The organism is Vibrio sp. Vb339 (assembly GCF_902751245.1).
GTDB classification, from domain to species: Bacteria; Pseudomonadota; Gammaproteobacteria; order Enterobacterales; family Vibrionaceae; genus Vibrio; species Vibrio coralliirubri.
This window is the reverse complement of sequence record NZ_CADDIS010000008.1, coordinates 1-57,671: the sequence shown is the minus strand read 5'-3', so window position 1 is coordinate 57,671 and position 57,671 is coordinate 1. Positions and strand designations below refer to the sequence as shown.

The 57,671-nt window shown below is 45.8% G+C and carries 47 protein-coding genes, 5 tRNA genes and 2 rRNA genes (1 of these 54 running past the window's edge); 27 read left to right on the top strand and 27 right to left on the bottom strand.

Annotation, left to right across the window (positions count from 1 at the left end; all coding sequences use genetic code 11):
- The 5 genes from pyrB to HRQ85_RS23045 all read left to right on the top strand — a co-directional run.
- A protein-coding gene (gene pyrB / locus HRQ85_RS23065; protein ID WP_004729720.1) for an aspartate carbamoyltransferase crosses the window boundary here: on the top strand, positions 1-54 show its end. Its footprint begins 876 nt before the window's first position; 54 of the gene's 930 nt are visible here — the last part of the coding sequence; the start codon falls outside the window, past its left edge; it ends in the stop codon at positions 52-54.
- A gap of 15 nt (positions 55-69) precedes the next feature.
- Positions 70-534, top strand: a complete 465-nt coding sequence (pyrI, locus tag HRQ85_RS23060; protein WP_048605441.1) for an aspartate carbamoyltransferase regulatory subunit — start codon at positions 70-72, stop codon at positions 532-534.
- 327 nt (positions 535-861) lie between these two features.
- Positions 862-1,350 carry an arginine repressor gene (locus HRQ85_RS23055; protein WP_017063664.1) on the top strand — a complete coding sequence of 163 codons (489 nt, stop codon included), beginning with the start codon at positions 862-864 and terminating at the stop codon, positions 1,348-1,350.
- A gap of 175 nt (positions 1,351-1,525) precedes the next feature.
- Positions 1,526-3,373 carry a protein-disulfide reductase DsbD gene (locus HRQ85_RS23050; RefSeq protein ID WP_050645753.1) on the top strand — a complete coding sequence of 616 codons (1,848 nt, stop codon included), beginning with the start codon at positions 1,526-1,528 and terminating at the stop codon, positions 3,371-3,373.
- 212 nt (positions 3,374-3,585) lie between these two features.
- Positions 3,586-4,215 (top strand): response regulator, encoded by a 630-nt coding sequence (locus HRQ85_RS23045; protein ID WP_048605445.1) that lies wholly within the window; start codon positions 3,586-3,588, stop codon positions 4,213-4,215.
- Here HRQ85_RS23045 and HRQ85_RS23040 read toward each other — a convergent pair.
- Positions 4,212-5,963: a potassium/proton antiporter gene (locus HRQ85_RS23040; RefSeq protein WP_172380683.1), complete on the bottom strand. Its 1,752-nt coding sequence runs from the start codon at positions 5,961-5,963 to the stop codon at positions 4,212-4,214. The two genes, HRQ85_RS23045 and HRQ85_RS23040, sit on opposite strands and share 4 nt — an antisense overlap.
- 413 nt (positions 5,964-6,376) lie before the next feature.
- Here HRQ85_RS23040 and HRQ85_RS23035 point away from each other — a divergent pair, with 413 nt between their 5' ends.
- The 4 genes from HRQ85_RS23035 (at position 6,377) to HRQ85_RS23020 (ending at position 10,342) form a co-directional block, all read left to right on the top strand.
- Positions 6,377-6,643 (top strand): DUF4212 domain-containing protein, encoded by a 267-nt coding sequence (locus HRQ85_RS23035; RefSeq protein ID WP_010435433.1) that lies wholly within the window; start codon positions 6,377-6,379, stop codon positions 6,641-6,643.
- 10 nt (positions 6,644-6,653) lie between these two features.
- Positions 6,654-8,357, top strand: coding sequence for a sodium:solute symporter family protein (locus HRQ85_RS23030; RefSeq protein ID WP_065677172.1), 1,704 nt, complete (start codon positions 6,654-6,656; stop codon positions 8,355-8,357).
- A 200-nt stretch (positions 8,358-8,557) separates the two neighbouring features.
- Positions 8,558-8,944 (top strand): hypothetical protein, encoded by a 387-nt coding sequence (locus tag HRQ85_RS23025; protein ID WP_081090254.1) that lies wholly within the window; start codon positions 8,558-8,560, stop codon positions 8,942-8,944.
- 12 nt (positions 8,945-8,956) lie between these two features.
- Positions 8,957-10,342 (top strand): class II fumarate hydratase, encoded by a 1,386-nt coding sequence (locus HRQ85_RS23020; protein ID WP_172380682.1) that lies wholly within the window; start codon positions 8,957-8,959, stop codon positions 10,340-10,342.
- An 83-nt stretch (positions 10,343-10,425) separates the two neighbouring features.
- Here the strand turns inward: HRQ85_RS23020 and HRQ85_RS23015 are convergent, their stop codons facing one another.
- On the bottom strand, positions 10,426-13,857 hold the full coding sequence (locus HRQ85_RS23015) for a hybrid sensor histidine kinase/response regulator (RefSeq protein WP_172380681.1): 3,432 nt from the start codon (positions 13,855-13,857) through the stop codon (positions 10,426-10,428).
- A 118-nt stretch (positions 13,858-13,975) separates the two neighbouring features.
- On the bottom strand, positions 13,976-15,172 hold the full coding sequence (locus HRQ85_RS23010) for a 3-phenylpropionate MFS transporter (RefSeq protein WP_017062710.1): 1,197 nt from the start codon (positions 15,170-15,172) through the stop codon (positions 13,976-13,978).
- A 232-nt stretch (positions 15,173-15,404) separates the two neighbouring features.
- On the opposite strand from HRQ85_RS23010, the gene HRQ85_RS23005 reads away from it, so the two are divergent.
- The 9 genes from HRQ85_RS23005 to fis all read left to right on the top strand — a co-directional run bounded on the left by HRQ85_RS23005 (position 15,405) and on the right by fis (position 25,194).
- Positions 15,405-17,237, top strand: coding sequence for a DUF294 nucleotidyltransferase-like domain-containing protein (locus HRQ85_RS23005; RefSeq protein WP_172380709.1), 1,833 nt, complete (start codon positions 15,405-15,407; stop codon positions 17,235-17,237).
- Positions 17,238-17,248: 11 nt separating this feature from the next.
- Entirely contained in the window at positions 17,249-17,881 is a 633-nt protein-coding gene (locus HRQ85_RS23000; RefSeq protein ID WP_172380680.1) for a 3'-5' exonuclease, read from the top strand.
- Between the two features lie 218 nt (positions 17,882-18,099).
- Positions 18,100-20,049, top strand: coding sequence for an acetate--CoA ligase (gene acs, locus HRQ85_RS22995; protein ID WP_009844693.1), 1,950 nt, complete (start codon positions 18,100-18,102; stop codon positions 20,047-20,049).
- A gap of 322 nt (positions 20,050-20,371) precedes the next feature.
- Positions 20,372-20,821, top strand: coding sequence for a type II 3-dehydroquinate dehydratase (gene aroQ / locus HRQ85_RS22990; protein ID WP_010435475.1), 450 nt, complete (start codon positions 20,372-20,374; stop codon positions 20,819-20,821).
- A 74-nt stretch (positions 20,822-20,895) separates the two neighbouring features.
- Entirely contained in the window at positions 20,896-21,348 is a 453-nt protein-coding gene (gene accB, locus HRQ85_RS22985; protein WP_017062707.1) for an acetyl-CoA carboxylase biotin carboxyl carrier protein, read from the top strand.
- Positions 21,349-21,363: 15 nt separating this feature from the next.
- Complete coding sequence (accC, locus tag HRQ85_RS22980) at positions 21,364-22,707, top strand: acetyl-CoA carboxylase biotin carboxylase subunit (RefSeq protein WP_048614986.1); 1,344 nt, start codon at positions 21,364-21,366, stop codon at positions 22,705-22,707.
- A gap of 170 nt (positions 22,708-22,877) precedes the next feature.
- Positions 22,878-23,765 carry a 50S ribosomal protein L11 methyltransferase gene (gene prmA / locus HRQ85_RS22975; RefSeq protein ID WP_009844690.1) on the top strand — a complete coding sequence of 296 codons (888 nt, stop codon included), beginning with the start codon at positions 22,878-22,880 and terminating at the stop codon, positions 23,763-23,765.
- Positions 23,766-23,905: 140 nt separating this feature from the next.
- Complete coding sequence (dusB, locus tag HRQ85_RS22970; protein ID WP_032546269.1) at positions 23,906-24,874, top strand: tRNA dihydrouridine synthase DusB; 969 nt, start codon at positions 23,906-23,908, stop codon at positions 24,872-24,874.
- A 23-nt stretch (positions 24,875-24,897) separates the two neighbouring features.
- Positions 24,898-25,194: a DNA-binding transcriptional regulator Fis gene (gene fis / locus HRQ85_RS22965; RefSeq protein WP_004729744.1), complete on the top strand. Its 297-nt coding sequence runs from the start codon at positions 24,898-24,900 to the stop codon at positions 25,192-25,194.
- A gap of 89 nt (positions 25,195-25,283) precedes the next feature.
- Here fis and zntR read toward each other — a convergent pair whose 3' ends face one another.
- Positions 25,284-25,724: a Zn(2+)-responsive transcriptional regulator gene (gene zntR / locus HRQ85_RS22960; RefSeq protein WP_048659207.1), complete on the bottom strand. Its 441-nt coding sequence runs from the start codon at positions 25,722-25,724 to the stop codon at positions 25,284-25,286.
- A 325-nt stretch (positions 25,725-26,049) separates the two neighbouring features.
- On the opposite strand from zntR, the gene purH reads away from it, so the two are divergent.
- Positions 26,050-27,660: a bifunctional phosphoribosylaminoimidazolecarboxamide formyltransferase/IMP cyclohydrolase gene (gene purH / locus HRQ85_RS22955; protein WP_108020772.1), complete on the top strand. Its 1,611-nt coding sequence runs from the start codon at positions 26,050-26,052 to the stop codon at positions 27,658-27,660.
- Between the two features lie 181 nt (positions 27,661-27,841).
- Positions 27,842-29,131, top strand: coding sequence for a phosphoribosylamine--glycine ligase (gene purD / locus HRQ85_RS22950; protein ID WP_172380679.1), 1,290 nt, complete (start codon positions 27,842-27,844; stop codon positions 29,129-29,131).
- Positions 29,132-29,313: 182 nt separating this feature from the next.
- Here the strand turns inward: purD and HRQ85_RS22945 are convergent, their stop codons facing one another.
- Positions 29,314-30,012 carry a DUF1481 domain-containing protein gene (locus HRQ85_RS22945; protein WP_172380678.1) on the bottom strand — a complete coding sequence of 233 codons (699 nt, stop codon included), beginning with the start codon at positions 30,010-30,012 and terminating at the stop codon, positions 29,314-29,316.
- A 47-nt stretch (positions 30,013-30,059) separates the two neighbouring features.
- On the bottom strand, positions 30,060-30,332 hold the full coding sequence (hupA, locus tag HRQ85_RS22940) for a nucleoid-associated protein HU-alpha (RefSeq protein WP_004729753.1): 273 nt from the start codon (positions 30,330-30,332) through the stop codon (positions 30,060-30,062).
- 270 nt (positions 30,333-30,602) lie between these two features.
- On the opposite strand from hupA, the gene HRQ85_RS22935 reads away from it, so the two are divergent.
- Positions 30,603-31,784, top strand: coding sequence for a CNNM domain-containing protein (locus HRQ85_RS22935; RefSeq protein ID WP_172380677.1), 1,182 nt, complete (start codon positions 30,603-30,605; stop codon positions 31,782-31,784).
- A gap of 79 nt (positions 31,785-31,863) precedes the next feature.
- Here HRQ85_RS22935 and HRQ85_RS22930 read toward each other — a convergent pair whose 3' ends face one another.
- Positions 31,864-32,451: a YjaG family protein gene (locus tag HRQ85_RS22930; RefSeq protein ID WP_017062699.1), complete on the bottom strand. Its 588-nt coding sequence runs from the start codon at positions 32,449-32,451 to the stop codon at positions 31,864-31,866.
- 71 nt (positions 32,452-32,522) lie between these two features.
- Here HRQ85_RS22930 and HRQ85_RS22925 point away from each other — a divergent pair, with 71 nt between their 5' ends.
- Both HRQ85_RS22925 and HRQ85_RS22920 read left to right on the top strand, forming a co-directional pair.
- Positions 32,523-33,449: a D-2-hydroxyacid dehydrogenase gene (locus HRQ85_RS22925; protein WP_055319891.1), complete on the top strand. Its 927-nt coding sequence runs from the start codon at positions 32,523-32,525 to the stop codon at positions 33,447-33,449.
- Positions 33,449-34,042: a uracil-DNA glycosylase family protein gene (locus tag HRQ85_RS22920; protein WP_172380676.1), complete on the top strand. Its 594-nt coding sequence runs from the start codon at positions 33,449-33,451 to the stop codon at positions 34,040-34,042. Before HRQ85_RS22925 ends, HRQ85_RS22920 begins: the two co-directional genes overlap by 1 nt.
- A 103-nt stretch (positions 34,043-34,145) precedes the next feature.
- Here HRQ85_RS22920 and hemE read toward each other — a convergent pair whose 3' ends face one another.
- Both hemE and nudC read right to left on the bottom strand, forming a co-directional pair.
- On the bottom strand, positions 34,146-35,213 hold the full coding sequence (gene hemE / locus HRQ85_RS22915) for a uroporphyrinogen decarboxylase (protein ID WP_017631520.1): 1,068 nt from the start codon (positions 35,211-35,213) through the stop codon (positions 34,146-34,148).
- Positions 35,214-35,512: 299 nt separating this feature from the next.
- Positions 35,513-36,322, bottom strand: a complete 810-nt coding sequence (gene nudC, locus HRQ85_RS22910; protein ID WP_172380675.1) for an NAD(+) diphosphatase — start codon at positions 36,320-36,322, stop codon at positions 35,513-35,515.
- A 165-nt stretch (positions 36,323-36,487) separates the two neighbouring features.
- Between nudC and HRQ85_RS22905 the strand changes: the two genes are divergently transcribed.
- Positions 36,488-36,985 carry an Rsd/AlgQ family anti-sigma factor gene (locus HRQ85_RS22905; protein ID WP_017096512.1) on the top strand — a complete coding sequence of 166 codons (498 nt, stop codon included), beginning with the start codon at positions 36,488-36,490 and terminating at the stop codon, positions 36,983-36,985.
- A gap of 331 nt (positions 36,986-37,316) precedes the next feature.
- Here HRQ85_RS22905 and rpoC read toward each other — a convergent pair whose 3' ends face one another.
- The 13 genes from rpoC to HRQ85_RS22840 form a co-directional block, all read right to left on the bottom strand.
- Positions 37,317-41,519, bottom strand: coding sequence for a DNA-directed RNA polymerase subunit beta' (rpoC, locus tag HRQ85_RS22900; RefSeq protein WP_017060527.1), 4,203 nt, complete (start codon positions 41,517-41,519; stop codon positions 37,317-37,319).
- Positions 41,520-41,610: 91 nt separating this feature from the next.
- Positions 41,611-45,639, bottom strand: coding sequence for a DNA-directed RNA polymerase subunit beta (gene rpoB, locus HRQ85_RS22895; RefSeq protein ID WP_017060526.1), 4,029 nt, complete (start codon positions 45,637-45,639; stop codon positions 41,611-41,613).
- A gap of 235 nt (positions 45,640-45,874) precedes the next feature.
- A complete protein-coding gene (gene rplL, locus HRQ85_RS22890) occupies positions 45,875-46,243 on the bottom strand; it encodes a 50S ribosomal protein L7/L12 (RefSeq protein WP_017631516.1) in 369 nt (122 codons plus the stop codon).
- 57 nt (positions 46,244-46,300) lie between these two features.
- Positions 46,301-46,795, bottom strand: coding sequence for a 50S ribosomal protein L10 (gene rplJ / locus HRQ85_RS22885; protein ID WP_010435550.1), 495 nt, complete (start codon positions 46,793-46,795; stop codon positions 46,301-46,303).
- A gap of 250 nt (positions 46,796-47,045) precedes the next feature.
- Positions 47,046-47,750, bottom strand: coding sequence for a 50S ribosomal protein L1 (rplA, locus tag HRQ85_RS22880; RefSeq protein ID WP_017060523.1), 705 nt, complete (start codon positions 47,748-47,750; stop codon positions 47,046-47,048).
- 4 nt (positions 47,751-47,754) lie between these two features.
- A complete protein-coding gene (gene rplK / locus HRQ85_RS22875; protein WP_010435555.1) occupies positions 47,755-48,183 on the bottom strand; it encodes a 50S ribosomal protein L11 in 429 nt (142 codons plus the stop codon).
- A 213-nt stretch (positions 48,184-48,396) separates the two neighbouring features.
- Entirely contained in the window at positions 48,397-48,945 is a 549-nt protein-coding gene (gene nusG / locus HRQ85_RS22870) for a transcription termination/antitermination protein NusG (RefSeq protein ID WP_010435556.1), read from the bottom strand.
- A gap of 13 nt (positions 48,946-48,958) precedes the next feature.
- Positions 48,959-49,336: a preprotein translocase subunit SecE gene (secE, locus tag HRQ85_RS22865; protein WP_010435558.1), complete on the bottom strand. Its 378-nt coding sequence runs from the start codon at positions 49,334-49,336 to the stop codon at positions 48,959-48,961.
- 223 nt (positions 49,337-49,559) lie between these two features.
- Positions 49,560-50,744 (bottom strand): elongation factor Tu, encoded by a 1,185-nt coding sequence (tuf, locus tag HRQ85_RS22860; RefSeq protein WP_010435158.1) that lies wholly within the window; start codon positions 50,742-50,744, stop codon positions 49,560-49,562.
- 95 nt (positions 50,745-50,839) lie between these two features.
- Positions 50,840-50,915 (bottom strand) — tRNA-Thr (locus HRQ85_RS22855).
- A 13-nt stretch (positions 50,916-50,928) separates the two neighbouring features.
- A tRNA-Gly gene (locus HRQ85_RS22850) sits at positions 50,929-51,003 on the bottom strand.
- Positions 51,004-51,042: 39 nt separating this feature from the next.
- Positions 51,043-51,127: transfer RNA gene (locus HRQ85_RS22845), tRNA-Tyr, on the bottom strand.
- 44 nt (positions 51,128-51,171) lie between these two features.
- Positions 51,172-51,247, bottom strand: a tRNA-Thr gene (locus HRQ85_RS22840).
- A gap of 210 nt (positions 51,248-51,457) precedes the next feature.
- On the opposite strand from HRQ85_RS22840, the gene coaA reads away from it, so the two are divergent.
- Positions 51,458-52,381, top strand: a complete 924-nt coding sequence (coaA, locus tag HRQ85_RS22835) for a type I pantothenate kinase (protein WP_017066910.1) — start codon at positions 51,458-51,460, stop codon at positions 52,379-52,381.
- A 7-nt stretch (positions 52,382-52,388) separates the two neighbouring features.
- On the opposite strand, the gene birA is transcribed toward coaA, so the two are convergent.
- Together birA and murB are read right to left on the bottom strand one after the other, a co-directional pair.
- Positions 52,389-53,354 (bottom strand): bifunctional biotin--[acetyl-CoA-carboxylase] ligase/biotin operon repressor BirA, encoded by a 966-nt coding sequence (gene birA / locus HRQ85_RS22830; RefSeq protein WP_172380674.1) that lies wholly within the window; start codon positions 53,352-53,354, stop codon positions 52,389-52,391.
- A complete protein-coding gene (gene murB, locus HRQ85_RS22825; RefSeq protein ID WP_172380673.1) occupies positions 53,351-54,397 on the bottom strand; it encodes a UDP-N-acetylmuramate dehydrogenase in 1,047 nt (348 codons plus the stop codon). Before murB ends, birA begins: the two co-directional genes overlap by 4 nt.
- A gap of 66 nt (positions 54,398-54,463) precedes the next feature.
- Between murB and HRQ85_RS22820 the strand changes: the two genes are divergently transcribed.
- Positions 54,464-54,895 carry a GNAT family N-acetyltransferase gene (locus tag HRQ85_RS22820; protein ID WP_172380672.1) on the top strand — a complete coding sequence of 144 codons (432 nt, stop codon included), beginning with the start codon at positions 54,464-54,466 and terminating at the stop codon, positions 54,893-54,895.
- Positions 54,896-54,986: 91 nt separating this feature from the next.
- A complete protein-coding gene (gene pssA, locus HRQ85_RS22815) occupies positions 54,987-56,327 on the top strand; it encodes a CDP-diacylglycerol--serine O-phosphatidyltransferase (protein WP_172380671.1) in 1,341 nt (446 codons plus the stop codon).
- Between the two features lie 620 nt (positions 56,328-56,947).
- Here the strand turns inward: pssA and HRQ85_RS22810 are convergent.
- From HRQ85_RS22810 to HRQ85_RS22800, 3 genes are all read right to left on the bottom strand, one after another.
- Positions 56,948-57,024: transfer RNA gene (locus tag HRQ85_RS22810), tRNA-Asp, on the bottom strand.
- Positions 57,025-57,067: 43 nt separating this feature from the next.
- Positions 57,068-57,183 (bottom strand): 5S ribosomal RNA (gene rrf / locus HRQ85_RS22805).
- 100 nt (positions 57,184-57,283) lie between these two features.
- Positions 57,284-57,671, bottom strand: a 23S ribosomal RNA gene (locus HRQ85_RS22800); the annotation flags it as partial.

Here is a 57,671-nt window from a genome sequence, read left to right as displayed (position 1 = left end):
GGTGTGTATGCTCGCGAAGCCCTATTAGCCCTAGTTCTAAACGACACTTTATAAGCAGGAGAAACAGTCATGGTTAAACAAACTCAGCTACAAGTAGAAGCCATTCGTAACGGCAGCGTCATTGACCACATCCCTGCTCACCTTGGGATCAAAATCCTCAAGTTGTTTAAATTGCACAAGACCGAGCAGCGCATCACCATGGGATTAAATCTGCCATCGTCAGCGCTTGGCCATAAAGATCTTATCAAGATTGAGAACATCTTTCTGACTAAGGAACAAGCCAACCAATTGGCTCTGTACGCCCCGCAAGCGACAGTAAATCAGATTGAAGAGTACAAGGTGGTGAACAAGCTAACATTAGTGCTGCCAGACCAAATCAACAGTGTCTACTCTTGCCCGAATAGCAACTGTATTTCACACGGTGAGCCAGTCGAAAGCAGCTTTAAAGTGCAGCTAAAACAGGAAAACGTGCAGCTAAAATGTCACTACTGTGAAAAAGTATTCTCTCGCGAGATCATGAGTGAAATTCGCTAACCCTTAGCGCCATTATCACGGTCTCCAAAGCAACCTAATACCGATGGATATTTATGCCAAACTTGGAATAAATATCCATTTAGCAAAAGAATAAAACTCCAAAATAAAAGCAATTAACTAGAATTTTATTTGGTGATCCCCTTCAAAAAGATAACTATCCTTTAGTGGTAGACTCAATGGATAGACGATCATATATCACGCATACCTTCCCTCTTTATTTCGGGATTCATCGGTAAGCCCTATTTAACAATCGTACTCTACGGCTTTGGGAGTACGCTCGGCGCTATGGACAAGCGATAACCACATGTTGACCTTAAGGAGTTGTTCATGAACCCAATCACTGAGCACGGTTGCTTGTATTCAGCTGAAGATAAAACACTGACTGCAGCGTGCAAACGCTTACTACAACAACAAAGCTTCTCGACCCAAAATCAACTGCGAGAGAAACTCGTCGATATTGGCTATACAGGTATCAGCCAATCGACCGTATCTCGTATTTTGTCACAGCTTGGCGTGGTAAAAATTCAGAATGCTTGTGGTAAAAAGGTTTACTGCATCACGGTTGAAAGTGCACCGGTTCGTGTCGATGCATCCATCTCTTCGCAAATCGAATTCATCACTCATAACCAAGCGATGGTCATCGTAAAAACTCATCCAGGTTGTGCGCAATTAGTCGCAAGATTAGTTGATATCGACCCACATACCGAGATTATCGGCACCGTTGGCGGCAATGATACTGTGCTTATTATTCCAAAAGATACGATGAATATTGATGCTTGCGAACAAGTCGTAAAAGCACGCTTGGGTGTTGCTTAAATGTCTCTTTTACAAGGGCAAGTCACTCAAGTTGAATTGCAGTTCCCCGCTCGATTACCCAATAAAATCGCTATCCCGCCTTAGGGGATATTTGTTTGCCGATGAAACTAATAGCAAACTATTACGGTCTGATTGAGTTAAGATACCTTCAACTCCATTTTGATGACTAAATAGTATGCGACGACTTGCCACATTACTTTTTGTTTGTGTTTCCCTATTCACCCAGCCTGCGTGGGCGCTATTTGGGAACGACAACGCCGAGCCTAGCTTCGGAGGCAATAACAATGGTTTTGTCCCTGTAGACCAAGCTTTCCCTTTCAATTACTACCAGCAAGACGACAAAGTCCTTCTCGACTGGCAAGTAAAAGAGGGCTACTACCTCTATCAACATAGCCTCTCGTTCACCGGGCAAAATCTCGCTATCGGTAATGTTGAATTAGAAGATGGTAAGCCGCACCAAGATGAATTCTTCGGTGAGGTGAGCATTTATACTCAGCCGTTATTCGTGCAAGTCCCTCTGCAGAGTTACCAAGATGGCTCACAGCTGATCGTTAAGTATCAAGGCTGTGCGGACGCAGGTTTCTGCTACCCACCAGAGATTCGTGTCATCGATATTGAACCTTTCACAGCAACAGGTTCTGCTAATTCGCAAGGTAGTGACTCACAAGCTTCATCTTCTGCTAGCAACGAGACCGATGTTTCTACGCAACCAACGTCTCCAAAAGCAGACGTTGTAAGTAACACGACTCAACAGCCAAATGCCCCAGTTTCAAAAGAAGCAGGCTTAGCCGATAAGCTCGGTGACAGTTGGTGGACCCCTCTATTATTCTTAGCACTCGGTGTTGGTTTAGCCTTTACACCGTGTGTACTGCCTATGTATCCGATTCTAACGGGTATCGTTTTAGGTGGTGGCAAGCTCAGCCAAGGTCGTGCGCTGATGCTGTCCTTTATTTACGTGCAAGGCATGGCGTTAACCTACACCTTATTAGGTTTAGTGGTTGCTTCAGCAGGCATGCAATTCCAAGCCGCAATGCAACACCCTTACGTGCTGATCGCGCTGAGTGTTCTGTTCGTGGCGTTAGCAATGTCGATGTTTGGCGTTTATAACCTGCAATTGCCAAGCAGCATCCAAACTTGGCTCAACAATCAAAGCAATAAGCAGCAAGGTGGCAATACCTTGGGCGTGTTCGCGATGGGCGCTATCTCTGGCTTGGTGTGTTCACCTTGTACCACGGCGCCATTGTCAGGTGCGCTGTTGTATGTGGCTCAGAGTGGCGATCTATTTACCGGTGCGATTGCTCTGTATGCATTAGCTATGGGTATGGGTATCCCACTGATTTTAGTGGCAGTGTTTGGTAATAAGCTATTGCCTAAAGCAGGCAGCTGGATGGACAAGGTGAAGATCGTATTCGGCTTTATCTTGCTTGCCGCACCTATCTTCCTGCTAGAGCGAATCATTCCTGAGTTGTGGGCAACCGTGCTTTGGTCTGGCCTTGGCTTCATCGCCTTTGGTTGGCTTTACCACAGCAAGAATGCACTGCCATTTGGTGGCTGGAAGCAGAGTGCTGTGGGTATCATCGCGATGCTTGGCCTGTTCGCATCAGCTCAACCTGCGCTCAATTACTGGTTTGCAGAAAAGAGCGTGACGGTAGAACAACACATCCAATTTGCCCGCATCAACACGGTTGAAGAGTTAGAAATTCAGCTCATCGAAGCGAAGAAACTCGGTAAGCCTGTGATGCTCGACTTCTACGCCGATTGGTGTGTGGCATGTAAAGAGTTCGAGAAGTACACCTTCCATCAAGCTGATGTGGAAAATAAGCTTTCTGACTTCGTACTGCTACAAGCAGATGTAACGAGAAACATGCCTCAAGACATTGAACTGCTTAAACAATTACAGGTACTTGGTTTACCGACGATTGAGTTCTGGGATGGCGAGGGTAACCATGTTCCAAATGCTCGTGTAACCGGTTTTATGCCTGCCGATGTATTCTTAAAACACATGCAAAACCACCAGCTATAACGGCAATATTCACTAAAATATAAGCCGAATCGAAAGCCGCACCGCCCCTCCGTAACGAGATGGCAGTGCGGCTTTTTTGCTATTCAGAGTAACGCTTTCTTATTCCGGGGATAAAAGTCGATATGGTTCAGACTTTTAATGCATAGATATTGTCCACATACTCAATCAGGATGATAATAAATATTAACTAAATTGTTAAAAGTATGAACGTCATGGACTCGACCTATACCATCATCATTGCTGATGACCACCCTCTCTTTCGCAACGCCCTGTTTCAGTCAGTTCATATGGCGATCAGCGGTGCGAACCTGCTTGAGGCCGATTCTCTCGATGCCTTACTGACTCTGCTAAAGAAAGAAGATGAGCCGGATCTATTACTGCTCGATCTGAAAATGCCGGGTGCCAATGGCATGTCAGGCTTAATTCAACTTCGCGCTGAATACCCTGATCTACCGATTGTGGTGGTCTCTGCCAGTGAAGATGCCAGCGTGGTCACTCAGGTGAAGAGCCACGGTGCCTTTGGCTTTATTCCTAAGTCGAGTGATATGCGTGAGTTGGTGAGCGCACTGAATCAAGTGCTGAATGGCGACCCGTTCTTCCCTGAAGGGCTTATCACCAATAATGCAGCGTGTAGCGACCTTGCAGAAAAGATTTCCACACTGACGCCTCAGCAGTACAAGGTATTAGGGATGCTTTCTGACGGCTTGCTTAACAAGCAAATCGCGTATGAATTGAATGTTTCGGAAGCGACCATCAAAGCACATATGACGGCCATCTTCCGTAAACTGGATGTGAAAAATCGTACTCAAGCGGTTATCTTGCTACAAGAAGTCCACAATTAAGCTTCGCTGATATCCTCTTCTAAAGTCGTCTTAGGTAAACATAAACCCAACCTGACGACTTTATGATCATCTATCTCTGCAACTACCCAAGTGATGTCATGCCACTCAAAGCTATCACCCAATACAGAGTGTGTGCCAAGCTCTTGAGCAACCAATTGTTTTAGCGTCATTTCTCGCTCTTCTTCCGAGCCAAGTTCAATACCATAACAATCACTCACTGCCGCAACTGATAGTTCAACATCCAAGAAGAAGTCACCAAAGAATCGTGCCGCTTCTTCTGCTAGAGGCGCCTCACTGAACAACGAACTTAAGCTGTCCAAATCTTTGTCTTGACCAAGCACACATAAGATATCGTTCGCCTCTAACACGGTGCTGCCTGATGGGTGGAGCATCGCATCTTGTCGAAACAGTGCCGTAATGCGCGTCCCTTCAGGCATAGATAAGCGCTTAAGCGGCTCACCGACACACCACTTCTCGTCTTTCAACTTGTAAACAAACATCTCCCACTCACTGGTCGGATAAATCTCCATACCGGTACGAGAAATCGGTGTTGGCGTCGGTGGTAAAGTCACTTGAGCGAGTCTTGCGACTTTCATCAAGCTACCGCCTTGAACAATCAGCGAAACCATAACCACGAAGAAGGCGATATTGAAATACAGCTGAGCATTAGGCAGGCCAGCCATCATAGGGAAGACCGCTAAGATGATCGGTACTGCACCACGCAAACCTACCCAAGAAACAAACCAGCGCTCCTTGGTAGTAAAGCTTCGAAATGGCAGTAAACCTAGCCAAACCGACAGCGGACGAGCAAACAAAATCATACCGAAGGCCAGTGCTAGCGCAGGCAGAGCAATGTCCATCAACGTTGATGGCGTCACCAATAAACCCAGCACCAAGAACATCACGATTTGGCTTAACCACGTCATGCCATCAAGGACATTAAGAATCGAGTGTCGAGAGCGCGTCGGACGATTACCAATGAACAGGCCTACAAGGTAGATCGATAAGATACCGCTGCCGCCCAGCATGTTAGAGAACGCAAACAGCGCCACACCACCGCTGAGCACCAAAATAGAGTAAAGGCCGTCAGCCAGTTGCACTCGATTGATAAGACTCCATAGAAGCCAGCCACCGCCTATGCCGACAAGGGTGCCGATACCAAACTGCATCGCGAAGCTTTTCAGTAGGAAGTTCATCCCCATTTCAGCATCAGGCGTGCCCAGCAGCGCAATTAAGGTCACCGTCAGGAACACCGCCATTGGGTCGTTGGTACCGGATTCAATTTCTAGGGTTGAGCCAACACGCTCATTGAGGCTCTGCCCTTTCAGCAAAGAAAATACCGCAGCCGCATCGGTCGAGCCGACAATCGCGCCAACCAAGATGCCCTGCATCAATGATAAGTCGAACAGCCACGCGGCCATCAAACCAGTAAGAGTCGCGGTACATGCCACGCCTATTGTCGCGAGCGAGAGCGAAGGCCAAAAAGCGACCTTGAAACTCGCAACCTTGGTGCGCATACCGCCATCAAGCAAGATCACAGCAAGCGCAAGGTTACTCACCAAGTAAGTGAGTGAGTAATCATCAAAATTGATGCCACCGGGTCCGTCTTCACCGGCTAGCATGCCAACGAAAAGGAAGATCAAAAGAATAGGAACGCCCAAGCGAGAGGACACTTGCGAAAAAAGCACACTGATAGCGATGAGCACCGCACCAGTTAAAAATAAGTGGTTAATAGTTATTGCGTCCAATTCGTCCCCCCAAAGAATAAAACCCGAGCTTTAAGCCTGTTGATCTTCTGCCGTTAAGCAAGGCGCGGTCGGTAAAAGTGCCGCTGATACTATAACAAACTTATGTTTCGCTTCGTGTCATATGCAGGACTAAATACCGTTTCTCGGTCATTTAGTTGTTAAATTTTATGACTCGCATACTAATTCATGCGTTTTTGTTAGACCTTAGGCTAATTTAACAACATTGTAACATCACATTTTTCTATGGTTATGTCTTCCAACTCCCATATTTCAGTGGATTAGCGCTAATAGTGTCCCGACTAAAGTTGCACAGATCCCTTTACTTATCCTTGCTACATTCTAAATCGTAACATTACGTTAACACAGCCATTTACAAAAACGGTTTCTACGAAAACGGAATAAAGGAGAAGGCAATGGCGTTCGAATCTACGGAACATGCTCAAGCCTACTGGAAGGAAAACTTGGGAATTATGGGAACACTGCTCGCGGTTTGGTTTGCAGTGTCTTACGGCGCTGGCATCTTATTTGTGGATGCCCTCAATACCGTTCAGTTTGGCGGGTTCAAGCTAGGATTTTGGTTCGCTCAGCAAGGTTCGATATACACCTTCGTGGCGCTGATATTTATTTACGTTGTCCGCATGAATGCGCTCGACAAAAAATACAACGTACAGGAAGACTAGAGGCTAGAACATGGATATTCAAACTTGGACGTTTATTCTCGTCGGTATTACTTTTGCGGTATATATCGGCATCGCAATCTGGGCTCGTGCAGGGTCGACTAGTGAGTTCTACGTTGCTGGCGGTGGTGTACACCCAGTAGCAAACGGCATGGCGACCGCCGCTGACTGGATGTCGGCAGCATCATTCATCTCAATGGCAGGTATCATCTCATTCGTTGGTTATGACGGTGCGGTTTACCTAATGGGTTGGACAGGTGGTTATGTACTACTTGCGCTATGTTTAGCACCTTACCTACGTAAGTTCGGTCAGTTTACGGTTCCTGATTTCATCGGTGAGCGTTACTACTCGAAAACGGCACGTATGGTAGCGGTATTCTGTGCAATCTTCGTATCGTTTACGTACGTTGCAGGCCAGATGCGTGGTGTGGGCGTTGTATTCTCTCGTTTCCTAGAAGTTGATATTAACCTAGGCATCATCATTGGTATGGGTATTGTGTTCTTCTACGCAGTACTAGGTGGCATGAAAGGCATCACTTATACGCAGGTAGCTCAATTCTGTGTCCTCATTTTCGCCTTCCTTGTTCCAGCAATCTTTACCTCAATCATGATGACAGGTAACCCACTTCCACAAGTTGGTATGGGCTCTACGCTATCAGGCACAGATGTTTACCTTCTTGATAAACTGGATGGACTGACCGAAGAACTCGGATTTACCGCCTATACCGAAGGTAACAAGAGCATGGTGGATGTATTCTTCATCTGTGCGGCTCTAATGGTCGGTACTGCGGGTCTTCCACACGTAATCATTCGTTTCTTCACGGTACCAAAAGTACGTGATGCTCGTATCTCAGCGGGTTGGGCTCTATTGTTCATCTCATTGCTATACACAACAGCACCGGGCGTTGCAGCATTCGCTCGTGTAAACATGATCGAAACAATCAACGGCCCTGACATGCAAGGTGTCGCAGCAGCAGACGCACCGAGCTGGTACAAAAACTGGGAAAGCACTGGCCTAGTAGGTTGGGAAGATAAGAACGGCGATGGCAAAATGTTCTACTCGGGCGATGAGCGCAACGAGATGAAGATTAACCGTGACATCATCGTACTGGCTTCTCCAGAGCTAGCGAAACTACCAAACTGGGTTGTAGCACTGCTTGCAGCCGGTGGCCTAGCAGCCGCACTATCAACAGCCGCGGGTCTACTATTGGTCATCTCAACGTCGATTTCACATGACTTGTTGAAGAAAGGCTTCAGACCAAACATGACCGACAAGCAGGAGCTGTTAGCCGCTCGTCTGGCAGCCATGGTCGCGATTGTCGGTGCCGGTTACTTAGGTATTAACCCACCAGGCTTTGTAGCACAGGTAGTAGCGTTTGCCTTCGGCTTAGCCGCAGCATCCTTCTTCCCAGCGATTATCCTAGGTATCTTCTACAAGAAGATGAACAAGGAAGGCGCAATTGCAGGTATGTTGTCAGGTATTGCCTTCACAGCAAGCTACATCATCTACTTCAAGTTCATTAACCCAGCAGCAAGCACACCTGAAAACTGGTGGTTTGGTATCAGCCCAGAGGGCATCGGTACGCTAGGTATGTGTCTAAACTTTGTAGTATCAATTGCAGTGAACAAAGTGACAGCTGAAGTTCCAGAAGATGTACAAGAGATGGTTGAGAACATCCGTTACCCGAAAGGTGCAGGTGAAGCTCACGACCACTAAGCACAACCACTAAACAAAGATGTTTAGCAAAAAATGAATCAGTACTTACATTGTAGGGATTAGGTACTGACTCCAGAAAGCCGATACTTCGTGTATCGGCTTTTTCTTTTTCTGCTCACTTTATAAAAAGAGAAACAAAGGGTTGTTTTTAAAATCTCATTTGATAATAATTATCATTAACATCCAATAAAGAGATGCAGATGATGATGAAAGAGCAGCAGGTTCTCTATTCGAGGTTTTACAAAGCACAGGATCGCTTTGCTTCATTAGAACAAGTTCAAGGCCATGAGCCGTTTGTAATTCGAGAGTATATCGAGTGTGCACTGACGCTTTCGGCTTACTATGAAAAACATGCCGCTCAAGAAAACATCTTGTTGTGCGAGCTGTATCTACGCCAAGTTTTCTTTCATTTGATTGAAGCGATTGAGTCTCCTGAGCGCAGTTTCGCCTTTCGTCATATCTGCCTAGACTCTATTCACTCACCACTATTTTATTTGAAGCGCCACTACTGCCAGCAACCGCAAGGCCAAGCGCGTTTTTTGAATCTCAGCCAAACACTACAACAAGTCCAAGCCCCACTTGGCTAACAAGGATAGAACATGACCCTACAATTTCGGATTGAAAAAGACAGCATGGGCGAAGTGAAAGTCCCTGCCGATGCGCTATACCAAGCACAAACTCAGCGTGCAGCGGATAACTTCGCGTTTAGCTCACACAAGATGCCGACCAGTTTTATTCAAGCACTGGCGTTAATTAAACAGGCAGCGGCAGATACCAATGCTCAGTTAGGTCTACTGGAGGGTGATATTGCCAATGCGATAGCCGAAGCCAGCCAAGAGATCATTGAGGGCAAACATCTCGATCAATTCCCGATCGACGTTTACCAAACCGGTTCTGGCACCAGCTCCAACATGAATGCCAACGAAGTGATTGCTACGCTTGCTTCAAGAAGCTTGCAAGGCGACGTAAATCCCAATGATCACGTCAACATGGGCCAAAGCAGTAACGATGTGGTGCCAACCGCAATTCAAGTGAGCGTTGCTTTGATGGCTGAAAATAAGCTGTTGCCAGCATTAACCCACCTTGCGGAAGCACTCACTATCAAGCAACAGGAGCTTGCGGAGGTAGTGAAGACAGGTCGCACTCATCTAATGGATGCCATGCCAATGACCTTTGCTCAAGAGCTAGGTGGTTGGAAATTTCAGATAGAACACGCTAAGCAAGCAATAGAGAACACCCTGCCCGCTATCAAGGCTTTAGCACAAGGTGGTACTGCGGTTGGAACAGGGATCAATGCTGACCCACGCTTTGCCGATAAGTTTGCGAGTAACCTGTCTCAATCGACAAAGATCAGTTTTAGCTCGAGTGAAAACTTCTTTTTTAACCTCAGCAGTCAAGACGCGATCGTTGCGCTTTCTGGGCAGCTCAAAACTGCAGCAGTTGCGATCATGAAGATCTCAAACGATCTTCGTTGGATGAACTCTGGGCCATTGGCTGGCTTAGGGGAAATTGAATTGCAGGCGCTACAGCCAGGCTCATCTATCATGCCAGGCAAGGTAAACCCTGTAATTCCAGAAGCTGCAGCTATGGCGGCAGCGCAAGTCATTGGCAACGACACCACCATTACCGTAGCTGGACAATCAGGTAACTTCCAACTGAATGTGATGCTGCCAGTGATTGCTCATAACGTCTTAGAGAGTATTGAACTTCTGGCAAACAGCTCAGTCGCTTTAGCGGACAAAGCCATCGCGACCTTCACTGTGCGCCAAGATAACCTCGATTTAGCCTTGTCAAAGAACCCAATCCTAGTGACCGCACTTAACCCTGTGATTGGCTACTTGAAGGCGGCTGATATTGCCAAGAAAGCTTATAAAGAAGGCCTACCAATTCTGGATGTAGCAGAAAGAGAAGCCGATCTTAGCCGAGAAGATCTCAGCAAACTGCTTGATCCAACTACACTCACTCAAGGCGGTATCGCGGGTTAAAGTAAATCGGTCATCCATAACCGAGCGAACAGATCGAAAAAGGCCTCAGCTGAGGCCTTTTTAATATCTAAGAGTTAATTAAACTAGCTCACGCGATTCAATACCGCTCGGAGTTTTAACGGTTTCACTGGCTTGGCAATAAAGCTAAAGCTGTTGGCCTTTATCGCTGCCAACATGTCATCGGTTCTATCGGCACTGATGATGACCCCTTCAAAAGAATCACCAAGGCGCAAGCGACACTGCTGTAATACTTCGAGACCCGTTCTGCCATTGTCCAAACGGTAATCTGAGAAAATGACATCTGGCAGCCAACCTTCATCTAGGCACTGCAAACTTTCGACCAGATCAACCGCCGTCTTAACCTCACAGCCCCAGCGGCCAATCAGGTTCTCCATACCGACTAAGATCTCTCGTTCATTGTCGACACACAATATCTTGAGGTGTTCGATGTCGCTGGTCGCCATTGGCGTCAAAGCTTGCACAACTGGAGCCACTTTTTCCGCTCTAGCCAAGGTGATGGAAAAGACACTGCCTTGCCCCGGCCATGAGCGCATCGAAATTTGATGGCCAAGCACATGAGCAATACCTTTCGAGATAGCCAGCCCTAACCCCAATCCTTGATCAGCTCGTACTTGGCTGCCACGAGTAAACTCTTCGAAGATCTCTTGTTGCTTGTCTTCATCGATACCAGTTCCGTTATCCCACACATCGATTCGTACCTGTCCATTCACTCTTCTCGCACCCAGTACCACTTTCCCTTCCGGGTTGTAGCGGAACGCATTGGTCAAAAAGTTCTGAATCACACGCCTTAACAGCTTAGGGTCTGAGTGAATGAACAGTGACGACGGAATCATCTTAAACTCAATTTTCTGTTGTCTCGCTAAGGCGCTAAATTCCGCGTTCAAGTTGGTTAACACATCGTGCACAGCAATCGCGTGAATGTTGGTTTCTAACTTTCCGGATTCCAATCGAGAGATATCCAGCAAGTCACCAATCAAATCTTCTGCGGCGCCTAGTGCACTCTCGATGTGAGATGAAAGTTGCTTCACCTCTTGCTCTTTTGCTACCTCAGACAGTGACGAAGCAAACAAGCGTGCGGCATTAAGCGGCTGCATCAAATCGTGGCTGACCGCCGCTAAGAAGCGACTCTTAGATTGTGATTCTTGATCCGAAATCTGCGTGGCTTTTACCAAGCGATGATTGAGTTTTTCGAGCTCTTGAGTTCGCTCATGCACTCTCGATTCCAAGCTTTCATTGGCATCTTTTAGCGCTTGCTCTGCTTGTCGGAATACCGTGATATCGGTAAAACTCATCACAAAGCCACCACTTGGCATAGGGTTACCTTGCACCTCAATCACTCGGCCATCAGGACGAATACGGGAAGAAGTGTGTCGAGTGCCTTGTTCAAGGTGATAAACACGGCGGCGAACGTGATCTTCCGGGTCACCCGGGCCACACAAACCCTGCTCGGCATTGTGGCGAATCACATCGGAAATGGGTCGTCCAACCTGAATCAAACCCGCAGGGAATTCAAACAATTCTAGATAGCGCTGATTCCACGCCACTAGCCTCATTTGTTTGTCGATTACTGCGATGCCTTGGCCAATATGTTCAATCGCGCCTTGCAGTAAACCGCGGCTGAAATCGTACAGTTCCGAAGCTTCATCCACGATGGTCGCGACTTCTTCAAGCTGCATGTTTCTGCCCTGCAAAGCGGAAGTAAGCACTAACTTAGCAGACGAAGCACCGAATACTCCGGCGAGCACTCGTTCTGCGTGTCGAATCAGACTTGCAGGCGCTTGTTGATTAGGAAGCAGCGGCTGCTCGTGTTGTTGCCAATAGCTGTGTAAGGCACTTTTGGCACGCTTACGGCCCACAAAACGCGACGCCAACATCTCTAATTCAGCGACTGTCACACGGTTCTGGTAGAGGCTGATATTCTCGTTCTCAGGCAGTGGTGTGCCAACAAATGCCGCTGATTGTAAGCGCTCACTTAGGCTTGGTCTGGTCGTCATCGAAACCACGGCATAGCACAAGGTATTGAGCACAATACTCAGCACAATGCCCCAGTTCGAGCTGCTGATATCCCAACTGCTGAGTAACTCTGGCGGCGTAATAATCCAAAGTAAAAGGTTACTTTCACTATCGCCCGCCAACATGCTGGTTTGGCTCATTAGGGTAATCAGCCAAATCAACGAGCCCACCATTAAGCCGACATACACGCCCTTGCGGTTACCCGGGCGCCAGTACAAACCACCGATAAGTGCTGGCGCGAATTGAGCAATCGCAGCAAACGAAAGAAAGCCAATTGCAGACAGAGAGTGAATGGTATCGAGCGCTTGATAAAACAGCCAAGCACCCAGTAACAGCAGTAAAATTAGCCCGCGGCGAATCACCAATAGCAGGCCAGAAAAATGTCGATGGGTTCTTTGGGTTAGGCGCATACGGCGCAGTAACAATGGCATCACTAAATCATTCGACACCATGATCGCCAAGGCGATGGTCGACACTATCACCATGCCGCTCGCCGCCGAAGTACCACCAAGGAAAGCCAGCAAAGCAATGTGATTCGCACCTTCTGCCATTGGCACACTGATCACGTAGGTATCCGCTGGCATGCCAGTAAGTAGACCTTGTCCTGCCCAAGCAATTGGCAGCACGAACAGTCCCATCAAAATCAGGTAAAGCGGAAACAACCAGCGAGCGGTATGTAGGTCTTGAGGACGTTCGTTCTCTACCACCATGGTATGGAACTGGCGTGGCAAACAGACAATCGCCAACATGGTCAAAACGGTATGAATAATTAAGGTCGGAATATTCGGTGATTCGTAGGTAGAAGCTGCCACATCAAGTAGGTCGATTTTGTCGCTGCTCATCGCCAGATACATGATAAACAGGCCAACGATCAAGAATGCCGCGAGCTTAACGATGGATTCAAACGCCACCGCCATCATCATGCCACGGTGATGCTCTGTGTTATCGATGTGCCTTGTACCAAACAGCATGGTAAAAATGGCCAAAGCACCGACCACAAACCAAGACACATGATAGTCCTGATAACCGAAGTCGGCCGCTAGGTTGGGCGCAACAATATCCAACCCCATGGTAATACCACGCAGCTGCAGAGCGATATAAGGAAGGATACCGACCACGGCGATAACCGTCACCGCCACCGCTAAACCCTGAGATTTTCCATAACGAGCCGCGATAAAGTCGGCAATGGAAGTGATGTGCTCCCGCTTCGCAATCAGGATCAGTCGCGCCAAGATCCGCCAGCCTAGTGTAAAGACCAGAATCGGGGCGAGATAAATGGGTAAAAAGGACCAAGGGTTATTGCTCGCCTGCCCGACCGTTCCATAGAAGGTCCAAGAGGTACAATACACGGCAATCGAAAGGCTATAGATCCACGGGCGCCAACGCGATAGCCAACGAACCTGCCTGTCTCCATACCAAGCGATCAGAAATAACACGCCCAAGTAGGCTAAAGAGACTGGAATTACTATCCATCCTTGCATTGAAAACCCTTTTCTCATCCATAAAAAAACCTCTCCATAAGGGAGAGGTTTCATTTAACTAAGGATGGGTGATTAACTCAATCGCATCGCTTAAATTCTGTGCTTTAGACTCTAATTATCAGCATTTGCTGTGAGATTCTGACTGTTCCGAATCTGATTGATTAATCTCAACCACTGAACTTCTTTCATCCAACTTAATGAACAGAGCAAGTGCACCCATTGCAGCCATACCCCAGAAGATATTTGCGCCCCAAAGCTCATAACCCCAACCACTTAAGGTAGTCATTAATGCAATAAAGGCACCTAATGGAATCGCGTTATACAGAGCTTGTAACGCAACCATCTTGTTTTGTTCTTCAGATTGAATGTATTGAATCGCGGCGATGTGTGCCATGGCAAAGGTCACGCCATGCAGTAGCTGCACCATAACCAGTGCGAAAATCGCTGTCGTTGATGCGGTAATACCCCAACGCGCCATCACCCCAATAGCTGCGACAACAAACAAAGTACGCAGTGACCAGCCTGAGAATAATCGCTTACTCAGAGCAAATACTGCCACCTCAGCAACAACACCTAGGCTCCACAAGTAACCGATGATCGCTTCTGAGTGACCCGCTTCTTTCCAATAAATCGCACTAAAACTGTAGTAAGCCGCATGACTACCTTGCAGCAGCGCCATCAAGGCTAAAAATTTTACCACTGACGACTCACGCAGCAGTTCACCTAGTTTTGGTCGCGCCGCTTGTTGCTCAGATTGCGTTACTGGCATCACGTTAGGATTTCTCATCGCCAGAATCAATGACAACAACACGCCCGCAAGTGCAGTATACAAAATCATGTCGGTGCCAAATTGTGCCACCAAATAGCCAACCACCGTTGAACCTGCGATAAAGGCAATTGAACCCCAAAGGCGAGTTCGGCCGTAGTCGAGCATTTTCAAACGACTGTAATGGTTAGCCATCGCATCAGAAAGAGGAATGATCGGCCCACAACAGAGGTTAAACAGTACCGTTGCCAACAACATCAGTATAAAGCTGCCACCGGTGAAGAAGTGGAAACCGACAAACAGCAGCGCAGCGAAACTCAAACAGCGTAGCGCTGGCATCAAGTGTTCCACTTTATGGATACGCGGCGTAATCACTAGGTTAGCCACACAACGAGTCGCAAAGCCGATACCAATCAATACGCCAATATCACCAGCAGACACGCCTTGGTCTTCAAACCACAACGCCCAAAATGGCAAATACACGCCATACGCAAAAAAGAAACCAAGAAAATACTGAGAGATCCAGCCATAGGGTGAAGGGCTAAACATAAATGACCTATAAAGTGTGCGGAAAAAGGCAGCACCAATTATGCCTATCTCGCATACGATGAAAAAGGGAATTATTACTGGGATAGTATTCCCATATTCAATGGGTCTGGGTATCGCATTTCAACAAGAGATTTCACGCTCATCAATACCCATACTCGCATTTAGACTAAAGTCGTCTGGAGCTTCGCTGGTATTTTGTCAGACTGATTAAAGACTCCCATTTCTTCTTGTGATGCTTATGCCTGACAAATTTAATATGCAGCACCCACCCTTCGATAGCCTGTCTGACTCTGAGCAGTTGAAGCTGCGCTCTTCATTAGACGTGGTCTATTACCGTTCTCAAGAAGTGATACTGGAAGCTGAAAGGCCGAGCCGACACCTGCATATTTTGATCAAAGGGGCAGTTGAAGAGCGCGCGAGCAGTGATGGCGAGATTTACGCACACTATGCCAATGACGATATTTTTGATGTCCGCAGCCAGTTTGAACCTCACACCAAACACCAATATATCGCACTCGAAGATACATTAAGTTATCTGCTGCCCACCGAGATTTTTCTTGAGCTTTACCACGCCAATGGCCAATTCGCGGCCTACTTTGATAGCAACCTATCAACACGAAAAGCTTTGATAGAAGCCGCCCAGCAGCAACAGAACCTTGCCGAGTTTATATTGACCAAAGTGGATGACTCTATCTATCACCCACCACTGATACTTGAACCAAACCAACCTATCAACCAAGTCACTCAAACCCTTAAAGAACAAGGGTTAGACTCGGCCCTAGTCCATTTGGAACATGATGATCCAAAAGCTTTTGGATCATCATGTTCCTTACCGTATGGAATCGTCACTCGAACCAATTTATTGCATGCTGTGATGCTCGATAATTTCCCACTGGATGCGCCTGTCGGTGAGATCGCAACGTTTCCGGTGATGCACGTGAACCAAGGCGATTTCTTATTTAACGCCATGATTACCATGACCAGAAATCGAGTAAAAAGGTTGATGGTTTGTGATGGTAGAAATGCGGTCGGCATGGTGGATATGACACAGATTCTCAGTGCATTCTCCACACACTCCCACGTTCTTACTTTGCGTATTGCGCGCGCCACCAGCGTTGAAGAATTGGCAATGGCATCCAACAAACAACGTCAACTGGTCGAGAGCTTGCTCAGTAATGGGATTCGCACACGCTTTATCATGGAGCTGATTTCTGCGGTCAACGAACAGATCATAGAGAAGGCTTTTGAGTTGGTGATCCCACCTGCACTGCATAATCATTGCTGCCTAATCGTGCTGGGTTCCGAAGGCCGTGGGGAACAAATTCTCAAAACCGATCAAGACAACGCGCTAATAATTCAAGATGGCTTGGAGTGGCATCAATGCCAAAGTGCCATGAACGACCTCACTCATACCCTTCAACAATTGGGTTACCCACTGTGCCCGGGCAACGTGATGGTCAACAATCCGAAATGGGTGCATTCAGAACAAGAGTGGAAACAAACCCTTACCCATTGGGTAAAAAAAGCTACGCCAGACACCGTGATGGATATTGCGATCATGGCAGATGCACACGCAGTAGCGGGTAATAGAGAGTTATTAAAACCTGTAAAGCAGCACCTCAGTGATTTAATGCTCGGACAAGAATTGATTCTGACGGAGTTCTGCCGCCCTGCCCTTAACTTCTCAGTTCCCCTGACCCTGTTTGGTAATGTGAAGCAATCCAAGTCAGGGCTCGATATCAAACAAGGCGGTATTTTCCCTATCGTGCATGGTGTGAGAGCGCTTTGCCTAGAGCATGGTGTCACCGTAAACAACACCTTCGAACGCATTGAGCAACTGGTTAGCAAGAAAGTGCTTGAGCAAAGTACTGCCGATAATCTCAGTGAAGCACTCAAGCAATTCTTTAAGTGGCGCTTAGCCCAAAGACTTTCTCAGCAGCACAGCAGCAACAAGATCAACGTTAAACTGATGGAGCGAGCAGACAGAGATCTGCTTCGTCATAGCCTGCACGTGGTGAAGAAATTCAAGCAATGGCTCGGCTACCACTATCAGATACGGGATTAGGCGATTGAACGATGAATAGGTTGATTCTCTATTACTGGCATCACAAACTCAAAGGCTCTCTGTATCAGCCTTTGTTTACTGCGCCTATTGATCATGAATATGTATCGCTCGATTGTGAAACCACCAGCCTAGACCCCAATCAGGCTGAATTAGTCACCATTGCCGCGACCAAGATCATCGGCAATCGAATCATTACCAGCCAACCTTTTGAAGTCCGATTGCGCGCCCCACAATCGCTCGATTGCAATTCAATAAAAATCCACCGCATTCGTCACCAAGATCTAAAGCACGGCATCGAAGAAAAACAGGCTTTAATCGAGCTACTGAACTTCATTGGAAATCGTCCTTTAGTCGGCTATCACATCCGCTATGATAAAAAAATTCTCGACCGCGCCTGTTTAAAACAGCTTGGATTTCCACTGCCTAACCGATTAGTCGAAGTGAGCCAACTCTATCAAGACAAACTCGAAAGACAGCTGCCCAATGCCTATTTTGATCTCAGTATGGACGCCATCTGTCGCCAGCTCGATTTACCGATACCGGTCAATAAACATGATGCATTACAAGACGCTATCTCCGCTGCGCTGATTTTTGTGCGCCTGAAACATGGTGACCTACCCCGTTTCAACTCTTCTTATTCTTAATTCAACCACTGGCGCTTCACATAGAGAGCAACATCTCAAAAATGAACTTAACTCGCTATTTTGTAAGTGAAAAGCAGCGTCTCATCCTAAAGTCTAATTGTGGAAATCGCCGTCCTAGCCGAGAGTGATAACACTAAGACGGTTCTGTAATAGACCTAGAAACTGAACACAAAGGAAGTTGCCAGTTCATTAGGAATGTAGGCACAAGGAGAGATGCAATGAGTGAAGCCCACGTTTATCCGGTAAAAGAAAATATTAAATCAACCACACACGCGGATAATGACACTTACCTAGCCATGTACCAGCAATCTGTTTCTGACCCTGAAGGCTTTTGGGGTGAACACGGAAAAATCGTTGATTGGATCAAACCTTTCACACAAGTAAAAAACACCTCTTTCGACCCTGGCCACATTGATATTCGCTGGTTTGAAGATGGCACGCTTAACGTTTCGGCTAACTGTATCGACCGCCACCTTGCTGAGCGCGGTGATGAAGTAGCTATCATCTGGGAAGGCGATGACCCGGCTGATGACAAAACTCTAACTTTTAATGAACTACACAAAGAAGTGTGCCTGTTTTCAAATGCTCTAAAAGAGCAAGGCGTACGCAAAGGTGATGTGGTTTGTTTATACATGCCAATGGTGCCAGAAGCGGCAGTAGCCATGCTGGCGTGTACCCGTATCGGGGCGGTTCACACAGTCGTATTTGGTGGTTTCTCACCAGAAGCACTGTCTGGTCGTATTATCGATTCAAACTCTAAAGTCGTTATCACTGCCGATGAAGGCGTGCGTGGCGGCCGTGCGGTGCCACTGAAGAAGAATGTTGATGAAGCACTGACGAACCCTGAAGTGAAAAACATCGAGAAGGTTGTGGTATTCAAACGCACTGGCGGTGATGTTGCATGGCACGAACACCGCGATGTGTGGTGGCACGATGCTATTGCTAACGTATCTGCAGATTGCCCACCAGAAGAGATGAACGCAGAAGATCCACTATTTATCCTTTATACGTCAGGCTCAACGGGTAAACCTAAGGGTGTTATGCACACCACAGGTGGTTACCTTGTTTATGCAGCAATGACATTCAAATACGTATTCGATTACCAAGAAGGCGAGACTTTCTGGTGTACAGCCGATGTGGGTTGGATTACCGGCCACACATACCTTGTTTACGGGCCGCTTGCTAATGGCGCAAAAACGATTCTGTTTGAAGGCGTGCCAAATTACCCGAACACCAGCCGCATGAGTGAAGTGGTCGATAAGCACCAAGTTAATATTCTTTATACTGCGCCAACGGCTATTCGTGCACTGATGGCGAAAGGCAATGAAGCCGTTGAAGGTACTTCTCGTGACAGCCTAAGGATCATGGGCTCAGTGGGTGAACCTATCAACCCAGAGGCGTGGGAGTGGTATTACAAAACAATCGGCAATGAGCAGTCTCCAATTGTTGATACATGGTGGCAAACGGAAACGGGCGGTATCTTAATTGCACCGCTACCGGGCGCAACAGACCTGAAACCGGGCTCTGCAACTCGTCCATTCTTCGGTGTGCAACCGGCGCTGGTTGATAACATGGGTAACATCATTGAGGGTGCAACAGACGGCAACCTAGTGATTCTTGACTCTTGGCCAGGCCAAATGCGTACCGTTCATGGCGATCATGACCGCTTCGAACAGACTTACTTCTCGACCTTTAAAGGCATGTACTTTACCAGTGATGGCGCTCGTCGTGATGAAGACGGTTACTACTGGATTACTGGTCGTGTCGATGACGTGCTTAACGTATCAGGTCACCGTATGGGTACCGCTGAGATTGAATCGGCTCTAGTTGCGTTCGATAAGATTGCTGAGGCTGCAATTGTGGGCATCCCTCATGATATTAAAGGCCAAGCGATTTACGCTTACATCACGCTAAATGATGGTGAGTTCCCAACTGCAGAGCTTCATAAAGAAGTGAAAGACTGGGTACGTAAAGAGATTGGCCCAATTGCAACGCCAGATGTACTGCACTGGACCGACTCTCTACCGAAAACTCGTTCGGGTAAAATCATGCGTCGTATCCTGCGTAAAATCGCGACTGGCGATACAGGTAACCTAGGTGATACCTCGACACTAGCCGACCCAAGCGTGGTTGATAAGCTGATTGCCGAGAAAGCAGAACTGGCATAAGCAACCAGTCACAGCAGCTAATCACTGTTTAAAACAGCAATTTCTAAACCGTCACCTATGTGGCGGTTTTTTTATGGCTGATCTTGATCTCAAATATCCCGCCCCAAATTAAGGCTAAGACGCTTTTTTGTTAAGTTGGTAACAATTCCAAGCTGTATCAATAGGAGATTAGACCAGTAAATTGCTGCGATTTGCGCTGAATTAGCTATAATCTGGTTCTAATTTTTAAATTTGGGTTTTTCTCACTAGAAATTAACCGCAAATTTTCAATAAAATGGCAACATTCACGTTCGTAAACACGATAAAGGAAGATAGCCCCACGATGTCTACAAAGTTTCGCATTCTAGTTTTAAATGGCCCAAACCTTAACCTGTTAGGCCTTAGAGAGCCTGCACACTACGGTTCTCAAACACTTGACCAGATTATTAGCTCACTGACCGAGCAAGCGAAAGCACACGATGTTGAGCTATCTCACTTACAGTCAAATCGTGAGTATGAACTGATTGAAGCTATCCATAGTGCTTATCAAAATGTTGATTTTATTATTATCAACCCAGCAGCCTTTACACATACCAGTGTGGCCCTGCGTGATGCACTACTTGGCGTTGCAATCCCATTTATTGAGGTTCATCTATCGAATGTTCACGCGCGTGAACCATTCCGTCACCACTCTTACCTATCTGATAAAGCAGAAGGTGTGATTTGTGGCTTAGGTGCCCAAGGTTATCAATTTGCTTTGACCGCTGCGCTCAGCAAGCTCAACTCAAAGTAAACATAAACAACGAACTATTACTAACCTACTCAATCATAGAGTAAGTTCAATTAACAGATAAAGAGAAAGAAACAATGGATATTCGCAAAATCAAAAAGCTAATCGAATTGGTTGAAGAGTCTGGTATTTCTGAGCTAGAAATCTCTGAAGGTGAAGAGTCAGTACGAATCAGTCGTAACAGCACTGCACCTGTAGCACCTGTTCAATATGCAGCTGCTCCAGCACCTGTAGCGGCAGCAGCTCCTGCGGCGGCACCTGTGGCAGCAGAAGCAGCGGCTCCTGCAGTTCCAGCTGGTCACCAAGTTCTTTCTCCAATGGTTGGTACTTTCTACGGCGCTCCAAGCCCAGACGCAAAACCATTCGTTAAAGTTGGTCAATCTGTAACTGCTGGCGAAACGCTATGTATCGTTGAAGCAATGAAAATGATGAACCAAATCGAAGCTGATAAATCTGGTGTTGTAACAGCAATCCTAGTTGAAGACGGTCAACCAGTAGAATTCGACCAAGCTCTAGTAATTATCGAATAATAGAGAGCACTCATTATGTTAGATAAATTAGTAATCGCGAACCGTGGTGAGATTGCACTACGTATTCTGCGTGCATGTAAAGAGCTTGGTATTAAAACGGTAGCGGTTCACTCAACTGCTGACCGTGACCTTAAGCACGTACTGCTTGCAGACGAAACCATTTGTATCGGTCCAGCTCGTGGTATCGATAGCTACCTAAACATCCCTCGTATCATCAGCGCAGCTGAAGTTACAGGTGCAGTAGCTGTTCACCCTGGCTACGGCTTCCTATCTGAAAATGCAGACTTCGCAGAACAGGTAGAGCGCAGTGGCTTTATCTTTGTTGGCCCTAAAGCTGAAACCATTCGCATGATGGGTGACAAAGTGTCAGCTATCACGTCAATGAAGAAAGCTGGCGTACCTTGTGTACCAGGTTCTGACGGCCCTCTTGACGACGACGATGCAAAAAACAAAGCGCACGCTAAGCGCATTGGCTTCCCAGTTATCATCAAGGCATCTGGCGGCGGCGGCGGTCGTGGTATGCGTGTTGTTCGTTCTGAAGCAGAACTAACAGAAGCTATCGCGATGACTCGTGCTGAAGCAAAAGCATGTTTCAACAACGACATGGTTTACATGGAGAAATTCCTAGAAAACCCACGTCACATTGAAGTACAAGTGCTTGCAGATGGCCAAGGCAATGCTATCCACCTAGGTGAGCGTGACTGTTCAATGCAGCGTCGTCACCAGAAAGTTGTGGAAGAAGCGCCAGCTCCAGGTATCACTGAAGAGATGCGTAAGTACATCGGCGAACGCTGTACTCGTGCATGTATTGAGATCGGTTACCGCGGTGCAGGTACATTTGAATTCCTATACGAAAACGGTGAGTTCTACTTCATAGAAATGAACACTCGTATCCAGGTTGAACACACGATTACTGAAATGGTAACGGGTATTGACCTAGTGAAAGAGCAACTTCGCATTGCTGCTGGTCAGCCTCTATCATTCACACAGGATGATATTAAGCTGCGCGGCCACTCAATCGAATGTCGTATCAACGCGGAAGATCCCGTTCGTTTCTTACCATCTCCAGGTAAGATCACGCGCTTCCATGCTCCAGGTGGTATGGGTGTACGTTGGGAATCTCACATCTACACTGGTTACACAGTACCACCACACTACGATTCAATGATTGGTAAGCTGATCACTTACGGTGAGAACCGTGATGTTGCTATCGCTCGTATGAAGAACGCATTGGGTGAAATGATTGTTGAAGGTATTAACGTTAATACTGAGCTTCAACTGTCTATTATGAACGACGAAAACTTCCAACACGGTGGTGCAAACATCCACTACCTTGAGAAGAAACTTGGTTTGTCATAATCCGTTCGTTTAAGAACAGTCAAAATGCTCACTTCGGTGAGCATTTTTGTTTTTAAGCCGCCGAAAAAATCAATCTTTAATCCCCATTATATTCCGTGGGGTTTTGGTGAATTTGCTCATATTTTCTGCTAGACTCGCCATCCAATTTTTCTCATATAGAAGATGCAGCCATGCCTTGGATTCAAATCAAGCTTAATGCTACCAATGAAAATGCCGAACAAATCGGCGACATGTTAATGGAAGAGACTGGTGCTCTTTCTGTAACTTTCCTGGATGCACAAGATACCCCTGTATTTGAGCCTCTGCCGGGTGAAACTCGCCTTTGGGGTGATACTGACATTCTCGCGCTTTACGACGCTGAGACTGATACTGGTGTCGTTCTAGCGCAGATTAAAGCAAGTAACATGTTCCCTGCAGACTTTGCTCATAAAGTAGAGCAAATTGAAGACAAGGATTGGGAACGTGAATGGATGGACAACTTCCACCCAATGAAGTTTGGTGAGCGTTTATGGATCTGCCCTAGCTGGCGCGATATCCCTGAACCTGACGCTGTCAACGTAATGCTAGACCCAGGCCTTGCATTTGGTACCGGTACTCACCCGACAACGGCACTGTGTCTTGAGTGGCTTGAAGGCTTAGACCTGACAGGCAAAACCGTAATCGACTTCGGTTGTGGCTCAGGCATCCTAGCGATCGCGGCGATCAAACTAGGCGCGGCAAAAGTTATCGGGATCGATATTGATCCTCAAGCTCTGCTTGCATCAAAAGACAACGCACAACGCAATGGCGTTGCTGAACAACTCGAAGTGTTCTTACCACAAGATCAACCGGAAGGTTTGCTGGCTGACGTTGTTGTTGCCAACATTCTTGCAGGTCCATTACGCGACCTTTCTGGCATCATCAAAGGCCTAGTTAAGCCAAATGGTGTGCTTGCGATGTCGGGTGTTTTAGATACACAAGCGGAAGATGTGGCGACTTATTATCGTGATGAGCTTCACATTGATCCGATCATTGAACAACAAGAATGGTGCCGAATCTCAGGTCGCAAGCAAGGCTAGACAAGACTTTGGGCGCTAATTGACTGAAATTTAAACAAATTACAAAAACAAATTGTAAATGCTCAAATATTAGTCTTTTCACGCAGCGAAAAAATGCGTAAAATGCGCGCCCTTGCTGGTACAGAACTGTGATGACATTTTTGAAAATCGGAAATTATCAACTTAAGAACAATCTAATCGTCGCTCCTATGGCTGGCGTAACGGATAGACCATTCCGTGAGTTGTGTCTTCGCTACGGTGCGGGGATGGCAGTCAGTGAAATGATGTCCTCCAATCCGAAAGTTTGGAAAACGTCAAAGTCTCAGCAGCGTATGGTACATGAAGGCGAATCGGGCATTCGTTCAGTACAAATCGCTGGTGCAGATCCACAGCTTATGGCCGAGGCTGCTCAATTTAATGTCGATAACGGTGCGCAAATCATCGATATCAACATGGGTTGTCCAGCTAAAAAAGTGAATAAAAAGCTTGCGGGCTCAGCCCTACTGCAGCATCCAGAACTCATTGAAGACATTCTGAAGGCGGTGGTAAATGCTGTCGACGTTCCAGTAACGTTGAAAACGCGCACAGGCTGGGATACAGACAATAGAAACTGTGTCCAAATCGCGAAAATAGCCGAAGACTGCGGCATACAAGCTCTTGCGCTCCATGGAAGAACTCGCGCTTGTATGTACAAAGGTGAGGCAGAATACAAACACATTAAAGCAGCGAAACAAGCAGTATCTATTCCGGTTATCGCTAACGGTGATATCGATAGTCCGGAAAAAGCGAAGTTTGTGCTGGAGTACACCGGCGCTGATGCTTTAATGATAGGTCGACCTGCCCAAGGACGTCCTTGGATTTTTAACGAAATCCTACACTATTTGGAAAACGGCACCACGATGGACCCACTCCCGATTTCGGAAGTGAAAGACATCATGCTTGGTCATGTGCACGCTCTACATGAATTTTATGGAGAGTTTTTAGGCCCTCGCATCGCTCGTAAGCATGTGGGTTGGTATCTAAAAGAACATGAACAAGCGAGTGAGTTTCGCCGTACCTTCAACGCATTCGAAGCAGGTGATCTGCAGCTTGAAGCGCTAGAAGGTTTTTTTGATAACGTTGCACCATAATTACGAGAAGAGCTAGACCGAATATGTTCGAACAAAATCTGACTTCAGAAGCATTGACAGTAACTACAGTTACATCACAAGACCAAATCACGCAGAAGCCACTACGTGACTCAGTTAAAGCATCATTGAAAAATTACCTTGCTCAATTAAACGGTCAAGAAGTCAGCGAGTTATACGAATTAGTATTAGCTGAAGTTGAACAGCCACTACTAGACACTATCATGCAGTACACTCGCGGTAACCAAACTCGCGCAGCAACCATGATGGGTATTAACCGCGGTACTCTTCGCAAGAAACTTAAAAAATACGGCATGAACTAATCGTTCTTTCGTAATTTATTGAATTGAAAGCCAAGCTCATTTTTGAGTTTGGCTTTTTTTTGGCTTGTCGAACCGTGATAGGTAGCTGATTACTCTCCAGTGCGACAACAGCGCCCTTTGTCGACGTTTGCTGAATCCAAGGCTGCCAGAATAGAACAATGGCTTGCATCGTCGTCCACGTGGCCACAACACGCATCATTAATCTTTTTAAGTGCGGTGCGAATCTTAGTTAACTCGGTAATCTTCTCATCAATCATCTCTAGTTTTGCTGAGGTAATCGACTTCACTTCGGCGCAACTGTGCTGTGTGGCCTCGAGACGAATCTCAAGCAATTCTTTGATTTCATCTAAACTCAGCCCTAACTCTTTAGATTTGAGAATAAACGTCACCTGCTTTTGGTTATTTTCATCATATAAGCGATAACCCGACTCACTGCGACTGGCTGGCGCAATCAGGTTATTCTTCTCATAAAATCGCAAGGTATCGGCTGTTACACCGCATCGTTTCGCTAATTCACCGATCTGAAACATGTTTTTTCCTACTGTTTCGTCCATTCCACAATTAACCTTATCGTTACTTTTCAGGCTGAAATGGCACTTTTCATAATTAATTTTGAGATACCAAACGATTGCGCGAGCTTTTTTGTAATAAATTAGTTAGAATCTGCGCCATCAAATTTGGAGTTGGTTATCTTATAGCTTAATCATAAGACTAACCCAAAAGGTCTTTACCAAAACTGGCCAATATTTTATCTCTTACTGGTATCTAAGATAATCCACGCTAAGAAGATAGAAACAAGTTCTTTTTTGGCAAATATCTTTATTTTAACCCCATGAATTTGAGGAAGATGGAAGCATGAATAACGCTCGTCCAATTCGCCGCGCTCTAATCAGCGTATCAGACAAAACTGGTATCGTTGAATTTGCACAAGCTCTTGCTAACCGTGGTGTAGATATCCTATCTACCGGTGGCACTGCTCGCCTGCTTGCTGAAAAAGGCATCTCTGTTACAGAAGTATCTGACTACACTGGTTTCCCAGAAATGATGGATGGCCGTGTTAAGACTCTGCACCCAAAAGTTCATGGTGGTGTTCTAGGCCGTCGTGGCCAAGATGATGACGTGATGGAAACTCACGGTATCAACCCTATCGATATGGTTGTTGTAAACCTATACCCATTCGCAGAAACCGTTGCTAAAGAAGGTTGTACTCTTGCTGACGCTGTTGAGAACATCGACATCGGCGGTCCTACAATGGTTCGCTCTGCAGCGAAAAACCACAAAGACGTGACTATCGTTGTTAACGCACACGACTACGAGCGCGTTGTCGCTGAAATGGACGCGAACGATAAATCTCTAACATTAGAGACTCGCTTCGACCTCGCTATCGCAGCATTCGAGCACACCGCTTCTTACGACGGCATGATCGCTAACTACTTCGGCACTATGGTTCCATCATACGGTGCCTCTCTACTTGATGAAGAAGGAAAGAAGGCTGACGAAGAGTCTAAATTCCCTCGCACGTTCAACCAACAGTTCGAGAAAAAACAAGACATGCGCTACGGTGAGAACAGCCACCAGGCAGCCGCATTCTACGTTGAAGCAAACCCTGAAGAAGCGTCAGTATCTACTGCTCGCCAAATTCAAGGTAAAGCCCTTTCTTACAACAACATCGCTGACACTGACGCTGCACTTGAGTGTGTGAAAGAGTTCGACCAACCAGCATGTGTGATTGTTAAGCACGCTAACCCATGTGGTGTTGCACTAGGTGAAGACATCCTAGAAGCTTACGACCGTGCATTCAAAACAGACCCAACGTCTGCATTTGGCGGCATCATCGCTTTCAACCGTGAGCTAGACGCTGCAACAGCAACGGCTATCACTGAGCGTCAATTCGTTGAAGTTATCATTGCACCATCAGTTTCTGCTGAAGCAGTAGAGATCGTAGCGGCTAAGAAAAACCTTCGCCTACTTGAGTGTGGCGAGTGGACAACTAAGACAACTGGCTTTGACGTGAAACGCGTTAACGGTGGTTTGCTAGTTCAAGACCGCGACCAAGGCATGGTGTCTGAAGATGACCTTAAAGTGGTTTCTAAGCGCCAACCTACAGCTGAAGAACTAAAAGATGCTCTATTCTGCTGGAAAGTAGCGAAGTACGTTAAATCTAACGCTATCGTTTACTCGAAAGGCGACATGACAATTGGTGTTGGCGCTGGCCAAATGAGCCGCGTTTATTCTGCGAAAATTGCAGGCATCAAAGCTGCTGACGAAGGTCTACAGGTTGAAGGTTGTGTAATGGCATCAGATGCGTTCTTCCCATTCCGTGACGGTATCGACGCGGCAGCAGAAGCTGGCATCAAGTGTGTTATCCAACCGGGCGGCTCTATGCGTGATGACGAAGTTATCGCAGCAGCAGACGAACACGGCATGGCGATGATCTTTACTGGCATGCGTCACTTCCGCCACTAATTTCCTCTTCGTATTTGGCACTGTGGCGTCGTTAGCTGCTTTCGTCCACCCCGGTCACATAGCGGGCTATGTGACCGGGGATGGGCTCAATTGCTGCCTAGCCACATCACCAACTACTTTGAGCAAGACTTATAACTTTGTTTTTTTAAATATTTAGATATTTGAGATTAAGGATTTTACAATGCGAGTTTTAATCATCGGTGCTGGCGGTCGTGAGCACGCACTAGGTTGGAAAGCAGCACAAAACCCAAACGTTGAAACAGTATTCATCGCTCCAGGTAACGCAGGCACTGCACTTGAGCCGAAACTTGAGAACGTAAACATCGGTGTTGAAGACATCGCTGGTTTAGTGGCGTTTGCTCAAGAGAAAAAAATCGAACTGACTATCGTTGGCCCTGAAGCGCCATTAGTTATTGGTGTGGTTGACGCATTCCGCGAAGTGGGCCTGCCTATCTTTGGTCCAACTCAAGCGGCAGCACAGCTTGAAGGTTCGAAAGCATTCACTAAAGATTTCCTAGCTCGTCATGACATCCCAACGGGTTACTACGCGAACTTCACTGAGATTGAGCCGGCTATCGCTTACGTACGTGAGCAAGGCGCGCCAATCGTAGTAAAAGCTGACGGTCTTGCAGCAGGTAAAGGCGTTATCGTTGCGATGACCCTTGAAGAAGCTGAAGACGCAATCAAAGACATGCTAGCGGGCAACGCATTTGGCGAAGCTGGCAGCCGCGTGGTTATCGAAGAGTTCCTTGAAGGCGAAGAAGCAAGCTTCATCGTAATGGTTGACGGTTCTAGCGTTCTTCCTATGGCCACCAGCCAAGATCACAAACGTGTTGGCGACAAAGACACGGGTCCTAATACTGGCGGCATGGGTGCTTACTCTCCAGCTCCAGTTGTGACGCCTGAAATCCACAACCGTATCCTTGAGGAAGTTATCTACCCAACGGTACGTGGTATGGACGCAGAAGGCGCACCTTATACGGGTTTCCTTTACGCTGGCCTAATGATCGATGCTGACGGCACACCTAAAGTTATCGAATACAACTGCCGCTTCGGCGATCCAGAAACGCAACCTATCATGATGCGTATGGAGTCAGACCTTGTTGAGCTTTGCCTAATGGCTATCGACGAGAAACTAGACGAAGCAGAATCAAAGTGGGATCCACGCGCGTCTATCGGTGTTGTACTTGCGGCTGGCGGTTACCCTGCTGACTACGCAAAAGGTGACGTTATTTCACTACCAACAAGCGAAGTTGAAGGCCAAAAAGTTTTCCACGCGGGTACGACTAATAACGAAGCTGGCGATGTGGTGACAAACGGTGGTCGCGTACTTTGTGCAACGGCACTAGGTAACACGGTTTCTGAAGCTCAAGAGCGCGCTTACGCGTTGACGAAGCAAGTTAGCTGGAATGGTATGTTCCACCGCAATGACATTGGTTACCGTGCGATTGCGCGCGAGCAAGAGCAGTAATCAATCTGGTTACTCGCTTACTTTCCATAGCAGTAAGCAAATGACAGCAAGCGAATAACAGCAAAAGGCGCCTCGATAGGCGCCTTTTTTATTACTCAATCTTTCTAAGAATCCGCGTCTGTACAGACAAATCAGCACTTGGCCTACAGTAGGCCAAATACTCTCAATCCTTTGATTAATCGCTATTCTTTCAACAATGACGGCCTAACGACACAATCATGGCTGTCTTCAGCCAGCATCAGTAACTCTTCCACGCTCATCTTACCCAGTGAATCACTGCCAAGAAACGCCGCATAACTTTCCACAGATGCCAATCGGTCGATCACGAAGCTTGGTAAGGTCTGGTTAAATTCAATGCGATCAAATTCACCACCAGCGCACGTTTTAAAAGAGCTGCCATCCCAGTACCCCTGAACCAGTCTGAGACCTTCATCATTCTGCTTCATCGTAGTCTCTAGAACCGACTTAGCTTCTTTCTGATAGTTTTCGAGTTGCTTAACTTGGATAGGTAAGATTTTGCTATCAATGCGGTACTGTTGATACACAGCTTCGCCTGACTTATTGAAACGCACATGGACACGATAAGGAACCAGCTCATTAGAAGAGTTACGCTGCTCGCCTTCACGAATGAATTCACGAAGCACGCCTTCTGACCAAGCATAGTCAGTTTGGTACCAGCCGTAATCGCCGACAGTGACGTAGTCAGCTGAAGTATGAGGTTGTGTTAGCTTGTTTGTAACCCAGTAGAAACTTGTCGCGTCGCCCATGACTTGGCCGCCGGTATGAGTTTCAAATTGCTCTAGGTTTTTGCGAGGGCTTGTTGAAGAACAGCCAATAAGAAATGTAGATAATAGTGAAACGAGAAGAAATGTTTTTTTCATAAAAACCTGTACCGAGGTGGAATACGACTACCTCGGTACAGTTTAGATTATTTCACTGAATCTTTCAGCGCTTTACCTGCAACAAATGCTGGAACATTTGCAGCAGCGATTTGGATCTCATCACCAGTTTTTGGGTTACGACCAGTGCGAGCTGCACGGTGGTTTACTTTAAAAGTACCAAAACCAATTAGCTGAACTTGATCGCCATCTTTAAGAGCATCTGTAACACCGCCAAGAGTCGCTTCTAGAGCAGCTTTAGCTTGTGCTTTAGAAAGGTCCGCTTTTTCAGCAATAAAGTCGATTAATTGAGTCTTGTTCATTTTAGGTTTCCCTTCTTTGTATTTTTGAATTCAATTCACTCTAAAACATAAATGCCCCATCTGGCAAAGGTTTGTCGTCGATCTTTAGCTCTAATGCCGTAGTTTTAGCCATAATATGAGTAATAACTCACAATTTGTTACTGATTTTATTAAGCAAGCCCTTGTTTAAAAGGGGCTGAGAGCAAAATTAATGATGACCTAGCCACTACTTTTTCACTATAATCCACGCTGAATCGCTGCTAAAGCGTACAATTTAATTTAAGGGCAAACATGCTGCTGCTAACTATTTACGTCTCCATTGCTATTGGAGTTTCTTTCATTTGTTCTGTTTTGGAAGCTGTACTTTTGAGTATTAGTCCGAGCTACATTGCTCAACTAAAACAAAATGGGCACCCTGCAGCAGAGTCTTTAGACAAACTGAAAACAGATATTGACCGCCCGCTTGCGTCAATTTTAACGCTCAACACCATCGCGCATACTATCGGTGCTGCGACAGCAGGTGCACAAGCGGCTGTCGTTTTTGGTAGCCAATGGTTAGGTGTCTTCTCTGCAGTACTAACGCTGGGTATTTTGGTATTGTCTGAGATTGTTCCAAAGACCATTGGTGCAACCTACTGGCGTCAACTTGCTCCTGCTTCGGCAAGCGTGCTTCGTTGGATGGTGTTCTTCCTAACACCGTTTGTCTGGTTCTCAGAACAGATCACCAAACGTCTTGCTCGTGGCCACCAAGCACCAAAAATGCGTGATGAGCTATCTGCAATGGCGATTTTGGCAAAAGAGAGCGGCGAGTTTGCAGAAGGCGAATCAAAAATCCTGAGCAACCTACTGGGTATTCAAGATGTACCCGTGACTCAGGTAATGACGCCGCGCCCAGTGGTATTCCGTGTTGATGCGGAAATGAGTGTGAATACGTTCCTAGAACAACATAAAGACACACCATTCTCACGCCCGCTGGTTTACAGCGAGCAGAGTGACAACATCATTGGTTTTGTTCACCGCTTAGAACTGTTTAGATTGCAGCAAGCCGGGTGTGGTGAGAAAGCTCTGGGTGAGGTAATGCGCCCTATCCACGTATTGCTGAACAACATGGGCTTGGCTAAGGCCTTTGACCAGATGATGGCAAACCGCCTGCAACTGTCTTTAGTTGTGGACGAATACGGCACCATTCAGGGCATCATCACCCTAGAAGACATCTTTGAGCACCTAGTAGGTGAAGAGATTGTCGACGAGGCGGATAAGACGACTGACATGCAAGAACTGGCGTTCCAACGCTGGGAAAAGTGGAAAGAGACACACGGTGTTATCGAAAACCGCGATGACGAGGACGAGCTAGAGGAAGAAACTCCAGCAGATAATGATTCCTCAGATTCAAAGTCAGCGGATGACGACGACATGTCAAAAGATAAAGCATCAAAAGACAAAGCGCAGAACGAAGACAAAAAAGACGCTTAATCTAAATTTGATATCGTAGATACAACAAAGGCTCCCTAGGGAGCCTTTGTTTTTATTCGTACCTTGGTGCGATAGCGAATTATAACGCAACACCAATGTTACTGACTGGATCTTCGCGCAGTTCGTGGCGTAGGTCTTTGATCAGCTCTAAGTCACGCTCAGTCGTTTCACGTAGAGGTCGGAAAATGGCCCACTGAACGTCCCACTCTTCACACACCGCTTCGTTTTCTTTCTGATTTTCGTTGGTCACTTCTTCAGCGCCTTGAGCAAACTCAAGCTCAGCAACCGTCTTCACCGATTGTTGACTCACTTTAATTACCGCTTCCAACATATGTTCACGGTCAAGCAGGCCATGAATTAGCGTTGCTAGGCCTTGGCATGCGTCCATTGCTGGGTAAACACCATAAAAATCAAAATCATCACCGCTAGGGAATAGCTCTTCAACCTTCTCAAGTTGACGCTCAAAGTTCACCTTTGCTGTTTTAACCGTCAGGATTTCCCAAATGCTATCCAAAACATCACGATAGATTCGAGCTTCCGCAAATTCTGTATTCTCACAAAACATGGCATAGTTAGGGTACATACGCTCACATAGACACGCCATAAAGGTAATTTGTTGCCAAGGTTCTAACTTTTCAAGACGAACCTGCAGTGGATTCTGAAGCATAGTCACTCAATAATTGCAGAAAAAGACAGCGAAAGTGTACTTGATAAACCCTGGGGGGAAAAGGTAAGCCGATGAACAATTTCACGAATAAGCTCTATATTCTTACTGAGCATAACGATACCTATACGCAACTGATTCTAAACCAGGATTTACCCGACCTAGAAATCACTCAAAACCCCGAGTTAGCTGAAATTGTATTAGCCTCGCCTCCCCTGATAGCCGAGCGCCTTGGCGAGTTTAAAGAGCTAGACTGGGTACAGAGTACCTACGCTGGCATCAATAAACTCACTCAGCCAGACCTTCGTCAGGATTACACGCTGACCAACGTCAAAGGTATCTTCGGTCCTGCTATCGCGGAGTACGTTTTAGGTTACGCAATCAGCCACTGTAGACACTTTCCTCATTACCATCAGCATCAACAACAACGAAACTGGCAGCCACAGCTTTATACTAGCCTAACTGACAAAACTATGGTGATTTTAGGAACAGGTTCAATCGGCAGTCATTTAGCAAAAACCGCGGCCGCTTTTGGTATTCATACCATAGGTGTCAACCGTACGGGTATCCCATCCAAACAAGAAACCTTTAAAGAGACTTTCCACATCAATGAGATAGAGGCTGCCCTCAAGCAGGCCGATATTGTGGTCAACACCCTGCCATCAACTGCTGAAACCTATCAGTTGTTGAACCAAACCACGTTAGGCTACTGCTCTAATGTGTTGCTGTTTAATGTCGGTCGAGGAGAGAGCATCGACAATAAAGCCTTGTTGCTCGCCATAAAAAACAGATGGGTAGAACACGCATTTTTAGATGTGTTTGAAAGTGAACCCCTCTCGCAAGAACACCCTTTCTGGAAACTACCGCAAGTTACCATCACTCCGCACATCGCTGCACTCAGTGAGCCAAGACAAGTGGTCGAGATCTTCGCAGAGAATTACCAACAATGGCGAGATGGCTTTACACTTAATCATGTCATCGATTTTGATAAAGGTTACTGATGTCCTCTTCGTTACTTAAAGAGATTCGACAATGCCGAGCTTGTGAACCTCACCTATCACACGGTGCCAACCCAGTGATTCAAGCACACCCAAATGCGCGTTTGCTGATCATAGGTCAAGCGCCGGGTATCAAGGTGCATGAGTCGTCGATCCCTTGGAATGACGCCAGTGGCGAACGATTAAGAGACTGGTTAGGGATAGACAGCGATACTTTTTACGACGAGCATAAAGTCGCGATTGTGCCTATGGGGTTTTGTTATCCGGGGAAAGGGAAAAGTGGTGATCTTCCACCACGCAAAGAGTGCGCGGAGCTTTGGCATAACAAAGTGCTGCAATCTCTACCCGATATTCAAATGACACTGCTGATTGGCCAGTACGCACAAAACCATTACCTAACAAACAAAACCACCAGCACATTGACCGAAACCGTGCGTGATTGGCAAAGGTGGGCGCCTGAGTTTTTGCCATTACCCCACCCTTCGCCACGCAATAATATCTGGCTCAAGAAGAACCCTTGGTTTGAAAATGAAGTCATTCCTTATATCAGGAAACACATCTCTGAGCATTTGGCCTACCATGATCCAAATACCTAATTAACTGCACACAACAAGATTAAACCGCCATCAAATGCCAATTTCAGGCAATAAAAAAGCGCCGTTGGTTTCCCAACAGCGCTTTCAATAATCTTACTCAGAATTACTTGTGGTAAGGCTTAGACAATTCGTGAACAGCGTCAACGAATACACCAGCGTTCTCTGGCGGTACATCTAAGTGGATACCGTGGCCTAGGTTAAATACATGACCTGTACCACCGTCGCCGAAGCCTTCAAGGATGCTGCCCACTTCTTCGCGAATACGTTCAGGCTGAGCGTAAAGCATTGAAGGATCCATGTTACCTTGCAGAGCAACTTTATCGCCGATGCGAGCTTTTGCATCTGCGATGTTGATTGTCCAGTCTAGACCAACCGCATCACAACCTGTTGCTGCGATAGACTCAAGCCACATGCCACCGTTCTTAGTGAACAGAGTAACCGGTACTCGACGACCTTCGTTTTCACGGATTAGGCCATCAACGATTTTGTGCATGTATTGCAGTGAGAATAGGTTGTAGTCACGAGGAGTCAGTACACCACCCCATGTATCAAATACCATTACCGATTGGGCACCCGCTTTAATTTGCGCGTTCAGGTATTCGATAACACTGTCAGCCAGCTTGTCTAGAAGCAGGTGCAGCGTTTGTGGTTCTGCGTACATCATCTTCTTGATCTTAGTGAATGCTTTAGAGCTTCCACCTTCAACCATGTATGTCGCTAGAGTCCATGGGCTACCAGAGAAACCAATCAGTGGCACTTCGCCTTTCAGGTCTTTACGGATCTGACGAACGGCATTCATTACGTATTGAAGCTCACCTTCTGGATCAGGTAGGCCAATCTTATCTACGTCAGCTTTACACGTGATAGGACGCTCAAACTTAGGACCTTCACCTGTTTCAAAGTACAAACCTAAGCCCATTGCATCAGGGATAGTTAGGATGTCTGAGAACAAGATTGCCGCATCAAGCGGGAAACGACGTAAAGGTTGAAGTGTTACTTCTGATGCCAGTTCCGCGTTTTTGCACAAAGACATGAAATCGCCCGCTTCAGCGCGCGTTGCTTTGTACTCAGGAAGATAGCGGCCAGCTTGGCGCATCATCCATACCGGTGTGTAATCAACAGGCTGTTTTAAAAGTGCGCGTAAATAGCGATCGTTTTTTAATTCGGTCATTCCGTTAAATTCCAATTCAATCTTGTCTAGTTTTGATGGCAAGTATTCTAACACTGATTGAAGGGTAAAAGCTGTGTGCTTTGCAACCTAGATCAAGTTATTAACTTTTAAATCAATGCTTAATTTGCACCCAATTACGGGAGCATGTTAAAAATTTGTTCGCTAGCGAAAATTACAATTATAACATCTGAGTAGTCACTACTCAGCATCTCATAACGACATCTTACTTACCCCCTCCACTTGTGGAGGGTTTTTTTTAGCTTTTGACCACCTATAGGCCAAATACTATCACAGGCAAATTAGTGCTCTAGCATCTGCTCCGTCACACCACCTTTCATCACGTCATCAACGGTTTTCTCAATCAACTGTCTCGCAATGGTTCCAACAGGAGCAACATCAGGTAGGCTTGTTACGTCAAACCATTGAGCATCCGATAGCTCGCTGTAGTCAGGCTTAAGCGTACCACCAGCATAATCTGCGAGAAAGCCCATCATCATACTCGATGGAAACGCCCATGGCTGGCTGCCAAAATAACGAATATTATCGACATCGATACCCGTTTCTTCTTTGACTTCTCTTGCCACACACTGCTCTAAGGTTTCTCCGACCTCTAGGAAGCCCGCTATCACGGTATACATGCCTGTTTTATGTCTTGGGTGCTGCGCAAGCAATATCTTGTTGTCGTTTCGTACAGCGACAATGATGCACGGGAATATACGAGGGTAATGAAGTGTGCGGCAATCTCCACACTGCATCGCCACCTGGTTATGATTGAGATGATTTCGACCACCACACTGAGGGCAAAAACGCATACTTTGAGTCATATGCCCATATTGGATGGCTTTGCTTGCAGTCAAGAAACTCACTTCAGGCCAGTGCAGTAACTCTCTTAGGCTAACCATGCTCAGCTCATTCTCCACATCACAATCGTTGAGCCAATACACCTTGCGACCTTGATGCTGACCAATACAGATTGCATGCTCCACACTCAGCCCTAGCTCTTCAGCAGAGCCAAACGGAAACTGATCATTATTAACCCAAATATCACTACCAGAAACGACGCACCAATAAGCTTGCTCTGTCATTTTGTTATCACTTTTTTTTAACATCCCTATGCCTCATTGCTTGCAGTTCGTTCATTTTACTGGCAATCTAATTTCATACTAGAGTTGTAGCAGAGAATATTTCAAGCTATTACTTTTAGTAGCTACCAATAAAACGGACCCTGCTTAGGCAATTACTTGATCACAAGGTTGTGATCAGATCATGAGGACATGGTCATGCTAAATAAATTCAAACAAATACAAGAACAATGGGGTGGCTCTAATGAGGTCATCGATCATTGGCTCGAAACTCGACAGTCTCTAATCGTTGAGTATTGTAAGCTAGGTGCCTTGCAGCCAGCTAGCAACGGGCAATCAAACGTTGTTGAACTCCCTTCTCCTAAAGAAATAAGCTCATTCTGCGATCATGTTGTCGATTATATCTCAGAGGGTCATTTTAAGATCTACGATATGGTCATGAAAAAATGGCAAGCAACAGGCTTTAAAACCAATGACGAGATTGATACAACTTACGCGAAGATCGTACTTACAACCGAGCCGCTTCTAGAGTTCAATGATAAGTACGTTAAAGTAAATGCAGACGATGAGTTGCCTAACTTCGAAGGAGATATGTCAAAAGTAGGTGAACTACTCGAAGTACGTTTTGAAGTAGAAGATAATCTTATCCAGCTTATTGCAGACAGTTTAGCGATTCCACCAGGCGCTTAGTTAGCCGAATCCTTAATAAGCTTGCCTCTGTGCAAGCTTTTTGTTTTGTCTGTAAGCTTATCCAAACTACCCAGAACCTTTCAGACAGAGCTTACTCGCTCGCCCTGACCTTTAGCCATAAGCATATGGTTACAGCCCTAATCAGCCTAATCATCTCTACCCTTTATCTTACTGGCCTCAAAGAGCACTCTTCAGGACATAAATCCAACCCCACCAGCTAGATAAGCACACCTATCACTTTATAAGTTCATAGCTAAATACCAATACGCCAGATACAAAAAAGGCACCCGAAGGTGCCTTTTTCTTATCTCTTAGAGACTACTCGTAGAGCTTACTCTTCTGAAGAGAAACCAGCGTTTAGAAGTGCTGCTAGATTGTCAGTAGCTTGTTCAGCTGAAGGACCTTCTTGCTCTTCTTCACGTTGTTTTTGACGCTCTTGGTGGTATGCGAAACCAGTACCAGCTGGGATCAGACGACCAACAATTACGTTCTCTTTCAGACCGCGAAGGTCATCACGCTTACCAGAAACCGCAGCTTCTGTTAGTACGCGAGTCGTTTCTTGGAACGATGCAGCTGAGATGAATGACTCAGTTGCAAGAGATGCTTTAGTAATACCTAGTAGATCACGTTCGAAACGTACTAGTTCTTTACCTTCAGCTTCTAGCTTACGGTTAGCAATCTTAACATTGTGGTACTCAACTTGTTCGCCAGGTAGGAACGGAGAGTCACCAGAATGAGTGATTGTACACTTACGTAGCATTTGACGAACGATAGTCTCGATGTGCTTATCGTTAATCTTTACGCCTTGTAAGCGGTAAACTTCTTGAACTTCGTTCGCGATGTACTGAGTTACTGCGTGGATACCACGTAGACGCAGGATATCGTGTGGAGTTTCAGGACCGTCGGCGATTACATCACCACGTTCAATCTTCTCACCTTCGAACACGTTCAATTGACGATGCTTAGGAATCATCTCTTCGTAAGCGTCACCGCCTTCACGAGTGATTACTAGACGACGCTTACCTTTCGTTTCTTTACCGAAAGACACAGTACCTGTGTGCTCAGCAAGGATCGCAGGCTCTTTAGGCTTACGAGCTTCGAATAGGTCAGCTACGCGTGGTAGACCACCGGTGATATCTTTGTTTCCGCTCGATTTTTGAGGGATACGAGATAGTGTGTCACCGATGCCAACTTCAGCGCCATCTTCGATGTTTACAATCGCTTTGCCAGGTAGGAAGTAGTGAGCTGGCATATCAGTACCAGGGATCATTACGTCGTTACCTTGCTCATCAACAAGTTTGATAGCTGGACGCATATCTTTACCTGCTGCTGGGCGAGCTGCTGCGTCTGTAACTTCACTTGAAGAAAGACCCGTTAGATCGTCAGTTTGACGAGAAACTGTAATACCATCGATCATATCTACGAATTGGATACGACCTGCCACTTCAGTGATGATTGGCATGGTATGCGCTTCCCAGTTAGCTACAACTTCACCAGCAGTAACTGCTGCGTTGTCGCCTTTGGTTAGCATCGAACCGTAAGGAAGTTTGTGCTTCTCTTTAGTACGGCCGAATTCATCAATAATCGTCATCTCAGATGCACGAGAAGTGATAACCAGTTTCTTATCTTTGTTAACTACGAACTTAGCATTGTGAAGTTTCACAGTACCAGTTGTCTTAGCTTGGATGCTGTTCTCTGCTGCTGCAGTAGATGCCGCACCACCGATGTGGAACGTACGCATCGTTAGCTGTGTACCCGGTTCACCGATAGATTGTGCAGCGATAACACCAACTGCTTCACCTTGGTTCACTAGGTGACCACGTGCTAGGTCACGACCGTAACACTGTGCACAACAACCGAAGTCTGCATCACAGGTAACAACAGAGCGCACTTTCATGCTATCTACTGAGTTGTCTTCCATGATTTGACACCACTTCTCATCAATCAGAGTATTACGTGGAATCAGTACATCTTCAGTACCAGGCTTAAGAACGTCTTCAGCTACTACACGACCTAGAGCAAGCTCAGAAAGTGCAACTTTAACGTCACCACCTTCGATGTGAGGCATCATGTCGATACCTTCATGCGTGCCACAGTCATGTTCGTGTACTACAACGTCTTGAGCAACGTCTACTAGACGACGAGTTAGGTAACCCGAGTTTGCTGTTTTCAGTGCTGTATCCGCAAGACCCTTACGAGCACCGTGCGTTGAGATAAAGTACTGAAGGACGTTTAGACCTTCTTTAAAGTTCGCTGTGATCGGCGTTTCGATGATTGAACCATCTGGACGCGCCATCAGACCACGCATACCTGCTAGCTGACGAATCTGAGCTGCAGAACCACGTGCGCCCGAGTCGGCCATCATGTAGATGCTGTTGAACGATTCTTGCTGTTCTTCTTCGCCGTCACGGTTGATAACTGTTTCAGAAGATAGGTTATCCATCATTGCTTTCGCAACGCGGTCATTCGTAGATGCCCAGATATCGATAACTTTGTTGTAACGCTCACCCGCAGTAACAAGACCAGATTGGAATTGCTCTTGGATTTCGCGAACTTCTTCTTCAGCAGATTCAATTTCATCGTATTTCGCTTGAGGTACAACCATATCGTCGATACCTACAGAAACACCAGAAAGTGCAGCGTATGCAAAACCTGCGTACATGATTTGGTCAGCAAATACTACTGTATCTTTTAGACCAAGCTTACGGTAACACTCGTTAAGAAGAGTAGAGATCTGCTTCTTACCTAACTTTTGGTTAACGATGCTGTACGGTAGGCCAGCTGGAACGATTTGCCATAGCATTGCACGGCCGACAGTTGTATCAACCATCTTCGTTTCAGTAGTGCTGTTACCATCTTCGTCTACTACAGTCTCGGTGATACGTACTTTAACGCGAGCGTGTAGCTCAGCAGTCTTAGTACGGTATGCCTTTTCAGCCTCAGCAGGGCCAGCAAGGTACATACCTTCGCCTTTCACGTTGATCTTGTCACGTGTCATGTAGTAAAGACCCAATACAACGTCCTGAGAAGGTACGATGATCGGATCACCTGACGCTGGCGACAGAATGTTATTCGTCGACATCATCAGTGTACGTGCTTCAAGCTGTGCTTCTAGAGTTAGAGGCACGTGTACCGCCATTTGGTCACCATCGAAGTCGGCGTTGTATGCCGCACACACTAGTGGGTGAAGCTGAATCGCTTTACCTTCGATTAGTACTGGTTCAAACGCTTGGATACCTAGACGGTGAAGTGTAGGTGCACGGTTAAGCAGTACTGGGTGTTCGCGGATTACTTCGTCTAGGATATCCCAAACGATAGCTTCTTCGCGCTCTACCATCTTCTTAGCAGCTTTGATTGTCGTAGCCATGCCACGAGTTTCTAGCTTGCTGTAGATGAACGGCTTAAATAGCTCAAGTGCCATCTTCTTAGGAAGACCACACTGATGTAGACGAAGGTATGGACCTACTGTGATTACAGAACGGCCAGAGTAGTCTACACGTTTACCTAGAAGGTTCTGACGGAAACGACCCTGTTTACCCTTGATCATATCAGCAAGAGATTTCAGAGGACGCTTGTTCGAACCAGTGATAGCACGACCACGACGACCGTTATCTAGAAGTGCATCAACAGACTCTTGCAGCATACGTTTTTCGTTACGTACGATGATGTCCGGAGCAGCTAGCTCTAGAAGACGCTTCAAACGGTTGTTACGGTTGATCACACGACGGTAAAGGTCGTTCAGATCTGAAGTCGCAAAACGACCGCCATCTAGTGGTACTAGAGGACGTAGATCTGGCGGCAGAACCGGAAGTACAGTCAGAATCATCCATTGCGGATCGTTACCCGATGCAATGAACGCTTCAACTAGCTTCAGGCGCTTAGTAACTTTTTTACGCTTAGTTTCTGAGTTAGTAGTTTCTAACTCTTCGCGCATTTCTTCCACTTCTTGATGAAGGTCCATTGTTGCAAGCAGATCTTTGATCGCTTCAGCACCCATCTTAGCAGTGAATTCGTCACCCCACTCTTCTAGACGATCCAGATACTCTTCTTCAGTAAGCATCTGAGATTTTTCTAGATCAGTCATACCTGGTTCAGTTACTACGTACATCTCGAAGTAAAGAACACGTTCGATATCACGTAGAGGGATATCCATTAGTAGACCGATACGAGACGGCAGTGATTTTAGGAACCAGATGTGAGCAACTGGTGAAGCTAGCTCGATGTGGCCCATGCGGTCACGACGAACTTTAGTTTGTGTAACTTCAACGCCACACTTCTCACAGATAACACCACGGTGCTTCAGGCGCTTGTATTTGCCACAAAGACATTCGTAGTCTTTAACTGGACCAAAAATACGTGCACAGAACAGACCATCACGTTCAGGTTTGAACGTACGATAGTTAATTGTTTCCGGCTTTTTAACTTCACCAAAAGACCATGAACGGATCATGTCTGGTGAAGATAGACCGATTTTGATTGCATCAAATTCTTCGGTCTTATGCTGTGCTTTTAGAAAGTTTAATAAGTCTTTCACATTCAGCTCCTGTAAGGAGTTAAAGGAGCTCACTGCTGTAGCAAGCTCCCTTTTACCAAATAATCCTATCTTCTTTTAAAAAGAGGAGGGATTACTCTTCGTCTTCTAGCTCGATGTTGATACCTAGCGAGCGAATCTCTTTCAACAGTACGTTGAACGACTCAGGCATACCAGGTTCCATGCTATGGTTACCGTCTACGATGTTCTTATACATCTTAGTACGGCCGTTAACGTCATCTGACTTAACGGTTAGCATTTCTTGTAGAGTATATGCAGCACCGTATGCTTCTAGTGCCCATACTTCCATCTCACCGAAACGCTGACCACCGAACTGAGCTTTACCACCAAGTGGTTGCTGAGTTACTAGGCTGTAAGAACCAGTTGAACGAGCATGCATCTTGTCATCAACCAAGTGGTTCAGTTTCAGCATGTACATGTAACCAACAGTTACAGGACGCTCAAACGAATCACCAGTACGACCATCAAACAGTTTAAGCTGACCAGATTCTGGCAGATCACCCAGTTTAAGTAGTTCTTTGATTAGAGACTCAGAAGCACCGTCGAACACAGGAGTAGCAATCGGTAGACCGCCACGTAGGTTCTTGATCAGTGTACGAACTTGATCATCAGACAGTTCAGCAATATCAACTTTCTGACGAGTATCACCAAGATCGTAAACCTTCTGTAGGAACTCACGGAACTTATGCAGTTCTTGTTGTTCCTTAACCATTTGGTTGATCTTGTCACCGATACCTTTCGCAGCCAAACCTAAGTGAACTTCTAGGATCTGACCGATGTTCATACGCGATGGTACACCCAGTGGGTTAAGTACGATGTCTACAGGCTGACCTTTCTCATCGTATGGCATGTCTTCAACAGGGTTAATCTTAGAGATTACACCTTTGTTACCGTGACGACCGGCCATCTTATCACCAGGCTGGATACGACGTTTAACCGCTAGGTAAACTTTAACAATCTTAAGAACGCCAGGCGCTAGATCATCACCTTGAGTGATTTTACGACGCTTAGTTTCAAACTTCTTATCGAAGTCTGCTTTTAGCTCATCCCACTGCTCAGCAAGTTGCTCAAGCTGTGTTTGTAGCGCATCGTCTTCTAGAACTTGCTCTAGCCATTGCTTACGACCGATAGTATCAAGCTTAGCTTCAGAGTAACCACCAGACAGAAGTACAGCTTTAACACGGTTAAGAAGGCCACCCTCAAGAATTTGGAACTCTTCAGTTAGGTCTTTCTTAGCTTCTTTAAGCTGCATCTGTTCGATTTCAAGTGCACGCTTGTCTTTCTCTACGCCATCGCGAGTGAAGACTTGTACATCGATGATAGTACCCGAAACAGAGTTTGGTACACGTAGAGAAGTATCTTTAACATCAGATGCTTTCTCACCGAAGATAGCACGTAGTAGCTTCTCTTCAGGAGTCAGTTGAGTTTCACCTTTAGGGGTTACTTTACCAACTAGGATGTCGCCACCCTTAACTTCAGCACCAATGTAAACGATACCTGACTCGTCTAGTTTAGACAGAGCAGACTCACCTACGTTTGGAATATCAGCTGTGATCTCTTCAGAACCCAGCTTAGTATCACGAGCCACACAAGATAGTTCTTGAATGTGGATTGTCGTGAAACGGTCCTCTTGAACTACGCGCTCAGATACTAAGATCGAGTCTTCGAAGTTGTAACCGTTCCAAGGCATGAATGCGATACGCATGTTTTGGCCAAGAGCTAGTTCACCAAGGTCTGTTGAAGGACCATCAGCAAGAACATCGCCGCGTGCAACTGGTTCACCAGGAAGTACAGTTGGACGTTGGTTAATACATGTGTTTTGGTTCGAACGCGTGTACTTAGTTAGGTTGTAGATATCGATACCAGCTTCGCCAGGTACCAATTCATCTTCGTTAACCTTAACTACGATACGAGAAGCGTCTACAGACTGAACTTGACCACCACGTTTAGCAACCGCTGTAACACCAGAGTCAACTGCGATGTTACGTTCGATACCAGTGCCGACTAGAGGCTTATCAGCCTTAAGTGTTGGTACAGCTTGACGTTGCATGTTGGCACCCATCAATGCACGGTTCGCATCATCGTGTTCTAGGAACGGGATAAGCGAAGCAGCGATAGATACTACTTGGTTTGTCGCAACGTCCATGTAGTCAACGTGATCGCGAGGGTGAAGACCAGATTCACCTTTTTGACGAGCTGTGATTAGCTCATCTGCAAACGTACCTTCTTCAGTAAGAATGGTGTTTGCTTGCGCGATTACGAATTGACCTTCCTGGATTGCAGACAGGTAATCAACTTCTTCTGTTACTACACCATCTACTACACGACGGTACGGAGTTTCTAGGAAACCGTAATCGTTACAACGTGCAAACGCAGATAGTGAGTTAATTAGACCGATGTTTGGACCTTCAGGCGTTTCGATCGGACATAGACGACCGTAGTGAGTTACGTGAACGTCACGTACTTCGAAGCCTGCGCGCTCACGAGTAAGACCACCAGGACCTAAAGCAGAGATACGACGTTTGTGCGTAACTTCTGACAATGGGTTGTTTTGGTCCATGAACTGTGAAAGCTGTGAAGAGCCAAAGAATTCTTTAACTGCAGCAGAGATCGGCTTAGCGTTGATAAGATCTTGAGGCATGATTGCATCAAGGTCACCAAGGCTTAGGCGCTCTTTAACGGCGCGTTCTACACGAACTAGACCAACACGGAATTGGTTTTCTGCCATTTCACCTACAGAACGGATACGACGGTTGCCAAGGTGGTCGATATCGTCCACTTCACCAATACCGTTACGGATACCAATCAGTTTCTTCATCACTTCGATGATGTCTGATTCATCCAGAGTACCGCGCTCTTCTTCTTCTTCACGCTCGATAGAGCTGTTGAACTTCATACGGCCTACAGTTGATAGGTCGTAACGTTCTTCAGAGAAGAATAGGCTTTCGAATAGAGACTCTGCAGCTTCTTTCGTTGGTGGCTCGCCAGGACGCATCATGCGGTAGATTTCTACCAATGCAGAGATGCGATCTACTGTGCTATCTGCACGTAGAGTGTCTGACATGAATGGACCGTGATCTAGGTCATTCGTGAACAGAGTTTGTAGAGCCTTGTGACCTGCTTGAGACAGGTTAGCAAGTGCTTCTAGGCTAATCTCTTGGTTCGCGCCAACGATGATCTCGCCAGTTGCTTCATTGATGTAATCTTTAGATGCAACTTTACCAACGATGTACTCTACTGGTACTTCGATGTGCTCAACGCCATCTTTTTCAAGTTGACGGATATGACGAGCAGTAACACGACGACCAGTCTCAACGTAAGTTTTGCCGTTTGCTTCGATGTCGAATGACGCAGTTTCACCACGTAGACGATCAGGAACCAACTCCATAAGAAGAGTTTGGTCTTTAACTTCGAAGTTCACTTTGTCGAAGAACAGATCTAGGATCTCTTCAGTCGATTTACCAAGTGCACGAAGAATAATCGATGCTGGTAGCTTACGACGACGGTCGATACGTACGAATAAGTTATCCTTAGGATCGAACTCAAAGTCTAACCATGAGCCGCGGTAAGGAATTACACGTGCGTTATAAAGAACTTTACCTGATGAGTGGGTCTTACCCTTATCACTGTCGAAGAACACGCCTGGGCTTCGGTGCAGCTGGGATACGATAACCCTCTCGGTACCATTAATTACGAAAGTACCATTGTCTGTCATAAGCGGAATTTCGCCCATGTAGACTTCTTGTTCTTTAATGTCTTTTACAGTACCTGCTGGTGCATCTCGATCAAAGATAACTAGACGTAGTTTTACGCGTAGTGGCTTTGAGTAAGTAACACCGCGGATTTGACATTCTTTAACGTCAAAAACTGGCTCACCAAGACGGTAGCTAACGTATTGCAGCTCAGAATTGCCGTTGTAGCTCTGAATTGGAAATACAGAACGGAAAGCAGCTTCAAGACCGTATTGACCTTCTGGATCCTGTTCGATGAATTTGTCGAAAGAATCAAGCTGGATCGATAACAGGTATGGAATGTCCAAAACTTGTGGACGAGTACCAAAATCCTTACGGATGCGCTTTTTCTCGGTATAAGAGTAAACCATGGGGTTCCTCAGCTCGCTGATAAGTGACCCAAACCACCCAAAACACTCTTCAAGAGGGGGCGGTGACAAACAGCTGTTTACTGTAGTGAACAATCATTTCGAAAAAATGACTGTTTTTTTGCTCGGATTATGACGGTTAAACAGCGGAAAATTCGTCATAGCCCTACAGCGCAAAAAGGCCGGTGGTTAATAAACCACCAGCCATTAGCCTTGCGGCTAAGAAATTAAGTAATAATTACTTGATTTCAACAGAAGCGCCAGCTTCTTCTAGCTGTGCTTTAAGAGCTTCAGCTTCAGCTTTGTCAACGCCTTCTTTAAGCGCTGCAGGAGCTGAGTCTACAAGACCTTTAGCTTCTTTAAGACCTAGGCCAGTTGCGCCACGTACAGCTTTGATAACTTGTACTTTGTTAGCGCCAGCAGCAGTTAGGATAACGTCGAATTCAGTTTGCTCAGCAGCAGCGTCGCCGCCAGCTGCGCCGCCAGCTACAACAGCAGCAGCTGCAGTAACGCCGAATTTCTCTTCCATAGCTTCGATAAGCTCAACAACTTGCATTACAGACATTTCTGCAACTGCGTCTAGGATTTGCTCGTTAGTAATAGACATAACAATTCTCTTTTAAGTCAACAATAAGTTTAAATAGCAACCAGTGAAAAGCAAGGCTTATGCCGCAGCTTCTTCTTTTTGGTCGCGAACAGCAGCGATAGTACGAACCAGCTTGCCAGCAGAAGCTTCTTTCATGCACATCATTAGGCGTGCGATAGCTTCGTCGTAAGTTGGTAGTGTCGCTAGTACTTCAGCATCAGTAACTGCGCCTTCAAATGCAGCAGCTTTGATCTCGAAATCTTTATTCTCTTTAGCGAAGTCTTTGAAAAGACGCGCTGCAGCACCTGGGTGCTCATTAGAGAATGCGATCAGAGTTGGACCAGTGAAAGTGTCTACTAGACACTCGTAGTCTGTACCCTGAACCGCACGGCGTGCTAGTGTGTTACGAACAACTTTCATGTAAACACCCGCTTCGCGAGCTTGTTTACGTAGAGAAGTCATTGCGCCAACTTCAACGCCACGAGAATCAGCTACAACTGCAGAAAGTGCACCACTGGCAGCTTCGTTGACTTCAGCAACAATTGCTTTTTTGTCTTGAAGATTTAAAGCCATTTGGATTAACCTCTGGTTGTGATTACAGCACTCAATACAAAATGTAATGAGCGTTTACGATGTTATTTAAAAATGAATAAATTCATTTCAAACCATAACATCGCCTACGTAGGTTTTATTAAGCTATCAATAATCTAATGAAAATCGACAGCGCCTACGGTCTTGGGATAGATGATTTCAAATTGCTTTAAAACCACCCAACCACAAATATTAGGCGCAGAAGTATACACTAAATCTGCGCCTAAGCAAATTAGTTTGCTTGAGTGTCAAGACTAGCTTGATCAACAGCAACACCAGCACCCATCGTAGTAGAGATGCTTACTTTCTTCAGGTAAGAACCCTTAGCTGAAGAAGGCTTAGCTTTCTTAAGAGCAACTAGAAGAGCTTCTAGGTTCTCTTGAAGCTGGCTAGCTTCGAAAGATGCTTTACCGATAGTAGTGTGGATGATGCCGTTCTTGTCGTTACGGTAACGAACCTGACCAGCTTTAGCGTTCTTAACCGCTTCAGCAACGTTAGGAGTTACAGTACCAACTTTAGGGTTTGGCATAAGGCCGCGTGGACCTAGGATTGTACCTAGTTGACCAACAACACGCATTGCATCTGGAGAAGCAACAACTACGTCGAAGTTCATTTCGCCTTTTTTCACTTGCTCAGCAAGATCTTCCATACCAACGATATCTGCGCCAGCAGCTTTAGCAGCTTCTGCGTTTGCACCTTGAGTGAAAACAGCAACGCGGATGTCACGGCCAGTACCGTGAGGTAGCACTGTTGCGCCACGAACGTTTTGGTCAGATTTACGAGCATCGATGCCTAGGTTAACAGCAACATCTACAGACTCAACGAATTTAGCAGTCGCTAGTTCTTTAAGAAGAGCAACAGCTTCGCTGATTTCGTATTCTTTAGTTGAGTCAACTTTGTCGCGGATTACGCGCATACGCTTAGTAAGTTTAGCCATGATCTTATCCCTCTACCACTAGGCCCATTGAACGAGCAGTACCAGCAATAGAACGTTTCATTGCTTCGATGTCAGCACCAGTCATATCAGCAGCTTTAGTTTCTGCGATTTCCTGAACTTGAGCGTCAGTAACAGTACCAACTTTCTCAGTGTTTGGACGACCTGAACCAGACTTAACGCCAGCAGCTTTCTTAAGAAGAACAGCAGCAGGTGGAGTCTTAGTTACGAACGTGAAAGAACGGTCGTTGTAAACAGTAATAACTACTGGAGTAGGTAGACCTTTCTCAACAGATTCTGTTTTTGCGTTGAACGCTTTACAGAATTCCATGATGTTCACGCCGTGTTGACCTAGAGCAGGACCAACCGGTGGACTTGGGTTTGCCATACCAGCTGCAACTTGCAGTTTGATATAAGCTTCAACTTTCTTAGCCATGATATTTCCTAATATTTTGGGTACATGCGCTAGCCGCAAGGCGAGCTCCCCATAAATTCAATTAACTCTTTTTTACTTCCACAGAAGCAAAAAGGCGCGAAATTATAATCATAATTCGCGCCTTTAACAACCCTAAAAAGGTGATTTTTTATACTCTTTTATTTTGAACAACTTATGAAGTATTTATCCACAGCTTGTTCAAAACTTAGAGTTTTAGTCCAGTTTTTCAACCTGACCAAATTCAAGCTCAACCGGTGTTGCACGACCAAAGATCGATACAGATACCTTAATGCGGCTTTTCTCGTAATCTACTTCTTCAACAGTACCGTTGAAGTCAGCAAATGGACCATCGTTCACACGAACCACTTCACCCGCTTCGAACATTGTCTTAGGACGTGGAGACTCGCTCGCTTTCTCTAGACGGTTCAAGATAGCATCAGCTTCTTTATCAGTGATTGGTGCAGGACGATCAGAGGTACCACCAATGAAGCCCATAACACGCGGAATGCTGCGTACTAAGTGCCATGATTCATCATTCATGATCATTTGAACTAATACGTAGCCAGGGAAGAATTTACGTTCACTTTTACGGCGTTGGCCTGCACGCATTTCCACTACTTCTTCAGTAGGTACTAGCACATCGCCAAATAGTTCTTCCATGTTGTGCATTTTAATATGCTCGCGTAGCGACTGTGCAACACGACCTTCAAAGCCAGAAAAGGCTTGAACTACATACCAACGTTTTTTTGGAGCTTCACTCATGAATCAGAACCCTCTACACCCCAGTTGCTAGAGAAACTAGACGGACCATAATGCCGTCAATTCCCCAAAGCACTAGAGACATAACAATACATACAGCTAAAACGATCAATGTAGTTTGCATAGTTTCTTGGCGAGTAGGCCAAACAACTTTACGAATCTCCATACGAGATTCTTTTGCAAAATCGATCGCAGCTTTACCTTTAGTTGTTGTTGCTGCAACGCCTAGTGCGGCAGCAATCAGCACAACTACACCTGCAGCGCGAATTACAACAGACAATTCACCATACAGGTAATTACCCACAACAGCAGCAGCCAACAGAACAAAAGCGACAATCCACTTCATTGTATCTGCTGCACCTGAGCTATCAGGAGTTTCAGCGTTTGCTTTCATAAAACCAACCTGTGATAAGTCTTAAATATAGACGACAATAACCCCGCTGTTGCAGGGCACATTCCTTTGCGTTGCAAAACAACACATCTAACAGTCATTTTAGTCAAAAAGACCGTTTAATTCTTTGCTAAGAGCAAAAATCGATGTCAAAACATCCAACTCTTTTTTTAGCGCAGAAAAAGGGCATCAAATGATGCCCTTTTTACTAGTGGTTCGTCAAATCTTATGCAAAGATTTTAGCTACAACACCAGCACCAACTGTACGGCCACCTTCGCGGATTGCGAAACGTAGACCTTCGTCCATTGCGATTGGAGCGATTAGCTCAACAGTCATTTGAACGTTGTCACCTGGCATTACCATTTCTACGCCTTCTGGTAGAGTGATGTCGCCTGTTACGTCAGTTGTACGGAAGTAGAACTGTGGACGGTAACCTTTGAAGAAAGGAGTGTGACGGCCGCCTTCGTCTTTAGAAAGTACGTATACTTCAGACTCAAACTTAGTGTGTGGGTTGATAGAACCTTTCGCAGAAAGTACTTGACCACGTTCAACGTCATCACGCTTAGTACCACGTAGAAGTGCACCAACGTTCTCACCTGCACGACCTTCGTCAAGCAGTTTACGGAACATTTCAACACCAGTACAAGTAGTAAGAGTAGTCTCTTTGATACCAACGATTTCTACTTCGTCACCTACACGTAGGATACCGCGCTCGATACGACCAGTTACAACAGTACCACGACCTTGGATTGAGAATACATCTTCAATTGGTAGTAGGAACGGTTGGTCAACTGCACGCTCTGGCTCAGGAATGTAAGAATCTAGTGCTTCTGCAAGCTCAACGATCTTRTCTTCCCACTGCTTCTCGCCGTTTAGTGCGCCAAGTGCAGAACCTTGGATAACTGGTAGGTCATCACCTGGGAAGTCGTATTCAGAAAGAAGTTCACGAACTTCCATCTCAACTAGCTCAAGTAGCTCTTCGTCATCTACCATGTCACATTTGTTCATGAATACGATGATGTAAGGGATACCAACTTGACGACCAAGTAGGATGTGCTCACGAGTTTGAGGCATAGGGCCGTCAGTCGCAGCAACAACTAGGATACCGCCGTCCATTTGTGCAGCACCAGTGATCATGTTTTTAACATAATCCGCGTGTCCTGGACAGTCTACGTGTGCGTAGTGACGTGCTGGAGTRTCGTACTCAACGTGAGAAGTTGCGATTGTGATACCGCGCTCGCGCTCTTCTGGAGCGTTATCGATAGATGCGAAATCTTTAGCAACACCACCGTACACTTTTGCAAGTGTAGTACAGATAGCAGCAGTTAGAGTTGTTTTACCGTGGTCAACGTGGCCGATAGTACCAACGTTTACGTGCGGTTTCGTACGTTCAAATTTTTCTTTAGACATGGGGTGTCCCTCTAGGTACGGATTAGGTGGCTTAAAATAAGACCACGCAACCAAAAAAAATGGTTTTCTTTATTAAAGGAGAAGAAGCTTTAGACTGGTGCTAATACCCAGAGTCGAACTGGGGACCTCACCCTTACCAAGGGTGCGCTCTACCGACTGAGCTATATCAGCACACAAAATGAGTTGGAGCGTGCAGCGGGAATCGAACCCGCATCATCAGCTTGGAAGGCTGAGGTAATAGCCATTATACGATGCACGCAACACGTAACTCTGTTTGAGCTATTTAACCTTTAGAATATGGTGGAGAGGGACGGATTCGAACCATCGAAGGCAGTGCCAACAGATTTACAGTCTGCTCCCTTTGGCCACTCGGGAACCTCTCCAAATTTTGAGCTTTCTCTCGCTTTCCTTAAAGGAAGGGAGAAAGTGGTGCCGACTACCGGAATCGAACTGGTGACCTACTGATTACAAGTCAGTTGCTCTACCTACTGAGCTAAGTCGGCACAAGTGGGGCGCATTTTATTGAATGATTTTCCACCTTGCAATAGTAAATTGAAAAAAAGTGCAAAATTCTCTGAGCAAACTCCTACATACGGCTATTTAGCTCAAGGTTTACGTCTTTAACCCGCATCTAGTACAGGAAGATATTTTATTTATCTATCGCTTGATGTATTTTCCATGCACTTGTTTTGTTATCCACTATAGAGTTTTGTATGAGCCCATTTATGTCATTTGACCGCGAACGTTGGTCTGAGCTAAGGAATTTAGTTCCGATGACACTTTCTGAGAGCGACTTAAAAGAGCTTCAAGGCATCAATGAAAAGCTCACAATGGAAGAGGCAGTAGAGATCTATCTACCGTTATCTCGTCTATTGAACCTCTATGTGGCAGCCAGACAGAATAGAAACTCGGTACTCCACCAATTTCTAGATAAGAAAGAGAAAGCGCCACCTTTTATCATCGGCATTGCGGGTAGCGTAGCCGTTGGCAAAAGTACCACTGCGCGTCTGCTTAAAGCCCTACTCTCTCGCTGGGAAAATCACCCAAAAGTTGAACTAGTGACAACCGATGGCTTTTTATATCCAAACGAGGTGTTAGAAGAGAAAGGGTTGATGAGCAAAAAGGGCTTTCCGGAGTCTTACGATATCAAGCGTTTAGTAAACTTTGTTTCGGATGTAAAGGCATGCAAGAGAAATGTCACAGCCCCTGTTTACTCGCATCTTACGTACAACATTACTGATGACGTTAAGTGCGTCGACCTACCAGATGTGCTTATTATTGAAGGACTTAATGTCTTACAAACCGGAATGAATTATCCACACGAACCACATCGCGTGTTTATTTCTGACTTCCTTGATTTCTCACTCTATGTTGACGCTGATAGCCAACAAATCAAAGAGTGGTACGTCAATCGTTTTATGAAATTCCGCGATGGTGCGTTTACTAAGCCTGGCTCTTACTTTAGTCATTACACTAAATTATCGAACCAAGCCGCATTGGATAAAGCAGAGGGTATCTGGAGTTCAATTAATGGCTTGAACCTTGAACAAAATATCCTTCCGACAAGAGAAAGGGCTCACCTGATTCTACGTAAAGGCGCAGATCACATGGTTGAAGAAGTGTTACTAAGAAAATAGTAACGCCTTAGTCGCCTTTTCTTAGCGATATCTCGCCACCAATATAGCTCTCGACACCATTCTCAGTTTTGAGCAATACAGCACCTTGTTCATCGATGCCTTGAACAACACCTTCAATTTCTCTAGGTCCAATGATCAATCTAACATTGCGACCTAAGAAATTATCCAAGCGGTTCCAACGCTCTACAAAATTGGACATTCCTTTCAACTCATAGTCGACAAGTGACTTATCCCAAGCATTGATCAGAGCCTGCGCTAACTGGTTACGGTCTGGCACCTTCCCATCACACACTTCTTTAAGGGAAGTCCATGGCTGGCCAATACCTGATGTTGTTGGATCCATGGATAGGTTTAGCCCTAAACCAATCACAATATGCGCAGCGCCACCAGACTGACCTGACAGCTCGACCAAGATACCTGCAAGCTTCTTGTCATTGTGGTAAAGGTCGTTCGGCCATTTGAGCTTTACACCTTCTACGCCCATGTCTTCCAAAGCTTCAACAACAGCTACCCCAACCACAAGGCTTAAACCCATTGCGGCAGCCATCCCTGCGTCGAGTCTCCAATACATTGAAAGATAGAGGTTTGCAGCGAATGGCGACACCCACTCTCGTCCACGACGCCCACGGCCCGCTGCTTGATATTCCGCAATACAGACAGAACCCGATTCGAGGGTGTTAGTACGCTCTAATAGGTGCTGGTTTGTAGAACCTATGATTGGAATCAGCTCAAGAGAAGCATCGCGACTAACTGCAGACAATTTTTCTTGGTCAAGCATATCCAAACGACTGGCTAGCTTGTAACCCTTACCTTGTACTCGGTAGATATCTAAACCCCACTCTTGAATACCCTTAATGTGCTTACTGATAGCCGCTCGTGACACACCAATCATTTCACCTAGGTCTTCACCTGAGTGAAACTCACCGTCAGCAAGGCATCTCAATAGTGCAAGCTTGGTACTGTGTTCTCTCATGCCAATGACTCCAAAGCCTTATCTAGGTTTGTCTCGCAGTCTCGTCCCATAAAGCGCACTTCATGTTCCAATCGAATATCGAATTTATTCAAGACGGACTGACGCACTCGCTCTGCAAGCTTAAGGATATCCACAGCAGAAGCCTCATCATAATTGATGATAACCAATGCTTGGTTGGGGTGAACCTGAGCGCCACCTTCTGTCACACCCTTGAACTGGCATTGATCAATCAGCCAGCCAGCAGCAACTTTGATCATGTCATTACTCTCATAACCGACAATATTTGGATATAGAGCTAACAAGCGATCAAAATGATCTTTGGTGATCACAGGGTTTTTGAAGAAACTGCCCGCATTCCCTTGTACTCTAGGGTCTGGTAGCTTACTTGAACGGATAGCACATACTTCATCAAATATCGTACGAGGAGAAAGCGTATCGGCTGCTAGGCTCTTTAACGGGCCATAGTGATTACATGGCTCCCACTCTTTCGGCAACGTTAAACCAATCGCAACAACAATCGCTTTACCGTAAAGAGCGTGTTTGAAAATAGAATCTCGGTAACCAAAGAGACACTGTTCTTTGCTTAATCTCTTAACTGTATAAGTATCCAGACACAGGATATCGACATACTCGCATACGTCTTGCAACTCAACACCATACGCACCAATATTCTGAATCGGAGCAGAGCCTGAACAGCCGGGTATCATTGCTAGATTCTCTAGACCACCCAACCCCTTATCCACACTCCACTCAACCAAGCTTGGCCAATCCTCGCCACCACTTACATGCAGTAGGTGATGACTGTACGTCTCGGCCAGCTCAATCCCGGCTAATTTATTCACGATGACCAGGCCAGCGAAGTGCTCAGTAAAAAGCATATTACTGCCCTTACCCAGTATTAACTTAGGCAAAGCTGACCATTTAGGGTCTTTGTAAAGCGAAATAAGTTCTTCGGTAGTGGTGACTTCAACCAACGCATCACACGTCTGATCGATGGAAAAAGTATGAACATTTTTTAAACTAGCATTGAGATGGAATTGCATGGCGATATTCAATTAACTTACACTGCGGTCATTCTACAGCAGATAAACCAATGGCGCAGTGACTGAATGAACAATGTCATCATTACTCAATTAGACCCAGTAAAGGTTCCCCTAGTTAAACGTTTCTATAAAGAACACTACCCAACGGGAAAAGCGAATAAGAGTGAACTGATCTACTCGTTATTGCTGGATAACGAGCTATGCGGTGTCGTGCGTTTCCGTACAATAGAAAATAATCGTTTACTTACTGGAATGGCGATATCAAAACAACATCGCGGTCAGCAATTAGGCTCCCAGCTTATGGGTTATTGTGCGCAACATACGCTTACGGAAGACGATTACTGCTTTGCTTACGCTCATCTCACCAATTTTTACGCGCGACACAAATTCGTACAAGTAGACCCCAAAGATCTACCAAATGGTTTAAGAGTTTTATACGAGCGCTATTCGAATAGCGGAAAAGATCTCATTCCTATGCATTATCAGCAAAATTGTTAGAGAATGCCTCGATTATCTAGTATTTGGTACTATCCCTTTGGTAAAATTAAAGGTTCGCAATTTTGCATATTTTTAAGGTAAAACAGTCAATATGATTGCCAGTAGGAATCCATTCATACAGTTGCCAACCATAGCGCAGAATCCTGACAAGTTTGAAGTACTACTATCAGCGCAAGAGTTTCGAACTCGCCTACTTGATGAGATATCTCGCGCAACGACTCGTATTAGCTTAGTCGCTTTGTACCTTGAAGATGATGAAGCTGGCCGTGAGATCCTAACTGCCTTATATGAAGCAAAGCAAAAGAATCCAGAATTAGACGTGAGCGTTTGTGTCGATTGGCACCGAGCTCAGCGTGGATTGATTGGTGCAGAGTCTTCTGAAGGCAATGCAGCCATGTATAAAGAGTTTGCAGAAAAATATCAGCATTCTGTGCCTGTCTACGGCATTCCCGTTCGTGGCAAAGAAGTCTTTGGCGTATTGCACTTAAAAGGCTTTATCGTCGATGACAGCGTAATATACAGCGGTGCAAGCCTTAACAATATCTACCTGAATTACCATGACCGCTATCGCTTTGATCGTTACCACGTTTTAAACAACGCGGCTCTTGCTGACTCAATGTTTGCCTACGTACACGAACAGATGGTTGCGGACAGCGCTGTTTATGACCTAGCTGATAAGAACAAGCCTGCGACCAAAGAACTGAAACCAGCGATTCGTCAGTTTCGTGCATCATTAGCAAGATCTCAGTATCAATTCGAAGGGCAAGAGGTTTCAGCAGACCAAGTAGCTGTAACACCATTGGTTGGTATCGGTAAGAGACGTAACCGTCTGAATCAAGGAATCAACCAACTCGTCGCTCAAGCTAAAGATGAGATCTTTATCTGCACACCTTACTTCAACTTCCCACCTAGCCTAGCTAAAGAAGTGAAGAAAGCGCTTAAGCGTGGCGTAAAGGTCAGCATTGTTGTTGGTGACAAGACAGCGAATGATTTCTTTATCTCGCCAGAAGAAGAGTTTAAAACGATTGGTGGTCTGCCATACCTTTACGAACTGAACTTACGTCGTTTCGCTAAAGCGAATGAAGCTCATATTGCTAGCCGTAATCTATCAATTCGACTTTGGCAACACGATTCCAATAGCTTCCACCTAAAGGGCATATGGGTAGATAAGCGCTACATGCTATTAACAGGTAATAACCTAAACCCTCGCGCCTGGAAGTTGGATCTAGAGAACGGTATCTTTATCCAAGATAACTACCATCACCTAACTGATAAGTTCCAAGCTGAAGTGGATAATATCCTTCAACACACTCAGCTTATCTGTACTTATAAGCAGTTAGACAAGGTAGAGAGCTACCCGATGGAAGTTCAGAAGTTGATTCGTAAGATCACTCGTGTCAAAGCCGATAGAGTCCTTAAACAAATATTGTAGTAGATGTATTAAAGTACTAATTATCAACGCCTAGCAACCGCTAGGCGTTTTTGTATCTACGAGATAGGTTTGCTTGATGGTCATTCCAAGTCAACATCTCTATTTATTCATTGTGATTGTGATGGCTGGAAGTATTAAACATCGTACCTTTTCCTTAGTCAGTCTAAGAGTTCCAGATACGTGGACCAGGTACAGAGAACGATTAAACAAATACCAACATAATCGATAATTACCCTCTACGTATTAAAAGCAATAACGTCGTCACTCCTTAGGGCGAAGTACGTACGCGATAGAGAATTTCACATAGTAAAACAATCAGATTAGTGCTCTGCTCTATTTAGCTTAACTATCAGAGTTAGAAGTGACCACCTATATTCCCAAGTAGCACCTCCCGATATATAGAGAAATACTTCATAGTTAGCGATAAGGGTTTGCTACTAAAATCCAAAACACATACGCCGTAAACGACGAAAGCCTAGTCGTCAGACTAGGCTTTCTAATGGAATAGTGTGAAGTGCAGGGGTTCAGTGTCTTTACAGCACCCATATAACCTATAAGCAAAACACTTTTCTTCAAATGTAAAAAAGCCCTGCTATTTCTAGCAGGGCTTCTCTAATAAGTGGCGGAGTGGACGGGACTCGAACCCGCGACCCCCGGCGTGACAGGCCGGTATTCTAACCAACTGAACTACCACTCCGCAGTGGAATACTTGTCGTCGCTGACAAGTGTTCAAATTTAAAGCCTGGCGATGTCCTACTCTCACATGGGGAAGCCCCACACTACCATCGGCGCTATTGTGTTTCACTTCTGAGTTCGGCATGGAATCAGGTGGGTCCACAATGCTATGGTCGCCAAGCAAATTTTAAAATTCGGAAAACTGATTTAAAAGTCTATCTCTTCAAACTCATTCAAGCGTTTGGTATTTCTTTGAGTCCACAAAACCCCTTGGGTGTTGTATGGTTAAGCCTCACGGGCAATTAGTACAGGTTAGCTCAATGCCTCGCAGCACTTACACACCCTGCCTATCAACGTCGTAGTCTACGACAACCCTTTAGGACGCTTATAGCGCCAGGGAAAACTCATCTCAAGGCTCGCTTCCCGCTTAGATGCTTTCAGCGGTTATCGATTCCGAACTTAGCTACCGGGCAATGCCATTGGCATGACAACCCGAACACCAGAGGTTCGTCCACTCCGGTCCTCTCGTACTAGGAGCAGCCCCTTTCAATTTTCCAACGCCCACGGCAGATAGGGACCGAACTGTCTCACGACGTTCTAAACCCAGCTCGCGTACCACTTTAAATGGCGAACAGCCATACCCTTGGGACCGACTTCAGCCCCAGGATG

Coding starts and splice junctions, on each gene's coding strand:
- pyrI (WP_048605441.1), top strand. CDS start 70: ATGGTTAAACAAACTCAGCTACAAGTAGAAGCCATTCGTAACGGCAGC.
- HRQ85_RS23055 (WP_017063664.1), top strand. CDS start 862: ATGAACCCAATCACTGAGCACGGTTGCTTGTATTCAGCTGAAGATAAA.
- HRQ85_RS23050 (WP_050645753.1), top strand. CDS start 1,526: ATGCGACGACTTGCCACATTACTTTTTGTTTGTGTTTCCCTATTCACC.
- HRQ85_RS23045 (WP_048605445.1), top strand. CDS start 3,586: ATGGACTCGACCTATACCATCATCATTGCTGATGACCACCCTCTCTTT.
- HRQ85_RS23035 (WP_010435433.1), top strand. CDS start 6,377: ATGGCGTTCGAATCTACGGAACATGCTCAAGCCTACTGGAAGGAAAAC.
- HRQ85_RS23030 (WP_065677172.1), top strand. CDS start 6,654: ATGGATATTCAAACTTGGACGTTTATTCTCGTCGGTATTACTTTTGCG.
- HRQ85_RS23025 (WP_081090254.1), top strand. CDS start 8,558: ATGATGATGAAAGAGCAGCAGGTTCTCTATTCGAGGTTTTACAAAGCA.
- HRQ85_RS23020 (WP_172380682.1), top strand. CDS start 8,957: ATGACCCTACAATTTCGGATTGAAAAAGACAGCATGGGCGAAGTGAAA.
- HRQ85_RS23015 (WP_172380681.1), bottom strand. CDS start 13,857: ATGCAAGGATGGATAGTAATTCCAGTCTCTTTAGCCTACTTGGGCGTG.
- HRQ85_RS23010 (WP_017062710.1), bottom strand. CDS start 15,172: ATGTTTAGCCCTTCACCCTATGGCTGGATCTCTCAGTATTTTCTTGGT.
- HRQ85_RS23005 (WP_172380709.1), top strand. CDS start 15,405: ATGCTTATGCCTGACAAATTTAATATGCAGCACCCACCCTTCGATAGC.
- HRQ85_RS23000 (WP_172380680.1), top strand. CDS start 17,249: ATGAATAGGTTGATTCTCTATTACTGGCATCACAAACTCAAAGGCTCT.
- acs (WP_009844693.1), top strand. CDS start 18,100: ATGAGTGAAGCCCACGTTTATCCGGTAAAAGAAAATATTAAATCAACC.
- aroQ (WP_010435475.1), top strand. CDS start 20,372: ATGTCTACAAAGTTTCGCATTCTAGTTTTAAATGGCCCAAACCTTAAC.
- accB (WP_017062707.1), top strand. CDS start 20,896: ATGGATATTCGCAAAATCAAAAAGCTAATCGAATTGGTTGAAGAGTCT.
- accC (WP_048614986.1), top strand. CDS start 21,364: ATGTTAGATAAATTAGTAATCGCGAACCGTGGTGAGATTGCACTACGT.
- prmA (WP_009844690.1), top strand. CDS start 22,878: ATGCCTTGGATTCAAATCAAGCTTAATGCTACCAATGAAAATGCCGAA.
- fis (WP_004729744.1), top strand. CDS start 24,898: ATGTTCGAACAAAATCTGACTTCAGAAGCATTGACAGTAACTACAGTT.
- zntR (WP_048659207.1), bottom strand. CDS start 25,724: ATGTTTCAGATCGGTGAATTAGCGAAACGATGCGGTGTAACAGCCGAT.
- purH (WP_108020772.1), top strand. CDS start 26,050: ATGAATAACGCTCGTCCAATTCGCCGCGCTCTAATCAGCGTATCAGAC.
- purD (WP_172380679.1), top strand. CDS start 27,842: ATGCGAGTTTTAATCATCGGTGCTGGCGGTCGTGAGCACGCACTAGGT.
- HRQ85_RS22945 (WP_172380678.1), bottom strand. CDS start 30,012: ATGAAAAAAACATTTCTTCTCGTTTCACTATTATCTACATTTCTTATT.
- hupA (WP_004729753.1), bottom strand. CDS start 30,332: ATGAACAAGACTCAATTAATCGACTTTATTGCTGAAAAAGCGGACCTT.
- HRQ85_RS22935 (WP_172380677.1), top strand. CDS start 30,603: ATGCTGCTGCTAACTATTTACGTCTCCATTGCTATTGGAGTTTCTTTC.
- HRQ85_RS22930 (WP_017062699.1), bottom strand. CDS start 32,451: ATGCTTCAGAATCCACTGCAGGTTCGTCTTGAAAAGTTAGAACCTTGG.
- HRQ85_RS22925 (WP_055319891.1), top strand. CDS start 32,523: ATGAACAATTTCACGAATAAGCTCTATATTCTTACTGAGCATAACGAT.
- HRQ85_RS22920 (WP_172380676.1), top strand. CDS start 33,449: ATGTCCTCTTCGTTACTTAAAGAGATTCGACAATGCCGAGCTTGTGAA.
- hemE (WP_017631520.1), bottom strand. CDS start 35,213: ATGACCGAATTAAAAAACGATCGCTATTTACGCGCACTTTTAAAACAG.
- nudC (WP_172380675.1), bottom strand. CDS start 36,322: ATGTTAAAAAAAAGTGATAACAAAATGACAGAGCAAGCTTATTGGTGC.
- HRQ85_RS22905 (WP_017096512.1), top strand. CDS start 36,488: ATGGTCATGCTAAATAAATTCAAACAAATACAAGAACAATGGGGTGGC.
- rpoB (WP_017060526.1), bottom strand. CDS start 45,639: ATGGTTTACTCTTATACCGAGAAAAAGCGCATCCGTAAGGATTTTGGT.
- rplL (WP_017631516.1), bottom strand. CDS start 46,243: ATGTCTATTACTAACGAGCAAATCCTAGACGCAGTTGCAGAAATGTCT.
- rplJ (WP_010435550.1), bottom strand. CDS start 46,795: ATGGCTTTAAATCTTCAAGACAAAAAAGCAATTGTTGCTGAAGTCAAC.
- rplA (WP_017060523.1), bottom strand. CDS start 47,750: ATGGCTAAACTTACTAAGCGTATGCGCGTAATCCGCGACAAAGTTGAC.
- rplK (WP_010435555.1), bottom strand. CDS start 48,183: ATGGCTAAGAAAGTTGAAGCTTATATCAAACTGCAAGTTGCAGCTGGT.
- nusG (WP_010435556.1), bottom strand. CDS start 48,945: ATGAGTGAAGCTCCAAAAAAACGTTGGTATGTAGTTCAAGCCTTTTCT.
- secE (WP_010435558.1), bottom strand. CDS start 49,336: ATGAAAGCAAACGCTGAAACTCCTGATAGCTCAGGTGCAGCAGATACA.
- coaA (WP_017066910.1), top strand. CDS start 51,458: ATGAGCCCATTTATGTCATTTGACCGCGAACGTTGGTCTGAGCTAAGG.
- birA (WP_172380674.1), bottom strand. CDS start 53,354: ATGAGAGAACACAGTACCAAGCTTGCACTATTGAGATGCCTTGCTGAC.
- murB (WP_172380673.1), bottom strand. CDS start 54,397: ATGCAATTCCATCTCAATGCTAGTTTAAAAAATGTTCATACTTTTTCC.
- HRQ85_RS22820 (WP_172380672.1), top strand. CDS start 54,464: ATGAACAATGTCATCATTACTCAATTAGACCCAGTAAAGGTTCCCCTA.
- pssA (WP_172380671.1), top strand. CDS start 54,987: ATGATTGCCAGTAGGAATCCATTCATACAGTTGCCAACCATAGCGCAG.